The following is a 57671-nucleotide window of genomic DNA, read 5'->3' as shown; positions in this document are numbered from 1 at the left end:
AATGCAGTATTTTTCTTAAAGTCATCATGGTACTGGCTTATGTCTTGATTGCCGCTCATATCTATGTAATCCATGTCCAATGCTAGTTTTTTAAGGGGTGTTCCATGCCATGTTTGAATATACTTTGTTTTCTTATTTTTCCTAAGGTAGTATAAATGCCTTGAATCGAAAACCCAAGTTCCGCTTCTAAGGGTGTAATATAGAAATTTAAAAAATGATTTTTTAACTTTTATTGGATTTCCATTTGTTTTAGTATTTGTATCTGTAAATACCCATACACATTTGAATTCCTTGTCTAATCCCTGATTTAATATTTCTTCATAGATGGATTTAGGATTTCCAGTAAAATTTCGGCCATTACTTGATTCAAAGAGAATAATCTTATCATTAACAGGAATAATATATGATCCGATAATGTATAGTCCTCTGACTAAATGTTTGCCTATATTTAAAACAATTTTTTTTATTTTATTAATTATTACGGCCATATTATCCCTTATATCCTTATTATCCTTCTAATTCTTTTATTAGTGCCTTGGCATTTTTCCAGTCGTTATGGTCATCTATTTCAGTCCATTTTAAACCATTTGTTAAAACAAAATCAATTGTTTTAATAATGCTTAAATCTTTATATGCAAAATCATAATAGTTTTGAGGATCATCTTCTATTAATCCCTCTAAAATTCTATTGAATTCTGCCACATCATCATAAAGTACTTTTGATACTCCAATAAATTCTCCGCTGGATGATGGAATATCCAATTGTTTGCCTATTGAATTAATTTTACCATTAGCTATTGTTTTCTCATCATTTAATGATTCATCATCGATTATAAGTTTGAATGATTCTTCATTCAGTTCTTTAAAATTGTCTATTATCATTCCAGTATTTTTAGAAGCAACTAATTTAGAAATGATTTCCGGATCTACAACATTATCTCCATTTACTAAAATAAAATCATCCAAATCATTTTCCTCAATGAATTTACTGGCAAGATAAGTTGACACGGAAGTGTTTGTCACATCATATTTTTCATTTACAATAGTTTTTATTTCTATATCATACTTTTCAGCTATTAAGGGGCATAAACCCATTACTTTTTCTTTATTGTATCCTACAACAACAATAAATTTTTTTATATCTGCATTTATACAGTTTTTAATCATTCTCTCAAGCAATGTCATTTCATTTATTTCAAGCAATGCTTTAGGAATTTCTTTAGTTAGAGGCATTAGTCTAGTACCCATTCCTGCTGCTAATATCACACCAATCATTTTATCACTATTTTTGATATTTCTCATACTTCCTGTCATGTTAAAACAGATTTTTTATATTCTTATTTCTTATTTAACATTATATTGTTTTTTTAATAATTATATTCTATAATAATTTATAATGGACTCTAAACTATCTAAACCGTAATTTGCTGGAATTCCAGAGTTTTCAAAGTCTTTTCCAGGGCTGCCATCTTCATTGAAATAGCAAATTCCCTGCTTATCTTCATAGAATTTTAAAATGGTGTCTATTGCTGGAGTTTCAACATCAGTTAATATTGCGAAGTATTTAATAATTGCAATTCCATATGGGAAATCTTCTAAAAACATTCTTGAATTGAAATCAGGATAGAATTTTCCTTCTTTTTCAATCAATGGGACCTGAACAACTTCAAATGCTTTTATGCTTTTTAATTTTTTAGTCATTGCCTCTGCAGTAGGTGATTCATAATAAATTTTTAATGAAACTACCTCTTCTAGGTTTAATGGCTTCATACGATTGCATATTTCTTGAAGTTCTTCATCGTATTTTAACAATAATTTGGAAGTTTCATCATTCCATTCTTCATAGAACATTAATTGTCTATCGTATGAATCTCCCTCGTTATAATCCTTAAATACATTATATACTCCTGATAAGTGTAATAATGGGTTGGATGGAGCTAATGTCACTGCCAAGTATTCATTCAATGGGATGGTAGGAATGGAAATCAATTCCTCAATCTCTTTACAAATTTCTTCTGATTTATTTTTAGGAATTGATGCAAGGTATAAATTTGTTTTTCTTGATAGGCAACTAGCTATTTCCTTATTGGATTGTCTTGCAACAAAAGGAACGCGCTGTAAGCCAAATACACTAATGCCATCTTCAACTAGTTCTTTACACATATATTCTGCTCCACCATATCCTGGCAAGAAACCTAGTTTACATCCTTTTGGATAGAATTCCTTACTTTCTTTAATAAAGTCTTTTCTTAAGAATGCTGGATATGTGCAGAATACGTAACTTGCATTATCTAAAGCTTTTTTAAGATCAGTTTCTATTTTAATATCAAGATTTGTATATTTTTTTCCATTTTCAACATCTTCAAATACTAATTTAGAAACATCAAATTCCTTATGAGTGTATATTACAACTTCATGTTTTTTAAGTAGAGCTATTGTACTAGCTAATACTAAACCAATATTACCTGCTCCGACAATACAAATCTTCATTTAAATCATTCCTTTTATCCCTTTTTTTAATTTAACAGAAAATAATTCACTTAGTTTTAATTTAATATTAACATTATTTATTTTTAATTAATCGTAAATATCCTTGTATTTTCTAAATAGAATTGTAAATTAAAGTATATACTTTTTATTGATCAATATCTTCTAATGCTTCAATGAATATGTCCATAACCTCACTTTCTCCAATAGAAACACGTAAGCAATCTCCTAAGTCAGGAACATCCTTGTATACTTTTATTAAAATTTTCTTTTCTTCTTTCATTCTTTCAACGATTTCAGAAGCATCCACTTTTTTTGGTTTAATAAATATAAAGTTTCCTTCCTTAGCACTTACAGTATATCCTTTTTCAATTAAGGTATCAATTAAATGTTGTTTACCGGTTAATTGCTTTTCTACCAATTCATCAATCATACCTTCTTTTTCCATAATTGATTGAGCAAATAACATTCCAAATGCATTCACATTATGAGGAGTGCATAATTTTTGTACAGTAGCTATTTCTTTTGGCTGACCAACAACATATCCTAAACGGCCACCTGCTAAGGAAAATACCTTTGAAAATGTTCTTGTTAATAATACGTGATCATTTTCTAATGCATATTTGATAAATGAATTTGGATAGAAGTAGAAATATGCTTCATCAATCAATAAGGTACATTCATGTTTTTTACAAGCTTCTAATATTCTATCTGCTTCTTCATAGGAGTAGACATCGCCAACTGGATTATTTGGGTTTAATATGATCACCAAATCAATATCATCGCTTATTGCATTGATGATATCATCAACATCCATATTTAAATTTTCGTCATACTCAACATGAACACTTTCTCTTCCATACATTTCACAGTAGACATCATACATTGCATATGATGGGGTGACTGATAGGACTTTTCCTCCAGGTCTACTATATGCTTGAATAACATAACGAATACCTTCAGCGGAACCATTCACTAAACAAATGTTTTCTATTTCAACACCTATGAATTCTGCTAGTTTTGTAGTGAATTCCAGTTGTTCAGGATATTTTGCAACGAACTCTGGTGTAACTTTTGAAAGGACTTCATCAATAAACTCTTGTGATAATCCAACAGGATTTTCGTTTAAGTCCATACGAATATATCCATCTCTTGAATTTTGATCAAAAATTCTAAATAAATCCTCCACATTTTTATTTATATAATACATACAATTCCTCCTACAGATTAATGCCCTTGCTTATTTTATTAAATTTATTAATTCTATTCAATTTTAGCTATTAATTAATTAAATTTTAATAATTAATTAATTTAGGAAATTAGTTAATCAGATAATTAAATTAAATATCAATCCTCTGTTTTTTAATTTTATCAGCTAATTCTTTTCTGTCAGTTTCTCTCAAATACCAATCTAGGATTTCATCAATGTCTTCATCAACTGAAAAAGTGTATCCTACACGGATCCCATGTTTTTGCGCTCCAATCAATGGATTTAAAATTAAAGTCAACTCTTCAAGGTTTTTATTAGCATATAATTTTAAAATCTCTTCTTTTTGCCCAATAAACTCTTCACGTGTATGAATGACTCTTCCACTTTGCTTAACATGTCTTTTCATATCTCTGATAACGGTTTTATGTCTTTTTGCTATTGGGCTTCTGGAATAAATTTCCTCATAAAGTATTTGCATCTTATCTAAAGACTCTTGGATTTCAGGATCATTTGAAAATTCTTCCCAATTAATTATGCTGCTTGTAAATCCAGTAGGTCCTTTCCATTTTTTATCACGCCATTCTTTTCCGTAATAAAATTCAGCGTAACGATTGAAATCTTTAAAAATGTATGCTGGAATGCCTTCAATATCTTTTTCGATTATTTCATCAAACAAATTAGGTTCTATAGCTTTTGTTCCAGCAATTTTCACAAGAGGATAATTTTTTATTTCATCCCATGTCCAAATTGAAAAATTTTCTTTTTTAACATTATACCTTCTATTAATGGAACGATTGTTTCCAGTAATATGATAAAATCCATTCAATGCTTTTTTGCTGTAGTTCAAATACCATAGGTGATTTGTTTCCAAATCCAAATATCTGAGTTTCCATAATCTACGTTTAAATTTCAGTTTTTTACCGGTTCCTTTTCGAGCGGGATGTTCTATAAAACGAATATTGATACGAATACAATTGTTTTCAATATGTCTGGACTTTCTAAAATCAACTTCTTTTTTTTTCAAGTCCAATGAGTCTTTATATCCTAACATCATAAAGTGTTTGTCAAACTTAGGATTTGTTCTGAAATCTTCAAAATAGAAATCATCATCATCCAGCAAATCAGCTACTTTTTCAGCATCTCCTTGACACATCATCACTTCTAATGATGCTAAATTTTCAATTGGCTCTCCAAAATATGCTAGAAACGCTCCATGACCGTGCAATACATATTTAACATCCGCTTTTTCACAAAGTTCATTGAGTTTACGAAGTAATTTGATTTGTATCTCTCGTCTAGTCAACATCAATTTCCTCCTCCGCCATTCTATCAATACCAACATATCGTTTTGCATATTGCCAAACAAATCCATTTCTTGTATGGTGTACTGCTTCATCATAGATTTCTGTTGCTTTTTCCACATTACCTAAATGATAATACGCTTCAGCTATATAAGCCATTATCTCACCATCTTTTGGATAGTCTATTAGCATTTCACTTCCTTTTGAGATAACCTTTTCATAATCCGTATTATTTTCTGCTTTTTTAATATTTAACCATAATCTTGCTCTATATGTATCAACTAGGTTTTCACAATCCTCTACAACATCATTCAGTAAGTTTTCTATTGCATCAGTATCATAATCGTCATAGATTGCAATGGATAATTTTTTGAAAAATATACACATTTCTTTCAAATGCTTGAACTCATCATCAAGTTCGAAATTCACTTCAAGAATATTTATTATATTCCTTGCTGTATAGTATTGCCCTTGCTTAATTTTATTTAGAAGAGCTATTTTAATCAGCTCTTTATCAATATCTATTAGAAAATTATATTTTCTACAGTTTTGATTTAATTGAATTGAATAATAACCAGCAAAGAGATCATTCAATATTTTATATTCCTCATCTTTTATCAGCTGTTTCAAGTCATAATCATTGAATTCAATTTTTTTATTTATTTCATTTTTTGCAATGATTCCCTTCATTCTAGCTTTTTCCAGTTCAACTTTTCTTCTAGGAATCCATAATTTTAGGTTATTGCGCTTATTCATTTCATAAGCATGAACCACTTTATCTTGATTTATGAATTTAAGATAAATGCTTGTAAAATCTTCAAAAGGATGATTTGCATCCTCCAATAATGGATTATGGGATAATTTTCCTTCACCCTCTGGAATATACATCCAAGTGTCCCCATAATCTGTCCGTAATGCATGTTCCAATTCATAAGCCACTGGGAATTTTCTTCCTTCCAATTCCTCATAACGTTTTTCTCTATAAAATTTTGTTTTATGAAGCAATGTACGAATACCCCAACGTAAACAGAGAGTGTCTGCTTTTTCTATAGGGTAATTATATAATTCATCGTATAATTTGTCCATTACTTCTGAATACCCTTTTTTATCAATTTTTTTGTAATAGCTTAAAACTAAGTCTCTATGGGCTGCATATTCTTCTAATGGAAGGCTTTTACAAACCATAAAGTAAGGTGAAAGAATTTCTAAAAATGCTCTCGTTTGATTCAAATGCTCTTTCTGCCCATCTTCAGGATTTGGAATTGGATCTAATATAAAGAATTCAATTTGATCTCCACATGTTTTCGCAGATATTGATTGTGCTGGATAAATTGTTGTTTTGGTTGTATCAACATAACGAACAATTGGATTTCTATGATATGGAGCATTTTCTATACATACTAAATTTCTGTTTTCAGGTAATATTTCTGGATTTTCACTAACCAAATCACGTAATTTAATCCAATTATCCCGTGTAATGTATAAATCTATATCATCATCCCATGGTAGGAAGCATTGATTTCTAATTGCTCCTAATGCTGTTCCTCCAGCTAGACAATAATCGATATCATTTTCACTGCAAATATCATCTAACTCAATCAAGAGCTTAAACAAGTTTTCATGTAAAGCATTCATCAATAATTTCTCCTATTTAAACAATCATCAATGTCATGATTTAAATTTTTAAATTTCCTTTATTTTTTATAATTCTAATGATTCATTAAAAGGTATTACCATCAGTTTTTTTAAGTTATTTTATTTTTTCAACAATTTTTAAGGAATTATAAGGTATTATCATCAGTCTTTTTAACCTGTTCTAAAATTTCAACAATTTTTAAGGATTCGTCTTCAAATACACCCATTGAATCAATACTATTATTTTTTAACATAGTTGACATTGCTTTAATCAAATATTTAAATCCGTTTCCTTCAAAGTTTGTATTATATAATTCCGCATCGATTTCTCCAGGCTTGTGAAGACTGAAGTTTTTACTTCTCCACCAATTTCCTCTCATACGGATAGTTCCTTTTGTTCCAATAATTTCTAATTGGTTATCTACACGGACTACATTTCCTACATTAATTACAGCTCTTCCATTTGGGTATACAAAGTTCATTGAAGCAAATTCAATTTCTTCACCATCTTTTGTAACTTTGAAATCAGCTTTTTCATAGTTTTGACCCATGATTTTTAACATAGGAAGTAGACTTAATGCACTTAAATCATAGAATAAGTTGGAACGGCTTTCATCATTTTTTGAAATGGAACAATTAAAACTCAAGATATCTCCGATTAAACCACCTTGTGTCATCCACAATAATTGGTTAAATACATAAATATGAACCATTTTTATGTTTTCCATGAGGATAACGTTTTTTTCTTTTGATAAATCTAGCAATTCCTCTAATTCACTAGATTTAAATGTTGCAGGGGAGTCATAAATAACATGTTTTCCGGATTCTAATGCTTGGCGAATATAATTGAATCTTTTTTCAATGCTGCAACGAACGAAAACAATATCTGAGGCTTCAATCATTTTACCATAATCATCAAAAACATTTTCAATGTTGTACTTTTCCTGGAAACCGTTCAAGGTCTTTTCACTGTCACAATAAACATTTTTCACTTCAAATCCATTTACCAATTTTGCTTCTTTCACTAATTCATTATCATCTATTTCATCAGTGATTATACCTATGTCATATTTTTCAAATGTTTCTTCTCTAAGTTTTGTACTTGAAATGCCTTTTGTTCTTTCTAAATAGACCATATTGCAATATCTAGACAAATGATCGAATTTACCAACCCAATCATCTCCTATTACAAAAGAATCTATGTCATATTTGATGATGTCTCCAATTTTCTGTCCAAGATATTCTTCAACTATGATTTCGTCTACCAATCCGGTATTTTTTACATTTTCAATTCTTGTTGCAAGAGTATCATGAACGCTTAGTTTTCCTCTTCCAATATCATAGTTTTCTCCAGTGACACCAACAATTAGATAATCTCCATAATCTTTTGCTCTTTTCAAAATATTATAATGTCCTTGGTGAAACATGTCGAATGTACCATAGGTAATAATTTTTTTCATAGTAAAACCTCTTTTAGTAAATGATTGATAGTAAGCCTCATTTTCATTTTTTCAATTCAATGCAAGTCCGTTGATTTTAATTCTCAATATTCTCCCATAAATCCTTGAAAGCTATTTTAGGAGGGATTTGATTAACAATTATATCATATACAAAGTCAACTATCACGCTTTTTGTATTAGTTTTTTTACAAATGTCTTTTATGGCCATAATTGAGTTTTTCCCTTCAAATACAATTCCACTAGCCTTCTCATCAACAATTATCCTTTGGCCGTATAACATGCCAAGTGTATGGTTTCTGCTTTCACTTGAAGTTGAAGTCAGCACAAGATCTCCAAATCCACAGTACTCTCCTGATGTAGAAGGATTTCCTCCAACGCTTTCAATAATTTTTCTAGTTTCTTCAAATCCTTTTGTCAAAACAGCATATCTTGCATTTTCATTAATGTTCATTCCTTCACATATTCCATTAGCTATTGCATTGATATTTTTTACAACCCCGCATATTTCAAGACCAATAACATCGTCTAAAATCTTGACTTTAAATTGTGGGGTTGATAAAAGCCCTTTTACTTTCATAGCATTTTCTTTGTTTTTTGATGCGATGTTAGAAACAGTTGCAAGATTTAAAACAATTTCTGATGCAAAGTTAGGTCCAGATAATGAAACATATTCGTCGTTAAAGTATTCTTCAATTAAGTTTCCCATAGTTTTCAATGAGGGATATTCAATACCTTTTGCGGTAGAGACAAGAATTGCATCTTCATCTATATAATCTCTTATTTCAGACAATGTTGTTCTAAATGCAGATGAAGGAATGGATAAAAATATTATTTTACATCCTTTCAAATCATTATAATCGACAGTAGCAATTATATTTTTTTCCAATTTGACATTGGGATAGTATTCGTTATTAATGCCGGTTGTATTAATTGTATTAGCTAATTCTTCCCTTCTAAGAAAAAGAAATACATTATCTGCATTTTGAGCTACTATTTGAGCTAGAGCTGTCCCTAGGCTTCCAGCTCCTATAATACCCACATTATCCATAAAATCACCTAAAAAATATCAATAATATTTATTTCATCTTTATTCACTAAAGCTAACTCTCTCAAATTTTTCAGGCTCTAAAATTGATTTAGTAGCATCTACACCTACTTTAGTGGTTGTTCCATCAATTTCAGAAGCTTTAGGATCTAATGAAGAACCTCTTGCTTTAGGCACAATGATTATATCATCATCACCTTTTACACGTGTTGCTATTGCATATTCAATGTCTTGTGGGTCAAAGATATCAACATCTTCATCCACCACAACCACATGCTTCAATGATGGATGTGCAGCAAGTGCAGCCATTATGATATTTTTCCCATCACCTTCAGTTTGCTTTTTAATTGAAACAGCTGCATGCAACCAACAGCAACCTCCCTCTGTAAGAACCACGTTCTGTACAGTAGGCACAGTATTTTTCACGGCATTGAATATTCTTGGTTCCTGTGGCATGCCCTGAAGTAATTTATGTTCAAATCCAGCTGGCAAAATTGCATGGTACATTGGATTTTCCTTTTTAATATACATTTTTGAGAGTTTTATGACAGGTTCTTCCCTTACATAATCATAAGTGTCTGTTAAATCTACGAATGGGCCTTCTGGAGCAGTTTCATCAATCAATATCTTACCTTCAAATATTATGTCAGCTTCAGGCACATTAATTCCATTTTTACAGTTAACTAACTCCAATTCGCCGTTTTTAAATCTGTTAGCCACTTCCATCTCATCAGCATCTATTGGTATTGAAGTGGTACATGCAAGGAGAATAGCAGGTTCCATTCCAATAGCTATTGAAATATCCAAATCCTTTCCCAAATCCTTTGCCTTTTGGAAGTAGGTATATAGGTTTCTTGGCACGATACGGATAGCCAATTTGTTCTTTTCAAGAACTAACATTCTATGGATTGAAGCATTTTGAATGCCTGTTTCAGGGTCTCTTGCAAATACAACACCTGCAGTAATGTATGCTCCACCGTCACGCTTGTAATGGGTAAGGATTGGAATCTTGCCTAAATCCACTCTTTTGCTATCGTATTCATCCACCAAGTCTATAAACTTGCTTACAGGAGTTGGATTGTTCATTCCATCAATTATCTTATATAGGATTTCATCAACTTGGCAGCCAAGAGATTGGGCTATTTTTTCTCTTGTATTACAGATTCCAGAGACTACTGGAATGTCATAACCTTTAATGTTGTTTAACATTACAGTGTCTTTAGGATATTTACGAAGTACTTTTGCAGCTTCATACTCCGCATCAAGTTCCTCATCAATTTGAATCACGTTAATAATATCTTTAGTCATAAAAATCACTCATCTCAAAATTTTAGTCAGTGTTTTGTTTTAATTAATTTATATGATTTCATTAAATTCATTATAAGTCAGCATTCTTGTATTTAATCCATTTTAAGTTTTCTTCAATTTGCTTATTTGATATTGCAAGGATTTCTCCTGCAACGATTGCTGCATTTCTTCCATTATCTATTCCAACTGTCCCAACAGGCACTCCTGGAGGCATATTTGCCATAGTCAAGAGAGCGTCTTGTCCATCTAGCTTTTTGGAACATGGCACACCAATAACAGGTTTTTCAGTCAATGCAACAACAGATCCTGCCACAAGTGCAGACAAACCGCTTATGGCAATGAATAATTTAGCATTGTTTCTTTTGCTCATATAGGATTCAAAGTCTTTTGCATGTCTGATTGGAGAAATGTAATCTAATTTATATTCAATTTGCATTCTTTCAAGTAAAATAGCCACATTTTTAGCTATTTCCATATCAGAATAGCTTCCTGCAAGTATCATTACATCTGGAGTGTCATCTAACTCTTCAAAATCAATCTTTTCATAATTTTCTTCAGCCAAAAAGTCTTTTTGGAAGTGTTCCCCTTCAAGACTTTCAATAAGCTCCTTTTCACCAGATTCTACCTTTTCCTGATATTCTACACGCAATGCAGAGATTCTTTCGGCTACTTCCTTATCATAGCTTGCTATGATTTCTCCAGCAAGTATTGCAGCATTGTCTCCTCTGTTTATTCCTACGGTTGTAACTGCTGTAGGGAAAGGCATTTGCACACATGCATACAATGCATCAAGTCCTCCAACTGCACCGTCAACAGGAACTCCAATAACTGGCCTATGTGTGTATGCAGCTATTGCACCAGGCAAGTGAGCAGCGAGACCTGCAATCCCTATGAAGACTTCCACTCCTAGGTTAGTTGCATCCATAACGAGTCTTTTAACCTTATCATGGGTTCTATGTGCAGAAGCCACTTTTAAGCTATATGGGATTTGAAGTTTTTCCAATATCTTTATTGATTTAATAGCTATTTCCTTATCGGAAGCACTTCCAAGAATTATCATTACTTTTGGAATCATTTAATTTCTCCTCTTTCCATTCTCAAGATGTAAAAATTACAATATAATTTTATATTATATCTATATTTAGTTTTACTAATATATAATATTTAATTAGTATATGCAGTTTTTAGGGAAGCATAAGTTATGTGGTTTTGGTTTTCACTTATAGAATTAGGAGCAAGTTAATAAGGGGATGTAATTTTAAGAATTATTTAAAAAGTATTAAAAAAATAAGAAAAATTTAATAAATAATAATAAAAAAATAATATTGTAGAAAACTTTATCTCATTTTTAGTTTTCATACTTGAGGTGTTTTATGTTAAACAAATTTTTTAAATTAGACGAAAATAATACGGATCTAAAAACTGAGTTACTTGCTGGTTTAACCACCTTTTTAGCAATGGCTTACATTTTAGGTGTAAACCCTAACATGCTTGCTGAAGGTGGAATGCCTGCAACAGGAGTATTTTTCGCAACTGCTCTTGCTTCAGGGGTCTCTTGTATCATCATGGGTCTTATTTCCAAATACCCTGTTGGTCTTGCTCCTGGTATGGGTATGAATGCATTGTTTACCTATACAATTATCTTAACTATGGGTAACACTTGGGAAACTGCACTCGCAGCTGTATTTGTTTCAAGTATAATCTTTTTATTAATTACCATTTCCGGTTTAAGGGAAGCTATTCTCAACGCACTTCCATTTGACTTAAAATTAGCAATTGGTGCCGGTATTGGTTTCTTCTTAGCATTTATCGGATTGAAAGGTGCTGGAATTATCGTAGCTGACCCTGCTACTTTAGTAGGTATGGGTTCCATCTTATCCGCTCCTGCACTTTTAGCAGTAATTGGTATTTTACTTACCTTAATCTTATACATTAAGAAAGTACCTGCAGCTGTATTCCTTGGTTTAGTGATAACTGCAATTTTAGGTGTAATCTTTACTTTAGCTGGTTTCGGTGCTGGAGATATGTTAATGCCTTCCATTCCTTCAGAATTCATTTCATTTAGTTTTGATACTTCTGTAGTTGGAGCATTTGCAAAAGGCTTCACCCAATTATTCTCTAACATCCCTAACTTAATCATGATCTTGTTCTCTTTATTATTCGTGACTTTCTTTGATACTACTGGAACCTTAATTCCTTTAGCAAATCAATGTGGATTCGTTGATGAAGAGGGTAACGCTGATGGTATTGACAAAGCTTTCCTTGGGGACGCAATCAGTGGAATCATTGGTGCTATTTTAGGTACTTCAACCTTAACCGCATACGTAGAAAGTGCAACTGGTATTGGTCTTGGTGGTAGAACTGGATTAACCGCTGTATTCACCGGTATTTTCTTCTTACTTGCACTTATCTTTGCTCCTACCGTTTTAGCATTGTTTACTTCTTCTGTAACTGCTGCAGCATTAGTAATTGTAGGTATCTTAATGATCGTACAATTAAAAGAAGTAGACTGGGACAACATGGTTGTAGCTGCTTCCGTATTCATGACAATCATCATGATGCTTTTAACCTACTCCATTTCCTTAGGTATCGCATGGGGATTCGTCACTTACGCAATTGCATCCATTGCTACCGGTAAAGCTAAAGAGTTCAGCCCAATTATGTGGATAATGGTTATCATATTCGCATTATACGTATTCTTCGGACTCTAGTTTTAAAAATGGTTATCACATTTTTGTGATAACTTTCTTTTTTCTTTTTTTATTAGTTTTTAATATCTTTTTCTTACTTTTTTCATAGCTATTTTTAATCTTTTCATTTCATGGGCTACGAACTTATTCCTCTAATTTTTTAAAAAAATAATAAGATTTATACATTCTTAAAACATAATAAATATATTATACTATTTTGAATTTCTATGAGATTTTAAATAAATCAATGTTTAAGAGGTGAAAAGGTGTCTTGGCTAGTAGTGATTTTAGTGTTTTTGCTTGCTTCAATCAAAACAACTAAGGGTTCTGACAAATCAGTTTCCATTGTTATTCCCGCATATAATGAAGAAGCCACTGTTGCTAAAGTGGTTAGCGTAGCTCGCAAGTTATCATATGTGACTGAAGTTATCGTAGTTGATGATGGATCCACTGACAGAACTGTAGAGGAAGCTGAAAATGCTGGAGCTACTGTAATAAGCCACATCATGAATGAAGGTAAAGGTTCAGCTATTAAAACAGGTTTTAAAAACTCTCATGGAAATATTGTAGCTTTTATAGATGCAGACATTTCTAACTTCACTTCAGAAAAGATAGATAAGATCATAAGGCCGATATTAGAGGACCAGACTGACATTACCAAAACCAAGTTTGCAAGGGAAAGCGGTCGTGTAACAGAGCTTACTGCAAAGCCTCTTTTAGGATTCTTCTTCCCTGAACTTAATTATGAACAGCCTTTAAGCGGTCAGTTTGCAGGTAAGCGTTCTGCATTGAATAAAATAAGATTTGAAAAGGATTACGGTGTGGATGTTGGTATTGTACTTGATGCTGATGTTCACGGAATCAAGATTTTGGAAGTTGATATTGGAGACATTAGTCATGACATGTCCCCACTTGCCGATTTGAACAAGATGGCTAATGAAGTTGTCAGAACAATTATTGACAGGGCTGTAGAATATGGCCGTGTTACAATGATGGATAAGTTAGGTAACTATATTAGAATGGCCATTATGGGATTGTCCTTAATCATTTTAGGCCTTTTCATGATATTCTTTGTGCCATTCATACCTGTTTTTGTCTCAGTCTTTATTGCATTTGTTGGTGTAGTGTTGACAGTTCTTTACTTTATAAGAATCATCAGAAGGTCTATACCTATTCTAAAGAAAAGCAATACAAGGGCATCATTGCAATCATTTGTAAGAATGCACTTTCCTTTGATTGTTGCAGGAGTGATTTTAATATTGATGCTTTCCACATTCTTATCTGCAGCCAGTTTTGATGACGGTAAAATCTCTGTAGAGCTTACTTCAAGGAACTTTGTTTATGCTCCAGCTGACCATAACCAGCAAACCATTTCTGTTAGAGGGCCATATACCATCGACAGCGCTTTAGAGAATGAAACAGATATTTTAAGAGTTCCTGCAGACGCATTAAGCACATTGGAAATGACTGAAAACGATACGATGATTATTGATGGCAAGTCATACTTTATAAACGGCACAAAAGAAGGGGATAATGGAGACAGATTCAGATTGCCATCAAAGGTAAAACGTGGATTGGATCTCTCTGATGGTGAAGTCATACCAAACAGTCGCTTGACAGAGGTTTTCCAAGGCATAACAGTAAAGCATAATATTCAATTCAATAACTTAAGCGATGTAATGGAAGGATTCGTTGAATTTGACATCAGTCCAAAATCCACTAATGCAACATTCTTCAATTTGACTTTAGATAATGAATCCATCTTGTCTTCAGTTGGAAACTTTGAAAAGGATTCAAGCTATTCAATTTCATATGATGGAAAAATCATGTGCACATTTGATTATGATGATGTTAAAAATGGAAATCTCACATTCACCTTTGATGGAAAGGATGGAATGGTAGAGTTTGAGAATAGAAACAGCACTTCAATCAGAAATTACGTTTCCAGCGATAAGGATTCATTTGTTCAGTTAAGATCACTTTAAATTTAGATATTTTATTTATCTATCAATTTACTTATTCATTCATCAATTTAATTAATTATCAAAAAAATAATTATATACTTTATTAGGGATTATAATGGAAATTACAGGAATAGTTACAACAGGATTGGGAAAGGCAGCATATTTTTTAGGCCAGGATTTCTATAAGAATCAATTTAGGGAAAAATGCGGATTCACCCCATTTCCTGGAACCTTAAACCTCATTGTGGAAGAGGATAAGCTTGAGGATATACGATTAATGAAAAACAGCTGCAAGAATCTTATAAAGCCAGATCAAGGATTCGGTGCAGTAAGGTATATTCGAGCTCATTTAAACAAGGACATAGAAGGAGCTATTGTATTTCCAGACAAGACAACTCATGATGAGAATTATTTGGAATTCATATCCAAGGACAAGTTAAGGGACAAATACAATTTCAAAGATGGAGATGAGGTTGTTTTAACCATTGATATTTAATTGATTAATTTTTATAAGGGGGTAATTCATGTCAGGCATAGATGATATGATAAGTAAATTCAATGAAATGGGCACTATCAAAAAAATTATAGTTGGATGCTGTGCTGTTTATCTTGTTTTAATGATAATCACTCTTTTAGGTCATGCGATTTTAGGAATTCCATTGGATTCATTTACAGAGGAAACACCTACAAAATACATTGATTTTGTAGACCTGGACACTGATGGAGATGGCGGATTGAGTTTTGATGAAGTGAGATATTATAATCATAATTCAGAATTCACCATTTCAGATTCAGACTTATACAACATCTTTGAGCGTTGCGATAAAAACGGCAATGGATTGCTTATAGGTGGAGAATATGACCATTATGTAATCAGTGTAGAAAGTCATCTCAAAGATTTGAAGGCGCAAAAGGAAAAAGCTCAAAGGGAAGCTGAAGAGAGAGCTAAGAACTCTAAATCTTCATCTAATAATAATCCATTTGCATTAAGAAGTGGAAGTTCAGGTGATGGAGACGGTGCTGAAACATGTCCAAACTGTGGAAGCGAAGCTATTTATAGTTCAGGAAATGGTTATAGATGCGCTGAATGCGGCTATTCCATAAACAATCCAGATGACTTGAACTTGAATTATGAAGAGGGGTATTATGAGTTAACGCTCCCTTCGTTTATTTATTCTATGAATAACGTTTAGGATAGTAAATTTCAATATTTACTATTTTTCTATTTTTTTAAAATAAGCATAATTTATCTATTCTATTTAATTCTATCTACTATTTTTTAAAAAGAATAAATTTTCTTATTCATACTTTTTCAATAGCTCTCTATAATTTCCAATCTGGAGTTCAAGACTTGTTATGGTAGCATTATTGTCCTTAGCCAATTGCTTTGCAGAATCAATCATTTCCTCAATTGTCTTATCCTGCTTTTCAATGATTGAATCCTTTTGAGAGAGGAGATTGTCATATGTTCTTGTTATCTTCTTAAGCTGCAATTCCAAATTGTCAGTATTGCTTTTGACCTGTTCCTTATAGTCATTGATTAGGCTTCTTAGATAGTTGATTTGATCCTGCTTGTCATCAATGATAGCTATTTTCTCATTGATTTTCTCCTCCAAGTCATCCATCTCTTTCATTCTGGACTTTTCATAGTTGATTTCATTCTTTAGCTTCAAGTCAAGCTTTTCCTTTTCAAACTTGTATTTAATGAGGGTGTTGTTGAGATTGGTGATTTTTTGATCCTTTTCCTCTATCTTTTGGCCGTATTCATCAATTTCCACAGTTTTCAATTCCAAATCGTTTCTGATATCCTCTATCTTTTCATCCTTTAGGGATAACTCATATTCCAATTCCTGGATTTGCTCACTTTTTATTTCAAGCTCTTCCTTTAGCCTGCTGATTTCCTTCATTAGCTTTTTATTGGAATTGTTGGAATTGTTCCGGTTTCTCTTTTTGGAATTGTTAGGTTTATTTGATGAATTCTCTGTCATTTTCAAGCCTCATTAAATTATAAAAAAAGTAAAGATCAGTCAATATATTAAAAAAATAAAAAAAGTAAGGTAATAGCTAGAATAGCTATTGGTTGTTTAAACTTATTTAGCATACTCAAATGCAGCCATGGCCTGAACAATTTTTGCATCGTCTTGAGGTTTTGCCTGCAATTGCAATCCTACAGGAATGCCTTCGACTTCACCAGCCTTTACGCTTGCAGCTGGAATACCTGCCAAGTTAGCAATTACGGTAAGCACGTCGTATGCATACATTTCCATAGGCTCTAACTTCTCACCTAATTTGTGTGGCAATTTAGGAACGGTTGGACCTACAATCAAGTCAACGCCTTCAAGCATTTCATTGATTTCATTTCTAATGACTGTCCTTGCTTGAAGCGCTTTTTGATAGTATTTGCCGCTGAATTCCTTTTGTGAAATGTATGAACCCATTTGGATTCTTCTGAGAACTTCCTCACCACATACCTCTTCGATTCTGGAACCGTATTTTCTTCCATCGTATTTTCTGGTAGCAGAGAAGAATTCCACATAGTTGATGAGATAGTAAGTAGGAAGACAAATGTCAATGTAGTTGAAACTCAATTCCACTACTTCTGCACCTAACTCCTCTAGCTTTGCAACGGATTCATCAATGATTGCATTGATTTCATCATTGGTGACTTCCTTGAACTGCTTACAGGTAGCTATTTTCATTCCTGCCAATGGCTTTTCAGCATCCTTGACAGACTCGGCTATTTCAGTGAAGTTTGGAGCGTCCCATTTCAATGTGGTACATTCGGTAGGGTCGTATCCGACAATAGTGTCTAAAGCAAGGGTGATTCCAGTGATGTCACGAGCCATAGGACCGATTTGGTCTAAACTCATTGACAAGTCAAGCAATCCTTGTCTTGAAACTGCACCGTAAGTAGGTTTCATACCAAGCACTCCACAGTGGGAAGATGGGTTTCTGATAGATCCACCAGTATCGGAACCGATTGCAATGTCACACATTTCCGCTGCAACTGCTGCTGCACTTCCTCCACTTGAACCACCAGGGATTCTTCCAGGTGCAGCTGGGTTGTTTACAGCTCCATAGTATGAGGTTTCAGTTGAACTTCCTGCTGCGAATTCATCCATGTTGTTGATTCCTATGATGATTCCATCTTCAGCCTTGATTTTCTTAACTACAGTTGCATCATAGCTTCCGATATAATCTTCTAAGGTTTTGGATGCAGCAGATATGATAAAGTCTTCTACATTGATGTTAGCTTTAATACCAAACACTAAACCAGCAAGAGCACCGACTTCTTCTCCAGCCTTTATTTTAGCATCAATCTCTTCTGCTTTAGCGATAGCTGCTTCTTTATTTAATTCAAGAAAAGCGTTAATATCATCATTCTTTTCTTCAATAACCTTAATGTAAGCTTCTACATTTTCCTTTGCAGTAATTTCTTGATTTTTAATTGCATTTAATTTTTCAAGGATATTCATTAAAACACCTTACTTTCTTTTAAAACATTGTAATTATGATTAAGTAATCTTCGATAATCAATAATATCTAATCAAATATTTAATAATTTTGACAATGATTTTTATATAATAATATAATTATATTTTTCAAGTTATATAAACTATTAGTTAGAATATAAGTCAGAAAATAAGTTAGATATAAGTTAGGATAAGTGCTATTGCATGTTTTCCAATGATTTCAATGCCTTTTTAGACCATTCAGCATCCATTATCATAGCCCTGCCAATGCCAATAAGGTCACAATATCCCTCTTTCAGCAGATTTTCAGCATCTCTTGCTTTTTTTACACCTCCAGTAAGAATCACTGGAACGGAAGATGCCTCTTTAGCTATTTTACTGAGTTCCTTAAAGTATCCTGGCGCTCTGTCATATGGATTTTGAAATCTGCAAAGACCGCCGCTAATGTCAATCAAATCCACTCCAGAATCTATGAAAGATCTGACAGCTATTGGAATTTCCTCTAATTTGCTTCCCCCTTCCCAATAATCATAAGCACCAAAACGAATGGCTAGAATGTACTCTTCACCTACAGACTTTCGAACTTCCTGAATGATTTCATTAGCCAATCTCAAGCGATTTTCAAGATTTCCCCCATATTTATCGGTTCTTTTGTTTGTGAGAGGGGAATAGAAATGATTTAATAGGTATTCGTGAGCGGCATGTATTTCAACGCCATCAAAACCCGCTTTTTTGGTTCTTATTGAGGCATTTATAAAATCCTTTTTGACTTTTTCAATATCCTCTCTTGTCATGTTGTTTATATTTGACTTGTCATATGCAATTGATTGAGGCCTTGCATGATTCAATTGGGCTATTGCAAAACAGTTTTCCTTGTGAATGGCATCTGTCAATTTTTTAAAGCTATCTATTACAGAATCATCTGCCATGGAAAGCTGTCTTTGACTTGACTTTCCTTCTAAAGAAATATAAGCATGTTCTGTAATTATGAGGCCAGTATATTCCGCTCTTTTCTTGTAGTAATCAATCAGTTCATCACTTGGCTTTCCTTCAATGCTCGCTTCCCTTGCCATAGGAGGCATAACTATACGGTTTCTAAGGCAAATGTTTTTCAATTCTAATTTTTCTTCAAGCATCATTTTTTTCACGGATATCTTATTTTTCACTTTCTTTCAATAAATTTAATATATGATTTATCCATAATTATAATTACTTATTAATTTGAGCTGATATAATGACTAAAAAAGCTATTGTATTCGATAACTCAGGAACATTGTTGGAAAGGTTCAGGGTTATTAAGGATGTGTCTACAGGAGAATTGATAACTCATGTAAACTCTTTGGACTTGATTGACACTTGCTTGAATGCTGCACTTGTAGTTCTTCAATTCAATACAACTCGTCTAAAGGACTTGGATCCAAATACATTGATAAGCGATTTTGTATTGGAAAACAACATAGAATTTGACATCAGCTATTATTCAACAGATGTTTCAAAAGAGGAAATCACAGCTATTCTGGAGAAGGATACTGCAATCATCAAGGACATTACAGACACTTTCCCACTATTGAAGGAAAGGGTGCCTCAAATGGAATTGTGCAATGGATCTGCTGTCATCATAGACATTGCAGAAGAGAGAATAGCTTACACAATAACTTCTGCAGGCCAATTGTTCAGTGGTGTAAAGGACACAATAGCCAAGCTTCAGGATAAGGATATAGATGTTTTCATAGCTTCAGGGGATAGATCCGGTGCAATAAAAAGGCTTGCAAGCATTACTGGAATACCTGAAGACCATGCCTTTGCTACAGCAAGCACACATAGAAAAGCTGAAATCGTATCAAATCTTCAGGAAGAAGGTTATAAAGTCATGATGGTTGGTGATGGCCCAAATGACATTTTGGCATTTGAGCAAGCGGATAGTGCTGTTTTAACAACAGAACAGAAAGATGGCGATTTTCCAGACAAATTGAAAGGGTATGCTGATTTTGTCATAGAAGACATCTCAGAAGTTCTTCAAATTGATTTTTAGACTATCTATTTTAATTCTTATTTTCTTTTTTTACTTATTTTCACTTAAGAAATCATCTATTACCTTTTTGCTCTTCATTACATTATCGAAATTATTCAATTCAATGATTCCATTTTTTACATATTTCAATAAGTTCAAGTCAAGGGTACCGTCACCGATTGCCTGATGCTTATCCTTTATTCCATCATTGTCATTTATGTGATTGTAAAGAATATTAGGTATTTTAAAGAAACTCAATTGGTCTTCACATGTATTTACATGGCCTAAGTCTATAGTAATGTTACAGCCTGTTTCATTGGTCAGGTTTTCCAATTCATAAGCACGGTTTCCAAGATATGAAAAGCGTTCTGGCATGTTTTCAATGGATATTTTCGCTTCCTTATCTTCAGCATATGCCACCAGTTCATGGGTTGATTCAGTCAAGAATTCAAGTGCCATATCCCTTAGGTATTTTTCAGGCCTACCGATTTTTCCTGGATGTGCTGTTATGCCTATTGCACCTATCTCATCTGCAAGGTCAAGGCAATCCTTGGTCTGCTTCACTGACTCCTTACGTATTCCCGGATTAAGGCTTGCAAGGTTTATGTCAACGTTTACTGCATGCATGTAGATGTCCAAGTCATATGAGTGAAAGACTTCAGTGATTTCCTTATTTCCAAGCATTTCATCAGGTCTGTATGGGCCTTCAGCCAATAGTTCAACACTATCAAATCCATTTTCAACTGCTATATCAAGCATTTCATTTACATCTTTCATGAAAAGTGAAAGAAGTGAAAATCCTAATTTCATTTCAATCCCCGTGTTGTAATTTAGTATAAATTATTTTTTATTTAAATTAAAATTAGCTATTAAAAAATTTTTAAAATTTTCATCTTTTTAATTGATAGATAATGGAATCAATTAAGATTCCAATCATCTACCAATCCTTTGATTTATTGATGTTATGTGGATAATCATAATTTAGATTTAGTAAGTATCTTACAAATGATTAAACAATGTCCAAATTTCAGGATACTTTTCAGCTATTGCAGCATCTATCAAGTCTGATGCTTCACTGCTTATGCTGAATTCAGGTTCGGTTTTTCTCAAGTACCTTAGTACGGCTGCTGATTTTGCAGACCATAAAGTGATTCTTGGATTTTTTTCTACAGTTTCGATGACTTCATCTATCAGTTTCTCTTCTTTTTCAGAAAGAAGACTACCAACTTCTTTTAAATCATCAGAAGCTTCAATAATTTCACTACTTGTATCAGTTTCTTCATTTAAATTAATTGTAGAATCAATATTTTCTACACTTTTTTCAGAGCTGATTTTTTCTTCATCTTTTGCACCATCTTCTTCCACTTTTTCATCATCATTGAAGAAAACATTTGTGTATTCAGATGAGTCTTTTTGTTTTTCCTCTTCATCATCAGCAGATTTTTCTAAAACCTGAAGGTCATCTTCACCTTCGAATTCCTCTTCGACTTCTTCAACCAGTTCTTCAAAAGTTTTTGACTCATCTTCGGATTCCCTTAATAAATCTTCAAGACTTATTCCTTCTTCAACTTCTGTCTCTTCGATTTTTGGAATCAATGAATCCAATCCTCTTCCTAATCCTGTATTTTTTTCCTTTTTAGCCATTTTACCAAACCCTTTCGTGTTAAAAATTTAATATTTAATTATAATTTATAATCATCAAAATCATTATTCTTGAATCAATTATTCATCTTTATTTTCCATCCCTTTCCAATATTTCCTTAGCAAGTTTCAAGTAAGCTATTGCTCCTTTACTTTCTGGATCATAGACAATACATGGTTTTCCATAACTTGGAGCTTCTGCCAAACGTATGTTCCTTGGAATGACTGTATTGAATACGTATTCCTTGTCCTTGAAGTATTTTTTAAGTTCGGAATATACTTCTCTTCCTAACCTGGTTCTTGCATCATACAATGTTAGAAGTATTCCCTTGATAGGTGTTGGACTTCTTAATCTTGTTTCGACAAGCTTGATTGTGTTCATCAAGTCAGCCAATCCTTCAAGTGCAAAGTATTCTGCTTGGATTGGTATCAATACGCTGTCTGCAGCTATCAATGAATTTATTGTAATTATTCCAAGAGATGGTGGAAGGTCTATTATAATGTAGTCAAAAATGCCTTTGATCGGTTCAAGCAAGTTCTTTAAAGCTATATGATAGTTTGCTTCCTTGCTCAATTCCACTTCGATACCGCTTAAGTCGATATTGCTTGGAAGTATGAATAGGTTTTCGATTTTTGTAGGAATTGTAGCTTTTTGAACACTGCATTCGTTTACTAAAGCTGTGTATACTGTTTTCTTGATTTCTGTTTTATTTATTCCAAAACTTGTTGTAGCGTTAGCTTGCGGATCCATATCAACTACAAGGACTGCCTTTCCCATTGCTGCAAGTGATGTTGCTAAATTCACTACAGTTGTAGTCTTTCCACATCCGCCTTTCTGATTCATTACGGCAATTGTTTCTCCCATTATATTAATTCTCCTTAGTATTTTTTCTAAAATAAAGTGATTAAATTTTATAACTTATAATGAATAACTTAGTAGTTTTTTCTTTTCACTTATTAGTGATTACTTACTAGTTATTACTTATATATTATAATTTATAAGTTATACTATATAAGTTTTAAGTTATATCTTATTACTTTTACTTTATAATTTCTCATTTATAAGTTTTTACTTTTAACTTATTTCTTATATTTTATAAGTTATTAGTTATAACTTATAACTTATAACTAAAAATTATTATAAAAAATAAGAGAAATATAAGAAAAAATACCTAAAAAATACATAAAAATAGGTGAAAATATTAGAAATAATTCATCAAAAAGAGAGAGAAGTTATCACTTATAAGTGATAACAAGAGTTTTTATTCGTATAAAATCAGTATTCTATGCAAAAAACAATAAAAATATAAGAAAATAAGGGAATGGAAATCTATTTGGAGTTTTCCATAGATCCATCCATATAACTTGCGTAACCTTTAAAGTCCATTAAACCATGGCCAGAGAAGTTAACAACAATAGTTTTCTCTTCACCAGTTTCCTTACATTTTTTAGCTTCATCAATAGCTGCCTTGATTGCATGGTTTGTTTCAGGTGCTGGAATGACTCCTTCGCACATTGCAAACATTTTACCTGCTGCAAATACATCTCTTTGGTGAACAGCTACAGGTTTGATGTAGCCTAAGTCTCTAAGCAAGGACACTTGTGTGTTCATACCGTGGTATCTAAGTCCACCTGCATGTACAGAAGGAGCAACGAAGTTGTGTCCTAATGTAAACATCTTCAAGAGAGGAGTGAATCCAACTTCATCACCAAAGTCGTATCTGTATTCCCCTTGAGTCAATGTAGGACATGCAGAAGGCTCTACAGCTATGAATTCAGTATCAGAATTGCCTTGGATCTTGTCTTTAATGAATGGGAACAATGACCCACCAAAGTTACTTCCTCCACCAACACAAGCAATCATGGTGTCTGGCTCTTCTTCAACTTTTTCAAGTTGCAATTTAATTTCCTGACCGATTGTAGTTTGATGCAAGATAACGTGGTTCAATACACTTCCTAATGTGTATTTTACCTTATCATCAGTCAAAGCATCCTCTACAGCTTCAGAAATAGCTATTCCAAGGGAACCTGGAGTGTCTGGATGTTCTGCAAGAACTTTTCTTCCTACTTCTGTATGTTCACTTGGGGAAGCATGAACCTCTCCATCATACAATTGCATGATAGTTTTTCTGAAAGGCTTTTGATCATATGAAACCCTTACCATATAAACGGTACAATCGATTCCCATCATGGAAGCTGCAAGGGATAATGCAGTACCCCATTGTCCTGCACCGGTTTCTGTGGTAATTCTTTCAATGCCTTCCTTTTTAGCATAGTATGCTTGAGCTATTGCACTGTTTAGCTTGTGACTTCCAGTAGGGGATGTATCCTCTCGCTTATAATAAATTTTCGCGGGCGTATTTAATTTTTCTTCTAATCCTCTTGCTCTTACTAAAGGAGTAGGCCTTCCTAATCTTTGGTAGAGTTCCCTTACTTCTTTTGGGATACTGATGTATCTGTCAGTAGCGAACTCTTGATTAAGACATTCGTTTACGAATATTTGAGGTAATGTACCTATTTGATCCTTTCCTTCACTGTTTTTAGGAGCAGGAAGTTCTACAGGTAAATCAGCGTTAATATTGTACCATTTGGTTGGTACTTCGTCATTGGATAAATCAATTCTGTATTGCATAATATCACTTTTTGTTTTTTAAATAATCTATTGTAAAAATTTTTTAAGAATGTCCTTTAATCATTCTGTACTAATATTATGTATAATGTACTATATAAAGCTTTGTAGTACATATTTGTACATTAAAGAACTTAAATATTAATCTCTTTAAGTTATATTTCTACCATTATTTTTAAGAAAAAACAAATATTTAGGCATTATTTTTCAATTTAATGATTTTTATTCATTTTTTCATCAATTCAAAAAAATTTAAATATTTACAAAATAAATAAAAAACTATGAAAATTTTAGCTATTGATGTAGGAACCGGTACTGAAGACATTCTATTGTATGACAGTGAAAAAGAGATTGAAAATTCAATGAAATTGGTCATCCCTTCTCCTCATTTAACCATTGGCCAGATGATATCCGAATGCGAAAGTGACATTTACTTTGACGGCGTCATTATGGGTGGGGGAAAGATCAAGGATAGATGTCTTGAACATATGGAAAAAGGATATAATGTTGCTTTTGAGGATTTGGCAGCAAGAACAATCCGTGACAATATAGATCAAGTAAAGTCATATGGGTTTGAAGTTGCTGAAGAAAATGCTTATGAAAAGGATTCTGCCTATTCAAATTATACAAAAATTTCTTTAAAAGATGTGGATGTAAACCATTTGATTGACATATTCTCTTCATTTGACCTAGACTTGAAGGTTGATGAGCTTATAGTGGCTGTTCAAGATCATGGATACAGTGAGGATATGGGGGATAGGGACTTCAGATTCGAGAAAATCAAGGAAAAGCTCCCAAAACCTATGGAGCCTGAAACATTTGCAATGGAGGCAGAAGAAGTTCCTGAATACTTTACAAGGATGCAATCTGTAATAAAGTCATTAGCTAAAGATAATCCTGAATTTAAACCGGTTCTCATGGATACAAAATTTGCATCAATCGCTGGAGTATGCTACGATAAGGAAGTTCTAAAGCTAAACAGCTTTGTTGTTATGGATATAGGAAACGGCCATACTACTGTAGCATCCATTGAAGACGGTAAAATACAAGGGGTATTCGAGCACCATACAAGAGATTTAACCCCTCAAAGACTCGAAGAACTCGTTTTAGCCCTTGCTGATGGAACAATTAAGCATGAGGATGTCCATGGTGAAGGAGGACATGGTGCATTTGCATTGAATCCTATTTCAAAATTGGAAAAGGTTATTGTTGCAGGTCCAAAAAGAGCATTGATTGAAGGTACTGATCTTGACTATTACCATGCAGCTCCAGGTGGAGATGTCATGATGACAGGCACTGTTGGCCTTGTAAAGTCAATGGAATTCTTAAGAAAAAAATAAAATTTATATATTTATTATAATCATTATAATATAGTTAGATTCAATTTTACATTTAATAATAATTTAATAAAATCTTATAAAATCAATGTATTTACATACATTTTTTCTTATTTTTCTATTTTTTCTTATCACTTTTATTCTTTATTCAGTAATTTTATTCTAATATTTTCTCATTTCCTAGTTACTTTTTTATTTTTCCTTGCAACTTTTTTCGAATATACAGTAAATTTTTTTTCAAGATATTTTTAGTTTTGTGAAATTTTTCACTGATATTTACGGATATATAAAAAAAGTTTATAATGGATTAATGCTAATATAACAATTGACAATATTAATCAATAGTAATTTTATTTTATACAATAAACGAGGCATAATATGAAATTTGATCCACATATCCATAGTGTTTATTCAGGTGATTCCCGTTCAGAAGTTATAGATATTTTGATCCAAGCTGAAAAGAAAGGTTTAGATGCTATTGCAATCAGTGATCATAATGAGATAAAAGGTTCAAGGCTTGCTAGGTCTTATGGTGGAAGCATTATTGTAGTTCCATCAATAGAAATTTCATCCGACAAAGGCCATATTTTAGGATTAGGTGTAGATGAAATAATTCCAAAAGGGTTGTCTGCTGTAGAAACTGTAGACCGGATCCATGATGCAGGTGGACTAGCTATTGTTCCTCATCCGTTTTCATATTATAGGCATGGTCTTTTCTGCAAGGTTGACAAGAATCTCGGTGTGGATGGAGTGGAAACAAAAAATGCGAGATACATTTTCGGATACTCAAACAAGCAGGCAGAAACTTTGGCATACAATAAAAGACTTGCAACTTTAGGTGCAAGTGACTCTCATTTTCTCAAATCTGTAGGAGATGCATTCACTGAAGTCAATACCAAGGGAAATGATTCTGTAGATGGAATCCTAAAAGCAATTAAGCATAGACGTTGCAAGGCAATGGGTCATAGGACAAGCAATTTCCTGATAGCTAAGGAAGTCTTTGTAAAAAAAGTCCTTAGAAGATATCCTAAAAGAGAAGAGTAATTGAAATCATAATTGATATGGATATGTGATGATAATATGCCTACTGTAGACACTTTTCTTCCAGATATTATACAAACTACTTTTTTCTCTGGATACACTGTTTTCAATACAATAGTCTATACACTAATTTTAGTGATCTTCATATTGGCAATCATTAAAATGTTTAAGAAGTTGGAGATTGATCCGCTTTCAATTTTCTATTCAATCATTCCATTTATTTTTCTGGGATCTTCAACTCGAGCTTTAGTGGATAATGGAATTCTTCCAAAAACTGTTTTTCTAATCACCCCTGGACTTTACATTCTTGTAGGTTTGATTACAATTCTATCATTCTTATTTTGTATTTACCTATTCAATAAAAAAGGAATTGATTATAGATATTTATTATTTTCATTAGGAGTTATTTTTTCATTGCCTAATATAATATTTTTTTCAAATGTAAATTACACTGCACTCATTAATGTCATCTTGACATGGATGTTGTCATTATTGGTATTTCTTGGGGTTGTGTTTTTAGCATTATACATTCGAAACAGTATTTTCAAAAGTGATGATAAGATTAATCTTTCAAAGTTCATTGAAAAAATAAAAAAATATAAAATTAATTTTTCCATTGTGCTTGCACATTTGTTCGATGCATCAACAACATATGTTGCTGTAGAATACTTCAATTATGTGGAACAGCATGTTTTACCAAATGCTATAAATCAGCTATTCGATACATATCTTACATTATTTCCTATGAAAATTATAGTCATAGTTGCAGTATTATACATAATCGACCAATATTTCGATGACTTAACAATCAAAAATCTATTAAAATTAACAGTATTTGTATTAGGATTAGCACCAGGATTAAGGAATATTTTGACATTAATTCTTGGTACTGTATGATTGAAATTTTATGAAAATTTAAAAAATTTTTCTTCAAGTTTCGAAAAATATTTTTTTTCAAATTTTATAATATAAATTTTTAAAAATAGTAAAAAAGATTAAAAAAATAATAAAAAATAAAAAAATGTAAAAGATTAAAAAAATAATAAATGAAAAAAGATGAAAAATAATAAAAAATAAAAAAATGTAAAAGAAGAAAAAATAGTAAAATGAAAAATTGTTTAAAAAATAAAAAAAAGTTTAGCTATTTTTCTCAATAGCCAATAATCTATTGATTGAGTTGATGACTGCTACCACACTTGAAATGATAACGTCCTCTCTAGTAGCTCTTCCTGTTGCCCTATGGCCATCCTTGTCTGAAATCACTACAAAGGTTTCTGCCAATGCATCAGTACCACCACTAACCGCTTCAAGCCTGTACTCTTCAAGGTTGATATCAACGGTTTCCTTAACCAGTGATTTGATTGCACCGATAGCTGCATCAACTGGACCAACTCCTATTTGAGAGGTTTCAATAACCTTTCCTTCAATTGAAAGTCTAACGGTTGCTGTTGCAGATACTGACTCTCCAGTCATTACGCTCATTCCAAGCAACTTGATGTACTCTTTTCCACTGGTACTTAATTCAGTGATTGCAATGGATTTCAAATCCTCATCTGTAATGCATTTACCCTTATCACCAAGTGTCTTTACCTGATTGTAAATGTTTTCGAATTGCTTAGGACTTACTTCTATATTGAACTCTTCCAATTTGGACTTTATTCCAGCATGGCCGGTATGTTTTCCAAGGGCAATTCTTCTTTTGTGGCCTACAAGTTCAGGTGGAATCGGTTCATAGGTTGAGCTGTTTTTCAATATTCCATCAACATGGATACCGGATTCATGTGCGAAAGCATTTTCTCCAACAATTGGTTTTGTAGGAGGCATCTTTATACCTGTAATTGATCCGATGAAATTGGATGTGTCATAAAGTTTGGTTGTGTCTACACCTATGTTTGCACCATAAGCTATCTTCAAGCTGACAACAAGTTCCTCTAAAGAGGTGTTTCCAGCTCTTTCACCGATACCGTTTATTGTACAATGCGCCTGGTTTGCCCCTTCTTCAATCCCGATGATTGAATTTGATACAGCAAGTCCAAAGTCATTATGGAAATGAAGACTGATTGGAACATTGATTTTCTTTCTCAAGATCCTTATTAAATCTCTTGTAGTGGATGGGACTAAAATTCCAACAGTGTCTGGTACATTTATCACATCTGCTCCTGCACCTTCAACGCCTTTGTAGAATTCTATTAGATAATTAAGTTCTGTCCTTGTTGCATCTTCAGCTGAAAATTCAACAGTGAGGCCATGATCTTTAGCATATTCAACCGCTTCAATGGCTTGGTTCAATATCTCTTCCTTGGATTTTTTCAGCTTATAGTCTCTATGAAGTGGGGAAGTTCCAATAAACAAATGTGCATAAGACAAGTCAGAGTCGATCACTGCATCGATATCCTTTTGCAATACTCTTGCAAGACCGCATATGTTAGACTTGAAGCCTAGTTCAACCATTCTTTTTGCAGCCTTTCTTTCACCTTCTGATACAGTTGGGAAACCCATTTCAATAGTGTCCACTCCAAGTTCATCAAGCTTTTGAGCTATCTTTATTTTCTCATCTACAGTTAATGCGATGCCTGGAGCCTGTTCACCATCTCTTAAGGTTGTATCAAAAATTCTGATCTTATCAGGGAGTTTCAATTCTTCCTTTACATCTTCAATGTTTATTGCATTCATTTTTCCCTATCCTTTTTGATTTAATAAGTAGATTTAATAAGTATAATCTTAATTTTTTATTTTTTAGTATTTATTATTTTTTTATCTATTAGTTTATTGTATATTAGTAATTATCCAAAGCTGATTGATAATTTCCATCTAATTTTATATATGGCTCTGCCCTTTTTACCACAACACCTATTCTTTGAAGCTCTTCCAATTTTTTAAATGGCTTGTTTCTGCGTATGGCCATAATCTTCCTTGCAGATTTTGGGCCTATTCCCGGAACTCTAATCAAATGCTTGTATGATGCATAGTTTATTTCTACAGGGAAAATATCCATTTCCCTTGCAGCTAAAATTTTTGGGTCTTCCCTTAAGGATAATTTGTCGTTCTCATCAAATACAAGTTCCTTAACATCGAATTTATAATCGCTAATTAATGCATCTGCATGATACAATTTAGCGGTTCTATCTGTATTGCAGGATTCCTTTTTCTCAAATTCTGTTCCTTCCACAGGTGAAAATGCACTGAAATAGCTTCTTCTCAAGTCCACTTTTTTATACAGGCTTTCCATTCTTTTTAGGATTTCAAGGTCGGTTTCATCATTTGCACCTACAATCAATTGTGTTGTATGGCCGGATTTTACAAAAGTCGGATTCTTTCTTGCTATTTCATTCATCCAATCAAGTCTTTTCAGGATATCCTTATTGTAATCCTTGGTGCTTGTGATTTCATTAAGGCCGTCTTTTGTAGCCGCTTCAATATTCAGGCTTACCCTATTAGCCAAGCTCATGGCCCTTTTTATTGAATCCTTTGATGCTCCCGGAATGATTTTAAGATGTATATAGTCATCATATCCATAGTCTTTTCTAAGGATTCTTGCAGTCTCTATGGTCTTTTCCATAGTGTTGTCTATTGTATCGCCAATTCCTGAACTTAAAAAAAGTCCATTGACATAACCGTTGTTGTAGTAGTGCAGGAATGCTCTTGAAAGTTCTTCAGGACTTAATTCAAGACGAGTGAAATTGCGTTTGCTTTGGTTAATGCAATATTTGCAATCGTTTTTGCACTTGTTTGTCATCAATGTTTTAAATAGAGGTATCTTGCATCCATTATGTCCAGTGGCATGGTAAATCCCAGGGAGATTCACTTGTGAGCTCTTGCTATGGCTGACATAATCGCAGAGATCATATTGTGCGCTATCTGCCAAAACTTGCATTTTTTCTAATGTAGACATAATTCACCTCTTTTAATTTTTAAATATTTGATTTTGTTAAGAAAGTATTTTTCATTTTATAATTTTTATAAATACCCTTTTTTATAAATCTTCTGTTTATTAATATCTATATTAATATTAATAAATCTTATAAATTATAATTATTCTTTTTGTATTACTTTTTTTTCAAAAATCCCTTATTTTTATTATTCTTATCAAAAATCAATTAAAATTTAAAACAATTACTTCTAGAGTTAAGAAAATTTTATATAAAATATATGCTAATGTAATATTATGAAAGTCGTACTAGCTGGAACTGGAAGTGCTGTTGGAAAAACCACTATTTCTACAGGAATAATGAAGGCACTTCAAGATGAAAATGTCCAACCCTTCAAGGTTGGCCCTGATTTTATTGATCCTTCTTATCATACAATTGCTACAGGCAATGTATCAAGGAACTTGGATTCATTTTTCATGGATGAATTTCAAATAATCAATTCATTTGAAAGAGCTTTAAAGATATCCAAATCTAATATGGGAATTATTGAAGGTGTAAGAGGATTGTATGAAGGTATCAGTCCTATCAGTGATATAGGTAATACCGCATCCATTGCAAAGGCCTTAGATGCGCCTGTAGTTCTTCTTATGGATTCAAGAAGCTTGGTGAAAAGTGCAGCAGCTGTTGTATTGGGCTTTAAGGCACTTGACCCTGATGTCCGTATAGAAGGGGTTATCTTAAATAAGGTCAAAGGCCAAAGACATTTCCTAAAGGCAAAGGAGTCAGTTGAAAAGTTGGCAAATGTTCCGGTAATAGGCGGAATTCCAAGAAATGAAGAGATTGCAGTGGAAGAAAGGCATCTTGGCTTGGTCCCTGCTCTTGAAAAGGAAAAGATCAATAGGAATATTGAACTTTGGGGGCATATTGCTGAGGAATATATAGACTTGGATGCTTTAAAGGATATAATGAAAACATCCAGCAAATCAGCTGTAAAAGACAATAAGAATAAAGCCAAAGAATCTATGGAAGATGATTATCATTATGGCCATCGTGTAGATTTATCCATTCATGAGGATGAATTTAATAGGGAACATAATGAAGCAATCAATCTGGAAGTCACCAATGGCTCAAAACCTGGAGAGCTATGGAAAACTGGAAATAAATCTCCTATAAAAATTGGTGTTGCCATAGATGAGATATTCACCTTTTACTATAAGGAAACATTGGAATCACTGGAAGATAATGGCGCTAAGATAGTTCCATTCAGCCCTTATAAGGATGAGGAAATTCCGGATGTTGATGCCCTTTACATTGGTGGAGGATACCCAGAAGTCTTCAAGAAAGACCTATCTCAAAATGAATCAATGTTGAAATCCATCAATAAATTCCATAAGGAAGATAGACCAATATACGGTGAATGTGGCGGATTAATCTATTTATCAGAATCCATTGATGGCTTAGGAATGGTAAATGCAATTCCATACAGCGCTGAAATGACTCCTAGAGTTCAAGGATTGAATTATGTTGTAGCAAGTTCAAATAGGGATAATCTCATATCTGAAGAGGGTGACATTTTCCGTGCTCATGAATTCCATTACACTAAACTCAACATAGACAGTACAGATGATTTAGTATTTGATGTCCTTAGAGGCAGAGGTGTATTGAATAATATGGATGGAGTAAGCATTGGAAACACTTTAGCTAATTACATTCATATTCATGCTTGTTCATGTCCTAACTTTGCATATAATTTCACTAAAAATATAGCTGAGTTAGACTAAAATTTCATTTTTTTTTCTTTATCTTTTTTTAAAATTATTGGATTCCAGTTTTAATTTTTTTCATGTTTAATATTTTACATTTTTTCTATTTCCTTGAACTTTTTTTAAAATTTTCTTTTGTATAATGTATACAATTTTTTCATCATTTTTTCCATAATTTTTTTACAATATACAAAATTTTTCAATTTTCGATGAATTTTTTCTCATAAAAAAGTATTACTTCAGGAATCTGGAGGATTTTTTCCATAAAATTTTTTAAATATCAAAATCTATTTTAATTATTTATTTTATTCTAAAACTTGAGTTTTTTTAGTTATATTTTTAAATAACAATAATGAATCTTTATTTTTTTAAAATATTTATTTTAAACTATTATTTTCATCAATTTTTTTAATGCATTTTGTAACTACTTGTAGATACAACGTTAACTCAATGATATTACATGCTATATTTTTGTACATTTATGCATATCAATTCCATATTTTTTTAATCTTTTTCGAAAATCAGAAATTATGGCAAGGATCTTCATATTTTTTTAAAAACAGCATGTTAATATCATTTGAGATTTTTATGATTTTTTAAAAATTTCATTTCAAATTTTGTAACTCAATTTTTACACTTGAAACGATACCGGCTATTTTTTTTAGATTTTTTCAAATTTTCAACTCATCTTAAAAAAGTGATAACTCAAATTATCTGCACTGAAGTTCTTATGTAATATCATTATGACTCATCAACCTTTTTTTATAATTTTTTTCAATTTTTTGAGTTACAAATTCGTTTTTTTTAAAGATTTTTAAATTAAGTTTATATGCAATGAGTTAACATATATAATAATGTTAATAATTTTTTATATGATTTAATTATATTATTCATATAGAAAATTTTAAGAATTTCAATGATAATATCATTTTCATTACGAAGGTATTTTTTATGTTAGAAAAGGAAGTCAAACAATATAAGAGAGGAAACAGTTTCACTTATCGTATCGACTTATCAAAAAAAGATAATTTTGAAGGTGGAGAGAAGGTAATGATTCTTAGGATAAGTGAATATGAATCTTATCTAAACGAGATCGATGATCTTAAAGCTAAAATTGACGACAATAAAAATACCATTTCAGATTTGAAGCAATCACGCAGCGAAGCGGATTCTTCCATAAATGAGATTATGGAACAAAGGAATCATGAGATTTCAGACAAGAATAAGGAAATCATGGACTTGGTTGAAGAAAATAAATCTGCCATTGCAAAATGCTATGAAATTATTGATGAGAAAGATCAGCTTATCAAACAGGCTAATGAAGAGATTAGGCTTGAAAGGGCAAAGTCTGATTTAGCTATGCAAAAGGCTGAAGAAAATCTCCTTGAAGAGAGAAAAAGACATGATGAATTGGTTCTTGAAAAAGACAAGGAATTGCATAATGTCAACCAGCAGCTTCAGGACACCCTTAAGGAAATCGCTTATAAAGATCAATTGTTAACTGCGGATAGACTTTTAATTGACAGATATAAAAACAGAAGCTTCATTGATCGTCTATTAAATAGGCAACCTGATGACAGTGACTTGCAAATAGAAAGCAAGCCAAAAGAAACCTATGTCTTGGAAGCTGAAAAAACAGATGAATAATTTTTCATCTTCTATTTTTTATTCTATTTTTACAAATTTTCATTCTATATTTACTTATTTTTCATTCTATATTTGCTTATTCTTCATCTAATTTTTCTATTTTTTTATTCTAATAATTGTAATGTCATTTTATTTTTGGGGATATGCAATTCATATGCATTTTTAATTCATTGAGTTGTATTTTTCGATTGATTTTCATTGTAACTCTTAGACATAAATTTCAACTGTATAATGAGTTAACCTGTTATTATCATTTTTTGCCAATTTTAGGGCCAGAAATTCCTTGACGTAAATTTCAAGTGTAATTTTTTTTAAAAATTTTCAAACTTTTTTCAAATGTTATTATCAAAACATAATCATGTTAATTTATTTTCATCATCATTTCAAATCTTTTGTAATATCATTTATTTTGGGGATTTTTTTCTCTTAAAAATGATATTATCAATAATTTTTCATGAATTTTCCAAATATTTCTTAGATTTTCATCAAATATTCATGATTTTTTGTATTACTTTGTTATTTTTTTTATCTATTGGAACGTTAGTTTTATGTTCATCAAACTATTTTCTTGAAAAATCAGTTTTACTTAATATCTAGTATACTTTTCATCTTCTCAAAATATTTTCCTACACACTTTTCATCTTTTTCATTGGAAATTTTTTTCATTTTTAATCATGAAATTACTATGATTATTCAAAAAGTCCTTATGACCTCTTCAAGCCCTTTTAATAAACTTATTATAATAGTTTTAACAAAATCTAAAATAATGCTTTTAATTACATAACGCTTAATTTAAGGGGTTTTTATGAACTTTGATTTTAAAAACGGAAATTTTGATCTATTTAATCCGCTGATTCTTGTAGTTATGGTAATCCTATTTTTAATCATAGCTATGCCTATGTGGTATTTTTATCGTGAATTGCCTGCTCCTAATTTAGAATTGTATCTTTATATCGGTTTAGGGCTTTTATTCTTTATTTTTGGTGTTTTCATATCTAACTATTTCATGAATAATAATTTTAAAGCCGATGTTGGTTCCACAACTAAAGAAAATTTATATACTGAGAAATTATCATTATCTGATTCATATTCAAAAAATGAATTGATTATTGTGGGACTTGTTTCTTTGGGTATTCTATTGCAGATTATAAACATAGCATTATTGGGTGGCATACCCCTTTTTTCAGCTACATTAAAGGCAAAGGCCGCAACTAAAATTTGGCTTATATCCTACATAATTTTCTTGCCTTCCATCAATGTCTTGCTTGCAAAATACAATAGAAAATCACATTATCTGTTGCTAGTGATTGGTTTGGTATTGTTTGCCCTTACAGGATATAGGACCACTCCTATTGCAATCATGCTATCTGCCCTCATTACTTTGTATTACACACGTGATGTTGATGTGAAATACATAATTTTAGCTATTTTGGCTATTGCAGTTGTTCTCTTGGCAGTTGGATTCATTGCAGTTCAAGCCATCAGCTGGCAGCATTGGTCATTGAATCCAATTGAATTGGTCTCTTATAGGGCTGCATTTACATTGAATATACTTTCCAAGGCCATTGAAAATCAATTCACTACAATGGGAAACCTATTCTACACAACATTGACAGGATTCTTTACACATTCAGATGCAAGGGTTTTGGTTGGCCAAGCTACAATTGGTAGAGTTCATTCAATAACATCTACAATTTTCGGCCCTGCATTACTTGATTTTGGTATTGTAGGAATGCTCCTTCAAATGTTTTTATTAGGATTTATCTTAAAGACATTGCATGGCATACAAAACCATAAGAAAAGCATCTTTACAGCATTTTATGGAATTTTGCTTGCACAAACAATCATCTGGATAGAAACAGGCCCAACTGATGTCGTGGTTTGGCTATTCTATTTTATCGGAATTTTACTTATCATCCATTACCTAAGGGGTGCAAATCATGAAATCTAAAAACATAGCCATTGCAGGAGAAATCACTCCATCCAAAACAATAATTCCAATCATAGAAAAGTTGAGGGAAAGGGAAAAGGAAGGCAAATTAAGCTTTAAGATCAATAAGTTAATCGGCCTTTATCATGGAGAATCTTCAAAGGATTTCCTCGAACCTTATTGTGATGAGACATATTCTATTGGAGAAGGCAGAAGGGGGAAAAAGAATTCTACTGGAAAATTGGCATACCTAATTTCAAAGGATATCTTAAAGTCATTCAATGCCCTTAAGGGAAAAGGCATTGACTTACTGATTACTGCAGGAAATGCAGGGGATGTTAGGAAAGCCATTGTAGCTGCAAATATCTTGAAAATTCCGGTTTTGCATATAGAGCAGGATATTTATAATCCGATAGAAGTAATTTCACAAGCCAACCTTGTAACTGTTCCTTCAAATGCCTATAAGGAATATCTGGAGAACCATTATGGGCTGAAAAATGTTGTCAATATCGAGGGTTATCCTATGGCAAAATATGTTGACAACTTTATAAAAGAAGATAATTTAATCGATAAGGATGAAATCTACGGAGAATATGGAATGAAGGAATTTGTCCTTGTGGTTCTTGGTGGAGATTTGAAGGATGATGATATTGAACCATTGATACGGTCTGTAGAAGAGCTTAATCTTAAGGCATTGATTGCACCTTACAGATTTGATAGGGATATGGTTAAGGAATTGGTTCTTTCCCCAAACATCAAGGTCTTGCCTCAATACGTGGACATGTTAAGCTTTATGAATGCTGCATCACACCTAATATATGCTGCAGGTATGGGAATGACCATTGAAGCGGGAGTATTCAACATCCCATCATTAAAAATAGAAGGATTTCACAAAACCCACGGAAGTGTGGATTTGGCAAAGGAACTTAATATACCAATCGTTAAAATAGATGAAATTCCAGAGGCCTTTGAAAATCTCCCAGACCAAAAGGAATCAGATCTTGTAAAAAATAGTGAGACAGCTATTGAAAGATTAGTGGATTTGATAAATGACTTTGATGAAAAATCACTAAAAAGAAGCGGTTTTAAATCCACTAAGCAAATTTGGAATAGCCGAAAAGTATACAGATAATTTTTTTATCTCTAATTTTTAACTTTTTTTCTTTTCAATTTTTTTAATTTCAATTTTCTTTTTTTAATCAGCATCTTCTTTCATGGTTTCAAGCAAAAAGCTTACAGGACGGAAACCATCATTGCAGGAGATCATCGCTGATTTCTTATTCTTCATCCAACCATCATAAAGGTCTTCTGCACCATTAGCCAAAGCCATTACAAATGGGGATAAGACTTCCCATGCACTAGGACAGAAGTTCTCTGGCTTTTCCCAACCATTAGCTATGAAGACATCTCCACATTCAACATCGCATTCATGTTCCAATGGGTTTTCATACTTTTCAATCAAGTCGTCATGCCTAACTTTTTTCATGACAGTAATCTTAACTTTTTTCAATTGATTCACCTAAAACTTTAGTATTTTTTAATTATTTTTTATTTCTTATCATTTAAATATTTTAAAAATTGAAAACCAAAACAATACTTAAATAAATCATCAAAAAATTTTAAATATCATAATCCCTTTAAATTTAAATGGAATACTATTTTTTTTAATTGGTAGGAAAGGTTTTAGAATGGAGATGAGGATGGATAAAAAATTAATTATCAGATACATTTTACTTATTCTTGGGGTGACAATAATGTCTTTAGGCATTGCATTATCTCTTAAGTCCACTTTAGGAACTCCCCCTATATCCTGCATTCCTGCTGTTCTGGCTGTTGCTTTTCCTTGGACTGTAGGAGAATTCACAATACTTTTCAATGCCTTGCTTGTCATATTCCAAATGGTGCTTTTGAGAAAAATCACATTATCACAAATAGCTCAAATGCTTGTCTGCATTCTATTTGGCTATATGATAGATTTTAACTTAAGTTTAATTGACTTCATCAATCCAACAAATTATATAATCCAATGGATTTTGCTTATAATAAGCTGCCTTGTTCTTGCATTCGGGCTTGTCATTGAAGTAAAGTCAGACATTACCATGCTTCCAGGAGACGGTGCTGTAGTGGCGATAGGTGAAGTGCTGAACAAGGATTGGGGTAAGGTCAAGCCATTTTTTGATGTTACTGTTGTAAGTATTGGTGTCATTTTGGCATTGGTATTCATAGGCCACCTTGAGGGGGTTCGTGAAGGAACCATTTTTTCAGCTATTACAGTTGGTTTCATCATTCAATTTTACAACAATATTTTTGGTGAAAAAATTGATAATTATCTAAAAGAATAATTATATTTTTTTTTAAAATCTTGGTAATTTTTTCAAGATTCAAAATTTTTTAGATTAGCTTAAATATTCCTTTTTTTCTCAAAATACTTTCTTTCTGTTCTTTATTTTTTTCAATAATTTTTCATAAATTTTAAAAAAAATTATTCTAATATATAAAGTTTTTTATTTGTTTTTTTACATTAACTTTATAATAAGCAAATACTATAAATATTATTGTGATATTATGGTAGTTAAAATCGCTATATTAAGAAGTGGTAATATTGGTACTTCACCAATATTAGATTTATTATTAGACGAAAGAGCAGACAGACCAAACATCGACGTAAGAGTATTTGGATCTGGAGCAAAAATGAACCCTGAACAAGTCGAAGACGTTGTACCTAAGTTCAAACAATTCGACCCAGATTTCTGTATTTTCATTAGCCCAAACCCAGCAGCACCTGGTCCTGCTAGAGCAAGAGAATTATTATCTGCAGAAGATATTCCTGCTATTATCATTGGTGACGCTCCTGGTAAAGGTAAGAAAGACGAAATGGACGAACAAGGTTTAGGTTACATTATTGTTATGGCAGACCCAATGATCGGTGCAAAAAGAGAATGGTTAGACCCAACTGAAATGGCTATTTTCAACGCTGACATCATTAAGGTATTAGCTGAAACCGGTGCTTTAAGATTAGTACAAAAAACCATTGACGGTGTAATCGAAGCTGTTGAAGCAGGTAACGAAATCGAATTACCTAAACTCATTGTAACTGCTGAAAAAGCTGTAGAAGCTGCTAAATTCCAAAACCCATACGCAAAAGCAAAAGCTATTGCTGCATACGAAATGGCTGGCGCTGTAGCAGGTTTAGACATGAAAGGTTGTTTCATGACCAAAGGATTCGAAAACTTCATTCCTTTAGTAGCTGCTGCTCACGAAATGGCTGCATGTGCTGCTGCATTAGCAGCTGAAGCAAGAGAAATTGAAAAATCCAACGACACTGTATTAAGAACCCCTCACATGAAAGAAGGTAACGTTGGTTGCAAACTTGATTTAATCAGCAAACCAGAATAAGTGTCGAGGATTAAGTAGCTTTTCAGCTACTTATTTTTCTTTTTTCTTTTTTAAAACAAATTCAAATCAAATCAAATAAATCAAATCTCAAATCAAATCCAAAATTTACTTTTTTTCTTTTTATTCATCTCAATTTTAAAGTTTTTTAGCCCTAGATTTCATTCGTATTTAAACCAACTTTTCTTTGAAGTATTTTTATTTGTGGTGAATAGCATTATTTTTTTATTCTCTTATTGGCCTCGAAATATTTATCTAGGTGTCTTTTTTCGTTAAATTATGATTAAACTGTTATAATATTGATTTCATATTATAAAATTGCTCTCATTTCGTTATAATATTAAGTCTTTTTATAATATTATATTTAATCTGTTAAGTCTTTAAAGAAAATCTAGCTTATTCGATCATTAAAAAATAAATATCAAAAGTCTCAAAGGTTTAATCATGCCATCAATAGATTATTTTGAATGTGAAGACTGTGGTTTCAGATGGAAAGACCAGGGGCCATTGTTGTTCTGCCTAAATGATGAAGGCAATATAGAGGAATATATTCTACTTAGCACAACCATGGATCTGGACTTGAATTCAAGAATATCCGGAGACATTTATGAAACCTACTGCACAGGATGTGACAAGAAGATAAAGATCTATGTCATATCCAATATAAAAGAGCCGTACAATCAGGATAGTGCAATCGAAAAGATAGAAAAATTGGCAAAGGACAAAAGAATAGACAACAAGACTCTAAAGCCCTTTATAAAGGACACAGATTTAAAGGATGATTTTTACATTGTGGGCTTGTATTGGAACTTCTATTCAAACAGGGACTACCATTGTCCAAACTGCAACAGCATTGTTTCAAGGTATATTTTATCAAGGAACAAGTGTCCAAAATGCAATGGCGAGATAAAGGCAGTTGATGGAATCTGTTTAGATAAGTTCTAATTAAATTCATAATAGATTTTTATTTTCAATTTTTAATTTTTAAAAAAACTTTTTTGCATTGCTTTTCATTCACTTGTTTTTTAAATTCAATTATTTTAACTTAAGACATTTTTCAAATATATAGATTTATATAATAATAGTTTTATATACAATATTGAAAAAGACATTTATCATTTTTAATTATTTGATTTTTCATAAATTTCAATAATTCAATATATAAAATTTTTTTTCTGTACTTATTTTTTTATGCAGGAACTTTTGAATGAAATATTTTTCTCATCTTTTAACTCAATTGATTGTAAAAGGAGGTGAAAAAACGAATAGCAAAAGGAAACAGTTACTCGGTATTGTAATTATTTTCAGTATTCTAATCTTTTTATCTAATGTTTCAGCTGAAGATACAGGCAGTTTAGCAATTCAAGATTCTTCCATTGATGCAGATTTAAGCACTCAGGATGTATCAATTGATGAAGAACCTATAACTGGCATAGATGATGTTGCAATTGCTAATCAAGATTCAACTAATGCTTCCCCGGATGATTATTTAGAGGATGATCTGATTAAGAATTCTTCCAGTTTGCAAAGCTCTAAATTGGGCAAGGATATCAGTGTAGGCGGAACTACCTTTAAAGATATTCAAGATGCAATCGACCGTGCAGACTCTGGAGACACTATTTATTTAAATGGAGGTAATGCTAATAATATGTATACTGGATCCGGAACCCATATAACTATTAATAAGCCCATTACAATAATAGGAAACTCCAGTTTTGAAAATAAACATGTATTTTTATATGCACAAGTTCTTTCTCGTATGTTTTATATCACTGCAAATGATGTAACCTTAATCAACATCGAATTTTATAGTGGTGAAGTTGAGGAGAATGAGGATCCACATGGAGGTGCTATTTATTGGGGTGGCAGCAATGGTATTATAAAGAATTGTGCCTTTAAATATAATTCTGCCATTTCTACTTATGAACTGGATTTTCGTGGAGGAGCAATTTATTATGCCTCTAAAACTAGTAATCAACATATTGAAAATTGTGTATTTGCAAACAATTCTGCATATAATGGAGGTGCAATATATCTACAGTCTTCATATTCCACTATTTTAAATTGTACTTTTGATAGCAATTATGGTCGTGATAATGGTCGTGCCACAGGTTCCACTGGTAGCTGCATATATTTAATAAAAGGTAATAATAATAATATATTAAATTGCAATTTCTTAAATAATGTGGCAATTACATATGCTGCTGCTATTAATATTGTTACTGCTGATGATCTCTATATTTTCAATTGTTCCTTTAAGAATAATTCTGCCGGTAAAGCGGGTGGCGCTATAGAATGGGAGGATGATGGAAACGGTGTCATTTCAACTTGTTATTTTGAGAATAATAGGGTGATCGGTAGTGATGGTACCTCTAGAGGTGGAGCCATTTTTAAACGGCTAAACGGAGGTAGCATTATTAATTCTAAATTTGTAGAAAATAGTGCTGCAACTGGGAGTGCTATATATTCTATCAGCTCTTTCACTATAGATAATTGTACTTTCTTGAGGAATAATGCAGGTAGTGAAGGGGCCATTGCTGCACAATCTAAAAATTTAGTAATAAATAATTCCATATTTGACAATAATTATGCAAAAAATTATGGTGCTGCCATTTATACATGGTCTGATAGTGCCAGTATTGTAGTGGAAAACTCCCGATTTATTAACAATCATGTTGGACAAAGGGGAGGGGCCATCTTTTTTTACGGTAAGAATTGCCAAATATCCGATTCACTATTTGAGAATAATAGAGTAGATGATAATTATGTAGGTTTTGGTGGAGCTATCTATATTGAAGATACTCCTGATTCCTCTAGCATTGTAAACTGTAGCTTTAATGCAAACTATGCTATTTACGGCGGTGCTATATACTGGATGAATGATACTTCAAAAAAGGCTGTAATTGCAAATTCTACCTTTGAGCATAATTCTGCAGTTTATGGTGGTGCAATAGCGATTCTTCATAATCTGAACCTTATTGCAAATTCTACATTCATAAACAATAAGGCAAATACTACAAGTCTTACTGAGACTTCCCAATCAGATGCTAAAATCTATACTTTTACAGGAAATGAAGATTATATGAATGCTATTAAAACTGGTGATTCTGCCAAAGTTAATTTCCAGAATGTAACTTATTGGGATGGTTCACTAGTATCTAGCGACTCTCCTATAAAAAGCAATAAGGAAGCAGGCATAAACATTACTATAGGTCTAACAGCTTCAGGTCAAACGCTAACTTTTACAAAAGCAACCAATATCAATGGCCAAGTTGTCTTTGATGAGTATAAGTCTGCCCCATTTGGAAAGACTACATATACATATGTAGTAATTCATCCAGATGATAGTTATTACACTCAATCAAATTATATATGGCATACCCTTGATTTAAGACAGAGTGATTACAAAAAGAATACTCTTAAGATTGATGTTGCCGATGCGGTTTATGGCGAAGATCTTGTTGTTAATTTAAGCACAAATGTTTCAGGAGATTACACTATTTACATTGCAAATTCAAGCTATGACGTTACATTTACCAATGATGATGTCAGCAAAGGCAATGTATTGGCTTATAAGGTCAGCGTATCTAAAAATGAATTGAATGGTAAAGTCATACAAATTCCTGCTTTGCTTGATGCAAAGGATGGATATGGTGCTTATGTTCAGTTTACCAATGATGCAGATGGTGCGCCTTATATGTATTCACGCAATAGGACTTCATTCAATGTCTATAAGGCGGCTTCCAGTCTTGATGCAAATGGAACAACTATCCTCAATGGCAGTGATGCTGAATTGAACTACACTGCAGTAAATGGTACAGTAACCGTAACTAGCATTAAAAAAGGCAATTCCATATTGGAAAACGGCACTGATTACACCTTTGCTGTAAGTGATGATAAGGTCATAATAAGCGGATTGGATTCAGGCAAGTATTCTGTTAATCTAACCACTGTCGTTGATGCCAATCATAATCTTTCAAGCAAGGAAGTAACTGTAAATGTTCTCATTCCAACCAGCATTGATGCTCCTAAAACAGTAAATTTATTTGCTGATGGTTTAGGTTCTATTGTTGCAACCTTAAATCCGCATGGAGCTGGAAGCTTAACTTTTGAAAGCGGAAATGAAAGCATAGTCACAGTTGATGGCAATGGAAATTTGATTCCTAAAGGCATAGGCAAAGCCAATGTCACTGTCAGATTTGCTGGAGATGAGATCTATGCTCCTTCAAGTGCAACAGTTCTAATCACAGTTGTTAATTCCAGGGTACAGACATCAATTGAAGTGAATGATACATTTGATTTGCATGTAAATGATCAAGTTAATATGGGCGCTTCTTTAGATCCTTCAAATGCTGGAGAATTGGATTATGCTTCCAGCAATGAAAGCGTTGTTACAGTTGATGAAGATGGAAATATGGTCGCTAAGGGCGTTGGTGAGGCCAATATCACAGTAAGCTTTGCTGGAAACGATGACTATTACTCTAGCAGTACTGAAGTATTGGTCAAGGTTCATCCTCTAGTTGATTTGGCTATTGTCAAGACTGTAAACAATCAGACTCCTTATTATGCAGATACTGTCACTTACACAATTACTGTAACCAATAATGGTCCGAATACTGCTACTAATGTGGTTGTAACAGATACCGTTCCTAGTGGTATGAATGTAAGTTCAGCAGATGATACTTATGTAGGAAATGGTGTATGGGAAATAGCGAGCATTGACTCTGGCAGTAAAGTGTCTTTGACCTTGTATGCTACTGTTAATTCCTTGGATTCATTGACCAATGAGGTTAATGTTACTTCCAAAGAGTTTGATAGCAATACAAAGGACAATGCAGTTAAATCTGATTCTGTCAGTGCTGTTCCTGTTGTTGATTTAAGCATTAGCAAAGCGGTTAATTCAACAAGCGCTAAAGTTGGAGATACCATTAAGTACACTATCAGTGTAACCAATAATGGTCCTTGCACTGCAACTGGCATAAATGTAAGTGATGAGCTTTCTAATCTTGTTGAGCTTGTTTCCGCTACAGTTGACGGCAATGGAATTGATTTCAATGGCGTTTGGACAGTTGGAAACTTAGCAAGCAAGGAATCTAAAGAGTTGGTTTTAGTAACCAAGCTTATAGGCAATGGCACTATAGCAAACACTGCATCTGTCAGCGCTAACGAAAAGGACTTAAATGACTCCAATGATAAAGCTAGTTCAGATTCAGTTCTTGTTGAAGCTGTTGTCAATTTGGTTGTGAGCAGTGAAGTAAACAATACAAGTCCTGATTTCGGCGATTCAATCGGATTCGCTACAAGCGTGACTAACAACGGTCCGTCTGATGCAACTAATTTGGTAATCAATGTCACTGTACCGGAAGGCTTGGACGGCATGACCATCACTCCTAGCGTTGGAACATATGACTCTCAAACCAGCCAATGGACTATAGATGGCCTTAACGAAGGAGATACTGCGAAATTGGAGATTGGTGGAACTGTAAATACTCTTGATCCTTTGAGTTCAAGTGCTAAAGTCGATAGCGTGGACGCTTATGTTGAAAGCGTTGACTATAGCAGTGCAAGCTCTCCAGTCGTCAACCCTACACCTGTAGCAGATTTAAGTGCATCCATAAGCCTTTCCAGCAACGAAGTAAATTATGACGACATCGTAGAACTGGTCGTTACCGTTAAGAACAATGGTCCTAACGATGCAAGCGGCGTACTCGTTAAAAACACTCTTCCAGAAGGTTTGGTTTATGTTTCTGACAATGTTTCAGATTCTGATTATCTCTCAACCAAGAATAGATTGATGGCTTCAAGTCAAGGATATGACTCATCTTCTGGCGAATGGTCTGTTGGAGACTTGGCTAATGGTGATGAAACTAGCATTTCCATTCTTGCAAAGGCTAACTTCGTTGGAACCAAGGAATTGAAATCCACTGTTTCAGCAAATGAGCTTAAGGCAAGCGAGGACTATTCAACTGAACTTACCGTTGATCCAGCTTCTGACTTGGCAATTGACATTTCAGTCGACAAGACAGAAATAAATGTCGGGGATGAAGTAACATATACAATTACCATAACTAACAATGGTCCTAATGATGCAAGCGGTGTAAAGGTTACTGACAGTAAATTGGCTGATTTTACATTTGTTTCTGCATCTTCAGATGATTATAGTGCAGATAGTGGAGTATGGTCTGTTGGCGAATTATCCAATGGGTCCAGCGTTAAGTTAACTGTCACTGTCAAGATTGACAATGCAGGAAATTACTCAAACTCCGCTACTGTAAGCGTTAATGGAAATGATGTCAATTCATCCAACGATGAGGCAACCTCTGAAATAGTTGCTGTTACAGAAGCTGAAAACAACAACGAGACAGAACCAGACAATGAAACTGACATTTTTAATGAGACAGATCCATACAATGGCCCTGACATTAACAATGAAACTGTTCCGGATAATGGCAGTGGTGAGGATGTAAATCCAGCTGGTGCTGTTGAACCTGCATTAGCAAAAACAGGTAATCCAATATTGCTTGTTTTATTGGCATTTGTTATGATAATATCTACAAATTTAGGAAGAAGACGTAAATAATACGTCTTCACATTTTTCTTTTTTTACATTAATCTAATTTCCATATCATAATTGAACATTTCGATATATTTTTTCAGGATTTTTTAAGCTATATACATTTATATAATAATAGTTTTATATAAAATAATGAAAGAAATATTTTGTGAATATTCAATTTATTTAACATTTTTAAATGAGGCGATAAATTTTTCAAGCTCTATTAAATTAATGGTTTAATATAAAACTTTATATTATTTTTATTTTTTTATTCAAGTGCTTTTGAATGAAATATTTTTTTCATTTTTTATTTAATCGATTGTAAAAGGAGGTGAAAAAACGAAAAGCAAAAGGAAACTGTTACTTGGTATTTTAATCATTTTTACTCTTTTAACCTGTTTATCCAATGTTTCAGCTGAAGATGCAAGCGATTTATCTATTCCCGATTCTTCCATTAATGCAGATTTAGCCACTCAAGATCTGTCAATTGATGAAGAGAATTCTGTAGATGATGTTGCAACCCTTAAGCAAGATTCAACAAACGCTTCCCTAGAAGAGGATTATTCAAGTGAAAATGTTAAGGATTCTTCTTCTAATGTCTTGCAAAGCTCTAAATTAGGCAAGAACATCAATCTTAATGGAGGTTCCTTTCAAAATATTCAAGATGCAATTGATATGGCAAACCCTGGGGATACCATTTATCTAAATGGCCGTACATATATTGGGCTTAGTCAGATTACTATTAATAAACCTATCAATATAATTGGTGCCAATAGGTCTGATCAATATGCAACATTAAATGGAATGAAAACTACTCGTATACTTTTTATTTCATATGCTAAAGATGTTAATTTAACTAATATTAAGTTTACAAATGCGTATAATTATTATGACGGTACATGGTACACAGGAACCTATGAGGGGGGTGCCATTTATTGTCAGGCTGTTCCAAATCTTAAGATATTTAATTGTATTTTCACTAAAAATTTTGCTAGTACAAAAGGTGGCGCTATATATATAACAGATAGGAGGAACGAAGTGAGTACTGCCCTCATTGAGAACTGTACCTTTATTGAAAATGAGGTAGGAGGTTTTCAAGTTAGTTCTGGGGGTGCTGTTTTTCTCAATACGAATTTCGCCCATGTTAGAAACTGCACTTTTATATCAAATAGTGTTATAGATGATACGGGTGGCGCTATCAGTATTTTTGGCGAATCTAAAGTATCTAACTCTACCTTTATAAATAATACTGCTAAAATGGGGGGTGCGGTCGAACTTGATCATGGAAGTGTAGTATTTTCCTGCAGGTTTGAAAATAATCGTGCCACTTCAGGAAGTGCTATTAAAATCGATCATCGGAGTACTATTGATGGTTGTATTTTTAAAAACAATTATGCTGAGAGTGAAGGTGCTATTCTCGTAATGGGTAGTAATGATGTAATATCTAATTCCCAATTTATTAATAATCAAGCGGGAAGATATGGGGCTGCTATTTATTCTTGGGCAGGTGCAGATAATATTAAAGTGGATAACTGTCAATTTAGAGGCAATACGGCTAATCTTGGTGGTGCTATCCTTTTTGTAGGAAAAAATTGCCAAATATCCAATTCTCTATTTGAAAACAATAAAGCATCTTCTTTATTATCTTTTGGTGGTGCTATCTGCTTGGAAAATTCAGGTGATCACACTAGCATTACAAATTGTACCTTTAAGAAAAACTCCGCTTCCTTTAGCGGCGGTGCTATCTATTGGATGGGTGAAGAATCTAAAAAGGCTATAATTGCAGATTCAACATTTGAGCGCAATTCCGCTAATTATGGAGGTGCAATCACAATTGTTGAAAATTTAGGACTTATTGCAAATTCAACCTTTGAGTACAATTCCGCTAGTTATGGTGGTGCAATAGACAATCTAGGAAATATTTCCCTTATAGCAGATTCTACTTTCAGGTATAATAAAGCAAATAGTGTAAGTTTAACTGAGGATTCCCAAGAATATGCCAAAGTCTTCACTTTTAAAGGTGAAGAAGATTACATTAATGCAATTAAAAATTACGGTAGTGTTAATTTCCAAAATGTCACCTATTGGGATGGTTCTTTTGTAACCAGTGACTCTCCTATAAACAGCAATAAAGAGGCAGGTATAAACATTACTATAGTAGTTTGGAATTCCCTTACTCCGGGTCTTGGAAAAGCAAAGCTAAATATTACAAAGCAAACCAATATTAATGGTCAGGTTTTCTTTGATGAGTATAAGACTCTCCCATATGGAGTGTATTCCTATGAAGCATACCATCCAGATGATAGTTATTATACAGGAAGTGGTAAGGAGAAAGGTACTTTTATATCTTTGAATTACTTAAACAACACTCTTAAGATCAATGTTGCTGATGCTGTTTATGGCGAAGACCTTGTTGTTAATTTAAGCACTAATGTTTCAGGAAATTATACCATTTACCTTGCCAATTCAAGCTATGATGTCACATTTTCCAATGATGACGTTAAAAAGGGAAATGTATTGGCTTATAATGTCACTGTAGCTGAAAATGAGTTAAATGGGAAAATTATACGTCTTCCTGCTTTGCTTGATGTAAAGGATGGATATGGTGCTTATGTTCAGTTCACTAAGTTTGAAGAGGGTGAACCTTATATGTATACACATAATAGGACTTCATTCAATGTCTATAAGGCTTCTTCCAGTCTTGATGCAAATGGAACAACCATTGTCAAAGGCAGTGATGCTGAATTGAACTATACCGCAGAAAATGGTACTGTAACTATAACCGGCATCAAAAAAGGCAGTTCCATCTTGTATGTTGGCATTGATTATAACTTTACCGTAAGTGATGGAAAAGTAATTGTCACTGGTCTGGATGTAGGCAATTATACTGTAAAGTTAAGCACTCTTGTTGATAAAAACCATAAATCCGCTAGCAAGGAAGTTATTGTTCGTGTCATTACTCCTACCTGGATTGATGCTCCGGAAGCATTGGCATATATGGTTGGTGAATTTGATGCGATTAATGCAGTCTTGAATCCTAGTGGGGCTGGTTCTTTAGACTACACAAGCAATAATGAAAGCGTTGTAGTAGTTGACAGTTATGGCAATTTAGAGGCTAAGGCTGTAGGCACCACTACTGTATTTATCAGCTTTGCAGGAAATGACGATTATGCCCCTTCAAACGCAACAGTCACAGTCACTGTAAGTGACAATAGGATTCCAACATCCATCAAAGTCAACGATTCATTTGACTTGTATATAGGGAATCAAGTCAATATTGGTGCGGTTTTAGATCCTTCCAATGCGGGAGTATTGGATTATGCTTCCAGCAATGAAAGCGTTGTTGCTGTTGATGAAGATGGAAATATGGTTGCTGTAGGCGTTGGTGAGGCCAATATCACTGTTAGCTTTGCCGGAAACGAAAATTATTTCTCTAACAGCACTAAAGTTCTTGTCACTGTTCATCCTCTAGTTGATCTGCAAATCACTAAAAAGGTCAATGTAGCCTCCGGCGAGGTTCATGTCGGAGACCAAATAGAATTTACCATAGAAGTTCACAATCACGGGCCTTGTGATGCTACTGAGGTAGTCGTTGAGGAAGCATTGGATTCCCATCTTGCTTTGGATTCCAGCCAGACCGGCATAGGAACCTATAACGGCAAAATTTGGAATATCACTAATTTGAGAAGTGGATATACTGCTGTTTTGGCAATAGTCGCAAATGTCACTTCAGCAGGCGACATTAACAATTATGTTAGCGTAAGCTGCAGCGAGCATGACTCCAACGATTCCAACAATGCAGACAATATCAGCACCATAAAGGCATTGTCTGTAGCTGATTTGAGAATCAACAAAACCGTAGACAAAAAAACTGTAAAAGTCGGGGACTTGATTACATATACAGTCAATCTTGTGAATTTAGGTCCTTTCGATGCTACTGATATTGATGTTTATGACAGTTTAAGCAGTCTTGTTGAGTTTGTCAGCGCTTCACCTAGCGTTGGAACATACGATAACCAAACCAATAAATGGCATATTGACAAGCTGGCTGCGAATAGTCCGGTTACTTTAGATTTGACTGTCAGGGCAATTGCTAATGGCACCATTGAAAATAGTGTCATTGTCAGGGCTAATGAATATGATCCTGAAGAGTCTGACAATAGTGCAGATGCACCTGGTGTTGTTGCTGAGCCTGTAGTTGACTTGAGCATTGTCAAGACCGTAGATATCATGACTCCTTATTATGGAGACGCTGTCACTTACACTATCACTGTAACCAATAATGGTCCGAATACTGCTACTAATGTGGTTGTAACAGATACCGTTCCTAGTGGCATGAATGTAAGTTCAGCAGATGATACTTATGTAGGAAATGGTGTATGGGAAATCGCAAGCATTGACTCTGGCAGTGAGGTTTCTTTGACCTTGTATGCTACTGTTAATTCATTGGATGCATTGACCAATGAGGTTAATGTTACTTCCAAAGAGTTTGATAACAATACAGATGACAATAAGGCTAGTGCTCCTGAAGTCAAGGCTATTCCTGTAGCAGATTTAAGCGTATCCATAAGCCTTTCCAGCAACGAAGTAAATTACGATGACATTGTTGAATTGGTTGTTACCGTTAAGAACAATGGTCCTAACGATGCAAGCGGAGTCATTGTGAAAAATACTCTTCCTGACGGATTGGTTTATGTATCTGACAACATTACAGATTCTGATTATCTCTCTACCAAGAGCAGGTTGATGGCTTCAAGTCAAGGATATGACTCATCTTCTGGAGAATGGTCTGTTGGAGACTTGGCTAATGGGGATGAAGCAAGCATTTCCATTCTTGCAAAGGCAAGCTTCGTTGGAACCAAGGAATTGAAATCCACTGTTTCAGCAAATGAGCTTAAGGCAAGCGAGGATTATTCAACTAAACTTACCGTTGATCCTGTTTCTGACTTGGCAATTGACATCTCAGTCGACAAGACAGAAATAAATGTTGGCGATGAAGTGACATACACAATTACCGTTTCCAATAATGGTCCTAACGATTCAAGCGGTGTAAAGGTTACTGACAGTCAATTGGCTGATTTCACATTTGTCTCTGCATCTTCAGATGATTACGATTCATCTAGTGGCGTATGGTCTGTTGGCGAATTGTCCAATGGTTCCAGTGTAAAGTTAACTGTCACTGTCAAGATTGACAATGCAGGAAATTACTCAAACTCTGCTACTGTAAGCCTAAATGGAAATGATGTCAATTCATCCAATGACGAGGCATCCTCTGAAATAGTTGCTGTTACAGAAGCTGAAAACAACAACAGTACTGATGACAACAACAATACAAAACCGGATAATGGAACTGGCAATAACGAAACAGTCCCTGACAATGGCAATGGTGAGGATGTAAATCCTGATGACGTGGTTGTTGCTGAAAATCAAGGCAGTGAGATTGAACCTGCATTAGCTAAGACAGGTAATCCAGTATTGCTTGTTTTATTGGCATTCGCAATGATAATATCTACAAATTTAGGAAGAAGACGTAAATAATACGTCTTCACATTTTTCTTTTTTTAAATTAAATTAATTATTTTTGATAGTTTTAAAACTTTTTTCCATATTTTTAATTTTTCTATCTTTTCAATCGTTTTAAAAATTTATACTTTTTTCCATTCTATAATTTTTTTTTCTTTGATTTTTAAAAAAATTATCATAAATCTAATCAAAAGTGCTCTCATTTTTTTGAGGATTAAAAATATTTAAGAAGTATTGTGATAATATTTTAACAGTTATCGGGATTAAAAATTAATTATTCAACCGATATAAAAGATTAAAATGATTAGATAAGTTTATTTAAATAGTTGAAGTGAAAATTAGGGATATAAAAGATTAAAATGATAAGAAAAGATAATTTAATGTTTTAAAGTAAAATAAATAAAAAAAGAAATAAAGTGTTCAGATTTAAAGAACACCTTTAGTGCTTAGGATTTCATCATGCTCTATTTTACATGCATCATACAATGATTTTGCAAATGCCTTAAAGAGGGCTTCTGCCTTGTGGTGATCATTTGCACCTTCACAGGTTCCATAGATATTGATCTTACCACTGGAAGCAAAGGATTCAAAGAAGTGAACTATAACATCACTGCTTAAGTCACCAATCTTGTCATGCTTGAAATCCAAGTCCATATTGCAGTAGCTTCTTCCGCTTATGTCTATGGCAACAGTTGCAACTGAGTCATCCATAGGGACAATGGCATGTCCCATTCTTCTGATTCCTTTCTTGTCGCCAATCGCTTCAGCGAAAACTTCACCTAACAATATGCCTACATCCTCTACAGTGTGGTGATCGTCTATTTCTATATCACCAATTGCCTTGATTTTCAAATCAATGAAACTGTGTCTGGAAAAGGACTCTAACATATGATTGAAGAAATTGACTCCGGTATCAATTTCATATTTTCCAGTTCCATCAATATTCAATTCTATTTCGATATCTGTTTCAGATGTTTTTCTTGAAGCATTAGCTACTCTTGTCATCGAATCACTCACTTAAAATTGTAACCATTTTCAGCAAATTTTTAAACTATAATTTAATTAAAGCAACGATTAATTATTCATTCATCAGGCGCATTTCTCTCTATTTTAATTGCATCTGGACCGCATTTCATTGCACATAGTGTACAGACATGGCAATAATCTAGATTTGATACACTAGCAACCTCTTCAATTGTCCAAATATACCCACCTTTTGGACAAATTTCCTTACAGTTACCACATGCAATACATTTGTCCTCATCAACTATAATTTTTAAAATTTGCATCACCTATTGAATAAATTTGTAATAATCCTATTTATTAGTTAATTTATTTTTATATATAAAATTATTTACAAAATTCATTACTTTAAGTTGTTTCCTATGATTTTATAATTTTAAGGTAGCTACTGACAATGCCTTAAATGAAATGAATACCTCTTTTCCAAGTTCAAGATTCAAATCCTTCAATGCGGATAGGGATATGTCTGCATATATATCTACTCCGCTTACAGTTATCCTGACACGAACTGTTTCGTCGTTTAGCTTCAATTCAGTAACTGTTCCTTCCAAAACGTTTCGTATACTTGAGTTTTGAGGGTTCAATGCTTTATAAACACTTGATTTATGTGGCTTTAAAGTTATTGAAATATTATCATAGCTTATCAATGCTAAGATTTTATCTCCAATAGAATAATTTTTATTTAACGGAATGGTTAACTCTAAATCTTTGATTTTTAGAGTCATGTCCTTTTTTTCCTTGTTTATATTGACAATTTCAGCTTCAAGTTCATTTGTTTCCTTGTGGAGTTCTATGATTGCATTGATCTTTTTGCATTCCTTGAGAATTAGTTGGCCCTCTTCAGTAAGGGTGGTACTGCCTCCACCACCGCTGCCTCCTTTTTTGGTGTTTACAATAGCAATATCCAAACTTGATTCTATCTTGTCAATATAGTTTAATGCAGTTCTATATGAAATTTTACAAAGCTTTGCAGCTTCTGTAATGGATTCATTTTCATTAATATATGTCAATAGATTGTACTTCTTCTCATCCAACAGAAAAGAATTTCCATCTACATTAATTTTATATTCCACACCAGCTTTTACTTCAGTCATTTGAATCGTCCCTTTTACCTTAATATTTATATCGTACAAAAGTTTATACTGATATATATTTTTATACTTTTTAATAATTAAGATTTTTTATTTGAATTTCGTATGATTTTTTTGAATTTTTATTTTTTTATTATTGTTTAAAACTGATTATAATGGAAAATAAATTATTTTAAAGAGTTTTGCTTCGATATGATGATTTTTCGTAATCGATAATATATCAAAAAATATGGGAGAATCCGATTCGATATGAATTAACAAGGTTATCTAATCTAAAAAATCTCTAATGAAGTTTATGATGAAGGGTGAGAAAAAGAGTTAAGATATAGAGTTAAGATAAAGAGTAAAAAGTAATGATTTGAAGATTCAGTCATCTGAACTGTATTTATCCAAGAAGTCAATGAACTTGTTTGCCTTATCTTTTAATGGGCCTAACTTTCTGGTGAATTTTCTGAATCCTGCCACATCCTCATGTGACAATGTTCTGAGTGCTACGATTGCAATCATATAGATTATTGGACAGATGATCAATCCTGCAATGAGTCCATAGCTATTGCTTGGAAGCACAAGTACAGGCAATGCCATGATAATTGAAGCTATTGTAACCTTGGCTAAAAACACATATGGGGCATGGGTTTTGGTCAGTCTGAACTGCAATAGGAACATAGGAATCATCATTATAAATGAAGCTATTGTAGTTGCCAATGCTCCACCTTCAATACCATAATTTGGAATAAGGTACAATCCAAGTCCTAATGTGATGATACAGCCGAATATCAAAAGATACATTGGTATTCTTGGGTTACCGATACCTTGAACGATACTTCCGGAAATTGTATAAATGGAGTAGAATGTCATACCGATAACAAGAATTGCAAGGGACATTGCACCATTCATGTATGCAGAATTGGTAAAGTATACAAGACCCATAATCTCTTTAGCGAATATGGCTATTCCTACACACATTGGAATTACAAAGAACATGCCGTACTTATAGGACGCATCCACATATTTTTCAAGCAATGCCTGATCCTTTAAGGCAAATGCTTCAGATGCTGCAGGAAGAATTGTTGTAGCAAGGGAACTTGATACAATCAAAGGAAGCCTTGATATAGGGTCTGCAGCTGTAAAGTAACCGATTGCAGATGCCGCTAAGAATCCTCCCATAAGCAATGTGCAGATACTGTAGATACCCATTTCAGCAAGTGCTGTAATTGTAACTGGAATTGAGAAGAAAAGGAGCTTCTTTGCAAGGCCTAATTCCTGTCTCAATGTGAACTTGAAGTCAGGGTTTGCAGGAGGGATGTATTTTCCCATATACCTTTTGAATATATAAACTGCAGATGCTGCAGATGCTGCAAAACCAAGCACGGAACCTAATACTGCACCAAAGGTAGATAAACCGAGTATTACAAGTGCAGTAGCAAATAGAATCATGAATATCTGTTCAATTGCACGTGTATAAAGGATATATTCCATTTTATATACCCCTTGGAACGCACCTCTGAATGCTCCAACGATTACACTGAATGGTGTGATCAGACCAACAGCCTGAAGTGGCAATAATGCCTCTGGCTTTTGGAAATATACTGTAATGATAGGTGCTGCAACGAATACCATAATGAGCCCAAAGAAAAATCCTAAAAAGACCATTATCTTCAACGCTGTAAAGACAGTTTGGCGAGCCAAATCCTCTTCATCAAGAGCATTGTATTCAGATACGTATTTAGCTATTGCCGGTGGAAGCCCTGCTGCAGAGAGAACTTGGAATATTCCTTGAAATGGAGTTGTAAGTCCAAGTATTCCATATGCTGCCGGTCCTAAAAGTGATGCCATGAGGAAACGATAGATGTATCCTCCTACACGGAAGATAATATTTCCAATAAATATTATTGCACTTCCTTTAGCTACCTTAGAACTTCCGGTTGCCTCGCCCATATTTACACCTAAATATAAAAATAAGTTTTCAATTGTTTATTTTTTTAAACAGTAAATCAACAATTAAATTGTGATTAAATGTCCATTTACTCTAAATTACTTTTATTATATTAATTTTTACTTATATATGTTTTGATAAAATATGGATAGCTATTGTTTTTTAAACTCCAATAAAAACTCTTTAAAATTGCTTATTGTCATATCCAATGTCTTAAGCCCATACTCATCTTTCTTAACACCTTCGGCACCATCATCCTGTGACCATAGGCACGCTCCTAAATTGGCTCCAAAGGATCCTCCGCTTAATGGAATGATTTTATTCAATAGGTAGAATGTGTTTATCTGCTGGATAGCCAATTCCTGACCTCCTGATCTGTCGCCTCCAACAACTATTGAAATACCTACCTTGTTTTTAAATATGTCCAGATCTTCCATAATCATAGCTTGGCATCTGTCAATGACTGCCTTCAATTGAGCGGATATGCTTCCAAAATGAATGGGGCTTGCAAGTATTATGCCGTCAGCTTCCCTAAGGGCATCATAGATTTCATCCATATCATCACGAATTGAACATTTTCCCTTTGTTTCCACACAATCGTTGCAGTGAGTGCATGGTGAAATGTCCTTATCCCTTACGCTTATAAAGATTGTTTCCAATGAATCTTCACTTTCAAGCTCTTCCAATGCCCTCTTCAATAAGAATTCACTTGCACCTTCTCGTGGACTTCCACAAATTCCAAGAATTTTCATATTTTGACTCCTTTAATTATTATTGTATTTAATATGACTATATATTTTCATATGAATATAATTTTAGAAAAATCATTCAACAATCATGTCAAAAATTTGATTTTGAATTTTTGAATTTTTTTTGATTTTCTCGGGTTTTAGGCCTGATTTTTGGTTTACTTCGTTATACATCAATTTTTTACATATCATAAATTTTATTCATTATTTTTTTAAAAAAAGTATATAATTACATAATTTATCTGAACTTTACTAACTAAACTAATAATTAATTTAATAAAATATATACATTTCTATATATTAAAACAATATATGATATGATAATATTTATATATGGGGTATAATCAATATTATAATACTTAACATTGTTAATTGATTTAGGTTGATGTAAAAATATTATCAAAAAAAATTGTCTTTTTGATAGTGTGATTAGATATTTCTATGAAATTATATTCGAAATTTTCTAATATTAATTGAAAAGTTAATATTCATGTTTTTTAAAAGATGGCCAACTTTAGAGGATGTAGGCCCCTCGCTCAATTTTTGAGCATTTTTGAACATATATGGAATGAATCTCAAAAGATTTGTTATTTCGCTATTTTTACTCGATCCCTTAATCATTTGACATGGTTAACACTTAATCCATTATTAACATTTAAACTAGATTTAAACTAGATATAAATGGGATGAATTTAAACAAAACATCAACCTAAAGCTTTTTTTATTTTCATCCCATCTATATCTAGTTTTTAACTAGATACACGGTATGATAAACCTGGTTTACCATATCGATTTTAATAATATAATTATTAAAAAAAGGAGGACGTTTTATCAATACTAAAATAATTAATTCGATCTTAATTATTTTGATATTATTCTGTTTAATATCTTTAGTTGGGACCGCTTCGGCGGAAGATATTTCTGATAATGAAATAATGTCGTATGACGATACAATTGAT

43 protein-coding genes (1 of these 43 running past the window's edge) are annotated in these 57671 nt (G+C 33.0%); 17 read left to right on the top strand and 26 right to left on the bottom strand.

The features are described from left to right. From ACJMLB_RS03685 to purE, 10 genes are all read right to left on the bottom strand, one after another. Positions 1 to 488: the 5' end (the start) of a CDP-glycerol glycerophosphotransferase family protein gene (locus ACJMLB_RS03685; protein WP_405323776.1), read on the bottom strand. The gene continues 724 nt to the left of window position 1, outside the view; 488 of the gene's 1212 nt are visible here — the first part of the coding sequence; its start codon is at positions 486 to 488; the stop codon falls past the left edge of the window. Positions 489 to 507: 19 nt separating this feature from the next. Further along, the gene (locus tag ACJMLB_RS03680) at positions 508 to 1314 is read right to left on the bottom strand and encodes a sugar phosphate nucleotidyltransferase (RefSeq protein WP_405323774.1); all 807 of its coding nucleotides are present in this window, start codon (positions 1312 to 1314) and stop codon (positions 508 to 510) included. A 60-nt stretch (positions 1315 to 1374) separates the two neighbouring features. Continuing rightward, positions 1375 to 2490 (bottom strand): NAD/NADP octopine/nopaline dehydrogenase family protein, encoded by a 1116-nt coding sequence (locus tag ACJMLB_RS03675; protein ID WP_405323772.1) that lies wholly within the window; start codon positions 2488 to 2490, stop codon positions 1375 to 1377. Between the two features lie 145 nt (positions 2491 to 2635). Continuing rightward, positions 2636 to 3697, bottom strand: a complete 1062-nt coding sequence (locus tag ACJMLB_RS03670; protein ID WP_295608430.1) for a histidinol-phosphate transaminase — start codon at positions 3695 to 3697, stop codon at positions 2636 to 2638. Between the two features lie 130 nt (positions 3698 to 3827). After that, positions 3828 to 5003, bottom strand: coding sequence for a hypothetical protein (locus ACJMLB_RS03665; RefSeq protein ID WP_405323770.1), 1176 nt, complete (start codon positions 5001 to 5003; stop codon positions 3828 to 3830). Further along, on the bottom strand, positions 4993 to 6633 hold the full coding sequence (locus ACJMLB_RS03660) for a LicD family protein (protein ID WP_405323768.1): 1641 nt from the start codon (positions 6631 to 6633) through the stop codon (positions 4993 to 4995). Before ACJMLB_RS03660 ends, ACJMLB_RS03665 begins: the two co-directional genes overlap by 11 nt. Before the next feature lie 146 nt (positions 6634 to 6779). Next, entirely contained in the window at positions 6780 to 8093 is a 1314-nt protein-coding gene (locus ACJMLB_RS03655) for an adenylyltransferase/cytidyltransferase family protein (RefSeq protein ID WP_405323766.1), read from the bottom strand. Between the two features lie 76 nt (positions 8094 to 8169). After that, entirely contained in the window at positions 8170 to 9141 is a 972-nt protein-coding gene (locus ACJMLB_RS03650; RefSeq protein WP_405323764.1) for an NAD(P)H-dependent glycerol-3-phosphate dehydrogenase, read from the bottom strand. Positions 9142 to 9180: 39 nt separating this feature from the next. Further along, on the bottom strand, positions 9181 to 10446 hold the full coding sequence (locus ACJMLB_RS03645) for a UbiD family decarboxylase (protein WP_405323762.1): 1266 nt from the start codon (positions 10444 to 10446) through the stop codon (positions 9181 to 9183). Positions 10447 to 10516: 70 nt separating this feature from the next. After that, positions 10517 to 11521 carry a 5-(carboxyamino)imidazole ribonucleotide mutase gene (gene purE / locus ACJMLB_RS03640; protein WP_405323760.1) on the bottom strand — a complete coding sequence of 335 codons (1005 nt, stop codon included), beginning with the start codon at positions 11519 to 11521 and terminating at the stop codon, positions 10517 to 10519. 298 nt (positions 11522 to 11819) lie between these two features. On the opposite strand from purE, the gene ACJMLB_RS03635 reads away from it, so the two are divergent. From ACJMLB_RS03635 to ACJMLB_RS03620, 4 genes are all read left to right on the top strand, one after another. Then, positions 11820 to 13157, top strand: coding sequence for an NCS2 family permease (locus ACJMLB_RS03635; protein ID WP_405323758.1), 1338 nt, complete (start codon positions 11820 to 11822; stop codon positions 13155 to 13157). Between the two features lie 245 nt (positions 13158 to 13402). Next, positions 13403 to 15121, top strand: a complete 1719-nt coding sequence (locus ACJMLB_RS03630) for a glycosyltransferase (RefSeq protein WP_405323756.1) — start codon at positions 13403 to 13405, stop codon at positions 15119 to 15121. Between the two features lie 94 nt (positions 15122 to 15215). Further along, entirely contained in the window at positions 15216 to 15596 is a 381-nt protein-coding gene (locus ACJMLB_RS03625; RefSeq protein ID WP_405323755.1) for a DUF120 domain-containing protein, read from the top strand. Between the two features lie 28 nt (positions 15597 to 15624). Then, a complete protein-coding gene (locus tag ACJMLB_RS03620) occupies positions 15625 to 16293 on the top strand; it encodes a hypothetical protein (protein ID WP_405323753.1) in 669 nt (222 codons plus the stop codon). Between the two features lie 105 nt (positions 16294 to 16398). On the opposite strand, the gene ACJMLB_RS03615 is transcribed toward ACJMLB_RS03620, so the two are convergent. The 3 genes from ACJMLB_RS03615 to ACJMLB_RS03605 form a co-directional block, all read right to left on the bottom strand. After that, on the bottom strand, positions 16399 to 17088 hold the full coding sequence (locus ACJMLB_RS03615) for a glycosyl transferase (protein WP_405323751.1): 690 nt from the start codon (positions 17086 to 17088) through the stop codon (positions 16399 to 16401). A 102-nt stretch (positions 17089 to 17190) separates the two neighbouring features. Then, positions 17191 to 18576: an Asp-tRNA(Asn)/Glu-tRNA(Gln) amidotransferase subunit GatA gene (gatA, locus tag ACJMLB_RS03610; RefSeq protein ID WP_405323749.1), complete on the bottom strand. Its 1386-nt coding sequence runs from the start codon at positions 18574 to 18576 to the stop codon at positions 17191 to 17193. 194 nt (positions 18577 to 18770) lie between these two features. Next, positions 18771 to 19712: an NADH:flavin oxidoreductase gene (locus tag ACJMLB_RS03605; protein ID WP_405323747.1), complete on the bottom strand. Its 942-nt coding sequence runs from the start codon at positions 19710 to 19712 to the stop codon at positions 18771 to 18773. A gap of 95 nt (positions 19713 to 19807) precedes the next feature. Here ACJMLB_RS03605 and ACJMLB_RS03600 point away from each other — a divergent pair, with 95 nt between their 5' ends. Further along, the gene (locus tag ACJMLB_RS03600; protein ID WP_405323745.1) at positions 19808 to 20605 is read left to right on the top strand and encodes an HAD family hydrolase; all 798 of its coding nucleotides are present in this window, start codon (positions 19808 to 19810) and stop codon (positions 20603 to 20605) included. Between the two features lie 30 nt (positions 20606 to 20635). Here the strand turns inward: ACJMLB_RS03600 and ACJMLB_RS03595 are convergent, their stop codons facing one another. From ACJMLB_RS03595 to ACJMLB_RS03580, 4 genes are all read right to left on the bottom strand, one after another. Next, positions 20636 to 21394, bottom strand: coding sequence for a sugar phosphate isomerase/epimerase family protein (locus ACJMLB_RS03595; protein ID WP_405323743.1), 759 nt, complete (start codon positions 21392 to 21394; stop codon positions 20636 to 20638). Positions 21395 to 21583: 189 nt separating this feature from the next. Beyond that, positions 21584 to 22228 carry an AAA family ATPase gene (locus ACJMLB_RS03590; RefSeq protein WP_405323741.1) on the bottom strand — a complete coding sequence of 215 codons (645 nt, stop codon included), beginning with the start codon at positions 22226 to 22228 and terminating at the stop codon, positions 21584 to 21586. An 88-nt stretch (positions 22229 to 22316) separates the two neighbouring features. Continuing rightward, the gene (locus tag ACJMLB_RS03585; RefSeq protein WP_296869680.1) at positions 22317 to 23090 is read right to left on the bottom strand and encodes a ParA family protein; all 774 of its coding nucleotides are present in this window, start codon (positions 23088 to 23090) and stop codon (positions 22317 to 22319) included. A 465-nt stretch (positions 23091 to 23555) separates the two neighbouring features. After that, a complete protein-coding gene (locus tag ACJMLB_RS03580) occupies positions 23556 to 24857 on the bottom strand; it encodes a TrpB-like pyridoxal phosphate-dependent enzyme (RefSeq protein ID WP_405323738.1) in 1302 nt (433 codons plus the stop codon). 278 nt (positions 24858 to 25135) lie between these two features. On the opposite strand from ACJMLB_RS03580, the gene ACJMLB_RS03575 reads away from it, so the two are divergent. The 3 genes from ACJMLB_RS03575 (at position 25136) to ACJMLB_RS03565 (ending at position 28129) form a co-directional block, all read left to right on the top strand. After that, on the top strand, positions 25136 to 26194 hold the full coding sequence (locus ACJMLB_RS03575; protein ID WP_405323736.1) for a DUF1786 domain-containing protein: 1059 nt from the start codon (positions 25136 to 25138) through the stop codon (positions 26192 to 26194). A gap of 375 nt (positions 26195 to 26569) precedes the next feature. Continuing rightward, positions 26570 to 27235 (top strand): PHP-associated domain-containing protein, encoded by a 666-nt coding sequence (locus ACJMLB_RS03570; protein WP_405323734.1) that lies wholly within the window; start codon positions 26570 to 26572, stop codon positions 27233 to 27235. Positions 27236 to 27271: 36 nt separating this feature from the next. Further along, positions 27272 to 28129, top strand: a complete 858-nt coding sequence (locus ACJMLB_RS03565; protein ID WP_405323732.1) for a DUF63 family protein — start codon at positions 27272 to 27274, stop codon at positions 28127 to 28129. Between the two features lie 240 nt (positions 28130 to 28369). Here the strand turns inward: ACJMLB_RS03565 and ACJMLB_RS03560 are convergent, their stop codons facing one another. Together ACJMLB_RS03560 and ACJMLB_RS03555 are read right to left on the bottom strand one after the other, a co-directional pair. Next, a complete protein-coding gene (locus ACJMLB_RS03560; RefSeq protein WP_405324071.1) occupies positions 28370 to 29896 on the bottom strand; it encodes a 2-isopropylmalate synthase in 1527 nt (508 codons plus the stop codon). A 112-nt stretch (positions 29897 to 30008) separates the two neighbouring features. Continuing rightward, positions 30009 to 31124, bottom strand: coding sequence for a radical SAM protein (locus ACJMLB_RS03555; protein WP_405323730.1), 1116 nt, complete (start codon positions 31122 to 31124; stop codon positions 30009 to 30011). A 273-nt stretch (positions 31125 to 31397) separates the two neighbouring features. Between ACJMLB_RS03555 and ACJMLB_RS03550 the strand changes: the two genes are divergently transcribed. The 4 genes from ACJMLB_RS03550 to ACJMLB_RS03535 all read left to right on the top strand — a co-directional run bounded on the left by ACJMLB_RS03550 (position 31398) and on the right by ACJMLB_RS03535 (position 37573). After that, on the top strand, positions 31398 to 32882 hold the full coding sequence (locus ACJMLB_RS03550) for a cobyrinate a,c-diamide synthase (RefSeq protein WP_405323728.1): 1485 nt from the start codon (positions 31398 to 31400) through the stop codon (positions 32880 to 32882). A 933-nt stretch (positions 32883 to 33815) separates the two neighbouring features. Then, a complete protein-coding gene (locus tag ACJMLB_RS03545) occupies positions 33816 to 34511 on the top strand; it encodes a hypothetical protein (protein ID WP_405323726.1) in 696 nt (231 codons plus the stop codon). A gap of 805 nt (positions 34512 to 35316) precedes the next feature. Beyond that, on the top strand, positions 35317 to 36462 hold the full coding sequence (locus tag ACJMLB_RS03540; protein ID WP_405323724.1) for an oligosaccharide repeat unit polymerase family protein: 1146 nt from the start codon (positions 35317 to 35319) through the stop codon (positions 36460 to 36462). Next, positions 36452 to 37573 (top strand): hypothetical protein, encoded by a 1122-nt coding sequence (locus tag ACJMLB_RS03535; RefSeq protein WP_405323723.1) that lies wholly within the window; start codon positions 36452 to 36454, stop codon positions 37571 to 37573. The genes ACJMLB_RS03540 and ACJMLB_RS03535 overlap by 11 nt, the downstream gene beginning before the upstream one ends. 63 nt (positions 37574 to 37636) lie before the next feature. Here the strand turns inward: ACJMLB_RS03535 and ACJMLB_RS03530 are convergent, their stop codons facing one another. Continuing rightward, entirely contained in the window at positions 37637 to 37960 is a 324-nt protein-coding gene (locus ACJMLB_RS03530) for a TIGR04076 family protein (RefSeq protein ID WP_405323721.1), read from the bottom strand. A 181-nt stretch (positions 37961 to 38141) separates the two neighbouring features. Here ACJMLB_RS03530 and ACJMLB_RS03525 point away from each other — a divergent pair, with 181 nt between their 5' ends. From ACJMLB_RS03525 to ACJMLB_RS03510, 4 genes are all read left to right on the top strand, one after another. Further along, positions 38142 to 38783, top strand: coding sequence for a YitT family protein (locus ACJMLB_RS03525; RefSeq protein WP_405323720.1), 642 nt, complete (start codon positions 38142 to 38144; stop codon positions 38781 to 38783). Between the two features lie 223 nt (positions 38784 to 39006). Beyond that, on the top strand, positions 39007 to 39837 hold the full coding sequence (locus ACJMLB_RS03520) for a F420-dependent methylenetetrahydromethanopterin dehydrogenase (RefSeq protein ID WP_295606698.1): 831 nt from the start codon (positions 39007 to 39009) through the stop codon (positions 39835 to 39837). A gap of 441 nt (positions 39838 to 40278) precedes the next feature. Next, positions 40279 to 40779: a hypothetical protein gene (locus tag ACJMLB_RS03515; RefSeq protein ID WP_405323719.1), complete on the top strand. Its 501-nt coding sequence runs from the start codon at positions 40279 to 40281 to the stop codon at positions 40777 to 40779. Between the two features lie 262 nt (positions 40780 to 41041). Next, positions 41042 to 46414, top strand: a complete 5373-nt coding sequence (locus tag ACJMLB_RS03510) for a right-handed parallel beta-helix repeat-containing protein (RefSeq protein WP_405323717.1) — start codon at positions 41042 to 41044, stop codon at positions 46412 to 46414. Positions 46415 to 46701: 287 nt separating this feature from the next. On the opposite strand, the gene ACJMLB_RS03505 is transcribed toward ACJMLB_RS03510, so the two are convergent. Then, positions 46702 to 46863, bottom strand: a complete 162-nt coding sequence (locus tag ACJMLB_RS03505; RefSeq protein ID WP_405323715.1) for a hypothetical protein — start codon at positions 46861 to 46863, stop codon at positions 46702 to 46704. Positions 46864 to 46990: 127 nt separating this feature from the next. On the opposite strand from ACJMLB_RS03505, the gene ACJMLB_RS03500 reads away from it, so the two are divergent. Next, positions 46991 to 51928, top strand: coding sequence for a hypothetical protein (locus tag ACJMLB_RS03500; RefSeq protein ID WP_405323714.1), 4938 nt, complete (start codon positions 46991 to 46993; stop codon positions 51926 to 51928). Between the two features lie 411 nt (positions 51929 to 52339). On the opposite strand, the gene hisB is transcribed toward ACJMLB_RS03500, so the two are convergent. The 5 genes from hisB to ACJMLB_RS03475 form a co-directional block, all read right to left on the bottom strand. Further along, the gene (hisB, locus tag ACJMLB_RS03495) at positions 52340 to 52918 is read right to left on the bottom strand and encodes an imidazoleglycerol-phosphate dehydratase HisB (protein WP_405323712.1); all 579 of its coding nucleotides are present in this window, start codon (positions 52916 to 52918) and stop codon (positions 52340 to 52342) included. Positions 52919 to 52995: 77 nt separating this feature from the next. Beyond that, the gene (locus ACJMLB_RS03490; RefSeq protein ID WP_405323711.1) at positions 52996 to 53202 is read right to left on the bottom strand and encodes a 4Fe-4S binding protein; all 207 of its coding nucleotides are present in this window, start codon (positions 53200 to 53202) and stop codon (positions 52996 to 52998) included. A gap of 102 nt (positions 53203 to 53304) precedes the next feature. Further along, entirely contained in the window at positions 53305 to 54030 is a 726-nt protein-coding gene (locus ACJMLB_RS03485; RefSeq protein WP_405323709.1) for a TOBE domain-containing protein, read from the bottom strand. Between the two features lie 363 nt (positions 54031 to 54393). Then, positions 54394 to 55965 (bottom strand): flippase, encoded by a 1572-nt coding sequence (locus ACJMLB_RS03480; RefSeq protein WP_405323707.1) that lies wholly within the window; start codon positions 55963 to 55965, stop codon positions 54394 to 54396. Positions 55966 to 56115: 150 nt separating this feature from the next. Continuing rightward, on the bottom strand, positions 56116 to 56715 hold the full coding sequence (locus ACJMLB_RS03475; RefSeq protein ID WP_405323705.1) for a flavodoxin family protein: 600 nt from the start codon (positions 56713 to 56715) through the stop codon (positions 56116 to 56118). Between the last annotated feature and the right edge of the window lie 956 nt (positions 56716 to 57671).

This window comes from Methanobrevibacter sp. (assembly GCF_045114555.1).
Lineage (GTDB): Archaea > Methanobacteriota > Methanobacteria > Methanobacteriales > Methanobacteriaceae > Methanobrevibacter.
The sequence above is the reverse complement of the archived record's forward strand: the minus strand, read 5'-3'. Positions and strand labels throughout refer to the sequence as shown.

Bases quoted from the DNA above. Each gene is read 5' to 3' on its own strand.
- ACJMLB_RS03680 (WP_405323774.1), bottom strand. From the start codon at position 1,314: ATGACAGGAAGTATGAGAAATATCAAAAATAGTGATAAAATGATTGGT.
- ACJMLB_RS03675 (WP_405323772.1), bottom strand. From the start codon at position 2,490: ATGAAGATTTGTATTGTCGGAGCAGGTAATATTGGTTTAGTATTAGCT.
- ACJMLB_RS03670 (WP_295608430.1), bottom strand. From the start codon at position 3,697: ATGTATTATATAAATAAAAATGTGGAGGATTTATTTAGAATTTTTGAT.
- ACJMLB_RS03665 (WP_405323770.1), bottom strand. From the start codon at position 5,003: ATGTTGACTAGACGAGAGATACAAATCAAATTACTTCGTAAACTCAAT.
- ACJMLB_RS03660 (WP_405323768.1), bottom strand. From the start codon at position 6,633: ATGAATGCTTTACATGAAAACTTGTTTAAGCTCTTGATTGAGTTAGAT.
- ACJMLB_RS03655 (WP_405323766.1), bottom strand. From the start codon at position 8,093: ATGAAAAAAATTATTACCTATGGTACATTCGACATGTTTCACCAAGGA.
- ACJMLB_RS03650 (WP_405323764.1), bottom strand. From the start codon at position 9,141: ATGGATAATGTGGGTATTATAGGAGCTGGAAGCCTAGGGACAGCTCTA.
- ACJMLB_RS03645 (WP_405323762.1), bottom strand. From the start codon at position 10,446: ATGACTAAAGATATTATTAACGTGATTCAAATTGATGAGGAACTTGAT.
- purE (WP_405323760.1), bottom strand. From the start codon at position 11,521: ATGATTCCAAAAGTAATGATAATTCTTGGAAGTGCTTCCGATAAGGAA.
- ACJMLB_RS03635 (WP_405323758.1), top strand. From the start codon at position 11,820: ATGTTAAACAAATTTTTTAAATTAGACGAAAATAATACGGATCTAAAA.
- ACJMLB_RS03625 (WP_405323755.1), top strand. From the start codon at position 15,216: ATGGAAATTACAGGAATAGTTACAACAGGATTGGGAAAGGCAGCATAT.
- ACJMLB_RS03620 (WP_405323753.1), top strand. From the start codon at position 15,625: ATGTCAGGCATAGATGATATGATAAGTAAATTCAATGAAATGGGCACT.
- ACJMLB_RS03615 (WP_405323751.1), bottom strand. From the start codon at position 17,088: ATGACAGAGAATTCATCAAATAAACCTAACAATTCCAAAAAGAGAAAC.
- gatA (WP_405323749.1), bottom strand. From the start codon at position 18,576: ATGAATATCCTTGAAAAATTAAATGCAATTAAAAATCAAGAAATTACT.
- ACJMLB_RS03605 (WP_405323747.1), bottom strand. From the start codon at position 19,712: ATGATGCTTGAAGAAAAATTAGAATTGAAAAACATTTGCCTTAGAAAC.
- ACJMLB_RS03600 (WP_405323745.1), top strand. From the start codon at position 19,808: ATGACTAAAAAAGCTATTGTATTCGATAACTCAGGAACATTGTTGGAA.
- ACJMLB_RS03595 (WP_405323743.1), bottom strand. From the start codon at position 21,394: ATGAAATTAGGATTTTCACTTCTTTCACTTTTCATGAAAGATGTAAAT.
- ACJMLB_RS03590 (WP_405323741.1), bottom strand. From the start codon at position 22,228: ATGGCTAAAAAGGAAAAAAATACAGGATTAGGAAGAGGATTGGATTCA.
- ACJMLB_RS03585 (WP_296869680.1), bottom strand. From the start codon at position 23,090: ATGGGAGAAACAATTGCCGTAATGAATCAGAAAGGCGGATGTGGAAAG.
- ACJMLB_RS03580 (WP_405323738.1), bottom strand. From the start codon at position 24,857: ATGCAATACAGAATTGATTTATCCAATGACGAAGTACCAACCAAATGG.
- ACJMLB_RS03575 (WP_405323736.1), top strand. From the start codon at position 25,136: ATGAAAATTTTAGCTATTGATGTAGGAACCGGTACTGAAGACATTCTA.
- ACJMLB_RS03570 (WP_405323734.1), top strand. From the start codon at position 26,570: ATGAAATTTGATCCACATATCCATAGTGTTTATTCAGGTGATTCCCGT.
- ACJMLB_RS03565 (WP_405323732.1), top strand. From the start codon at position 27,272: ATGCCTACTGTAGACACTTTTCTTCCAGATATTATACAAACTACTTTT.
- ACJMLB_RS03555 (WP_405323730.1), bottom strand. From the start codon at position 31,124: ATGTCTACATTAGAAAAAATGCAAGTTTTGGCAGATAGCGCACAATAT.
- ACJMLB_RS03550 (WP_405323728.1), top strand. From the start codon at position 31,398: ATGAAAGTCGTACTAGCTGGAACTGGAAGTGCTGTTGGAAAAACCACT.
- ACJMLB_RS03545 (WP_405323726.1), top strand. From the start codon at position 33,816: ATGTTAGAAAAGGAAGTCAAACAATATAAGAGAGGAAACAGTTTCACT.
- ACJMLB_RS03540 (WP_405323724.1), top strand. From the start codon at position 35,317: ATGAACTTTGATTTTAAAAACGGAAATTTTGATCTATTTAATCCGCTG.
- ACJMLB_RS03535 (WP_405323723.1), top strand. From the start codon at position 36,452: ATGAAATCTAAAAACATAGCCATTGCAGGAGAAATCACTCCATCCAAA.
- ACJMLB_RS03525 (WP_405323720.1), top strand. From the start codon at position 38,142: ATGGATAAAAAATTAATTATCAGATACATTTTACTTATTCTTGGGGTG.
- ACJMLB_RS03520 (WP_295606698.1), top strand. From the start codon at position 39,007: ATGGTAGTTAAAATCGCTATATTAAGAAGTGGTAATATTGGTACTTCA.
- ACJMLB_RS03515 (WP_405323719.1), top strand. From the start codon at position 40,279: ATGCCATCAATAGATTATTTTGAATGTGAAGACTGTGGTTTCAGATGG.
- ACJMLB_RS03510 (WP_405323717.1), top strand. From the start codon at position 41,042: ATGAAATATTTTTCTCATCTTTTAACTCAATTGATTGTAAAAGGAGGT.
- hisB (WP_405323712.1), bottom strand. From the start codon at position 52,918: ATGACAAGAGTAGCTAATGCTTCAAGAAAAACATCTGAAACAGATATC.
- ACJMLB_RS03490 (WP_405323711.1), bottom strand. From the start codon at position 53,202: ATGCAAATTTTAAAAATTATAGTTGATGAGGACAAATGTATTGCATGT.
- ACJMLB_RS03485 (WP_405323709.1), bottom strand. From the start codon at position 54,030: ATGACTGAAGTAAAAGCTGGTGTGGAATATAAAATTAATGTAGATGGA.
- ACJMLB_RS03480 (WP_405323707.1), bottom strand. From the start codon at position 55,965: ATGGGCGAGGCAACCGGAAGTTCTAAGGTAGCTAAAGGAAGTGCAATA.
- ACJMLB_RS03475 (WP_405323705.1), bottom strand. From the start codon at position 56,715: ATGAAAATTCTTGGAATTTGTGGAAGTCCACGAGAAGGTGCAAGTGAA.